Genomic DNA, 55728 nt, shown 5'->3' on the forward strand with positions numbered 1-55728 from the left:
GCGTCATCACGTGGTACGGCAAGAAAAACCACGGCGGGACGCCGATTGGCAGGTCGCATCTTCAGACCCCAGCCCATGCGGCCCGATTCAGCCCCGGTCAGGCTCTGCCAGCCCTCAAAATCACGTCAGGTCCGCTCGCGGGAAGCACAGTGAAGGCCGGCGCATTGGGCAATGCGGCGCACCTCAACTGCGGATCCCGGGGTATCAGCAGCCTCGCAGGTGCCTTCTGGGCGTACGCGCGTTAGAACTCGAGGACGGCGCCCAGCAGGACGGAGCCAGCCTGTGGACCGTCTGCCCCGAGCAGCCGGAGACCTCCTCCTCTCCCCCGGACTCGGCTGACTCCGCCCCGAAGACCCCGGCGCGCCCAGACCTCCTGGACGGGCCGGACGCCGGTGCGCCCGTACCCGGTCGGGTGAAGATCCCCGCTCGGCAGAACCTGCGGGGGCACGCAGGCGTAGTGCCGGGCATGAGACAGATCAACGAGTCGCATGTAGCGGTGCCGGGCTTGGCGGTTGTGGAGGTCACGGCTGCGGATGACGACACAGCCTTTGCCGTCCAGGAGTTGCTCGCCGCGCGGTGGGCCATCGCGCCGGCGGACCATACGACCCGGGCACCCGGTGAGCCTGGTGTACGGCTGCGCTGCTTCCTGGACCTGCGTGAAGAGCCTGACGCGTAGCGCTGCGGGCGGCAACCATTTCGCGCTGACCAGCCGGGCTCGTCCAGCAGCCGGCGCACCGGGGCACGCCAAGCCGGACGACCCGGGCGGCGATCGGGTTCACGCACTCTTGCGCGGCTTTGCTGCGGTCTTCTTGGCTGACTGCTTCTTCGCCGTGGTCTTCTTCTGGAGCATGTCGTGGACGTCGGCGTCCTCGCCCCGGTCCGCCCGCGCCTTCTGCACGGACTGGGTCAGGGCGGCCGTGAGGTCGACGATCTGGCCCGGCTCCCCCTCCGGCTCCGGCAGGGCCGGTGGCTCGCGGTGCTCCCGCTTGGCCTCGATGATCTGCTCCAGGGCCTCGGTGGCAGGGTTTCGGCGACGCCCATCGCCGCGAATCCTTCGGAGTCGCACGGGCCCCAGTGCCAGGCTCTCAGGGTCGGGTTGGCTGTGGTCAGGGCGCTGCTGAGCAGTCCGCCGCAGGCGGTGACGGCCTGGAGTACTTCGGCCGGCGAGGCGGTGGGGCGAACGTTCAGGTCGATGGGGAGGTAGGCGTCGGCGGGCTGTGCTGCCAGCTGCCCTGCGTATGCCAGCAGGTCGTGGCCGATGTGGGCTGCTGTTTGCCAGCAGGTTCATTCGAGCGGCCCCGCCGGCACCGTCCAGTCCTCGGCGGTATGGGGGCCAAGCACCCGCAGCATCTCTGCCACGGCGGCGTCGACGTCCTGATGGTCCATACAGAGCTCCTCGCGGTCCGTGGTGTGGGAGTGGGCGGAGCCGGCCCCACGGCCGGTCCGCCGACGTCGGGTACCCACATCGCGAGCATGACCGCCGGCAGCGGCGTTCGGTATCCGTACTGCCGCACCTATCCACTGCGGCGATACCGGCCGGTCTCGACTCAGGGGTACGCTCGAGTTCCAGGCAAGAGGCATGCTTTCCAGTGGCTGTGATCGTAGACTTGCCCGACCACATACGTGCTCGCTGCGGTGGGCTCGGTGACGGTGTCCGCCACGCGGTCACGACCCTGGCCCGACAGCCGGCCGAGGATCCGCGTCCAGGCAAGCGGGCTGGCAGGCTCGGCCTGTACAGAGCGACGATCGACGGTGGCACCTTCGATGCGTCCCGGCCATTGATCGTGCGCAGTCCGCAGACGGTTCATCACCGGCGCCGTCCTGATCTGAGACGGGATCTTTGAACGCCCACACCGATCACGAAGATTCAGGTTGCGACCTCAGCACCTGGACGCTCGAGCGTCTTCAGTCGTTCGCCGCAGAAGCCCACGGCCCTGAGCTTGAGACGGTACGTATCGTCGCTCAGGGCCATGCCTATTTCGCCGACGGACCGCCTGAAGTCCGCAAGCAGTGGGCCAAGGTGTCGCTGCAGGCGAACCAGCGTCTGCATGGCGACAGTTCGTGGGGTCGAGCACGAGCGGCTCAGCAGAATTCCATGCTCCGGATGTGGGTGATCGACGAGTTCGGCCCTGACGAGGAGGATGCCGACTGGAGCCCCGAGGCTTTTGCGATCACCCGGAAGTCGACCCACCAGGCCGGAGCCGGCTCCGGCAGGCCGCACGCCTCGGCCGTTGCGGACAGGACGCGCTCGACAGCCTTCGCCCGCACCTGTGGCGGTCAGGTGTAGGCCAGGAGCCTCCCGGCGATCGTGACGCCCGACCAGGACGTGAGGGATACGACCGCGGCGAACCGTGCGGCTTTGGGCGTTGACTGGTTCAAGTCCCAGTCGTGGACGGTGTGGTAGGTCCGCCGGTGGAAGATCAGGATGTTGAGTCCGGCGAGCAGCATGAGGCCGAGCTTCCAGGGGGCGCTGCCACGGTCGGCGATGAGGCTCCCGGCGGGCAGGAACAGGGCCACGCCTGTGGCTGCCGCGATGACGAAGCCGAGGTGTGACAGGCGGAGGAGGTGGTCGGCCGCGGTCGTCACCCGTAGCACTCGTTGGCCGAGCCCCAGCAGGCGAAGGTCGAACGCCGCGGCCGGGCCGATGAGGAGGGCGATGCCGATGATGTGGTAGGGCGTGCCACGGATGGCCTCGGAGAACCAGCTGTCCTCCAGCCAGGAGAAGAAGTTGTCCATGGCGTGCACCGTCACGTTCGGCGCGAGTGGGCTCGCAGGTACAGGGTTCCGCCCGCGGCGGCGGCGATCAGCACGGCACCGAGCCCTGCCCACACCATGGGTGATGACGTGCCGTCGGAGTCCGCGGAGGCCGACGGGGCACCCTGGTCGGCGTCAGCGGAACCCGCGTCGCCGTTCGGATACGGAGTGGCCAAGGGCGTCGCCGGGAGTTCCTCGTTGAGCACCTGGTTGACCGGCTGCCCGTCGTCGACCCAGAACACGACCGGACGGAACTCGTCGTCGTGGCTCTTGCCCACGTAGCCGACGGCTTCGATCCGCTCGCCGTCGTCGAGCTTGCGATCGAGGCCCCACATCGATGTGAAGCTCGGCGGCGCGATGGTGACCGCGAGTTCGTCATGCGAACCGCTGTAGGACGGTGCGGCGTTGATCGGGCCGCTGTCGGCGGCGTCCTGCAGCCCTTCCGGCAGTTCACGCTCGGGCGTATCGGCGGGGAGGCCGTCCTCGATGGTCACGGTGAAGTAGGAGTGCGGCTCACCCTCGCGAACCTGCGAGACGGTACCCGCGATGTAGTAGAGGCGGTTGGTGTCGTAGTCGTCGAACCCGTGATGCGCCTGCGCGGCACCCGCCGAGAACAACAGGAGCATCGGTGCGCAGAGCAGGGAGGCCGCCGCCAGCCGGACGCGACGCGTGCCGGTGAGCGCCGAAGGCGCCGCGATCGTGGTGAAGCGCATGCCGGTTGGATCCTTCCAGACGGGCTTGAGGGCTCGGCAACCAGCGAACCTCCTGGCGCGGGGAACAGGGAGTCACTGTTGAAGGAGGTACTGGCAGGGCATCCCTCAGCGGCGTCTTCGGCGTGACGGGCAGGCAGTCGGCGCCGGCGAGCTGCGGGGCCGTACACGTCGCAGACCCGCAGGCCGGGGCTGCTCGCTTGCACCGCCCGGCAGCCTCTGACCCGGCCGGCACAGTGACCACCAATCTCCGTTCTCACGGCGGCGGAAGAAACCGTCGGCGTGGGCCCCTGGCCCTGGCGCACCGGTTCGGCAAGGGGTCCACGTCGTGTCGTTGCGTTCGGGGCCGGCCTCAACCCGGCGTCCAGCCGCGCACCAGCCGCCGGGTGGTCGGTGACGAGCACGCCAGGCTCAGCCGGGCCGGCGTGTCCTCCTCGACCGCGTCCCAGCCGAGCCCGTCTAGCAGGCGGGGGCCTGTGGGCGGCGGCCGAGCCCGATGGAGTGCGGCGCTGTCGCGGTCAGCTGGTCGCCGATCCTTCCATGTGCGAGGCGGCTTCCTGGGTGGCGGCCCAGGTGGCGAGGAGACGCAGTCGTTCTTCTGAGGGTGAGCCGGGCTCGGCGGTGTAGATGGTGAGGTTGAGGCCGGGGGCTGCGGTCATCTCCAGGCCCTCGAAGGCGAGGATGAGGTCACCGACGGCGTGATGGTGGAAGTGCTTGGTGCCGGTGCCGTGATGGCGGACGTTGTGCGCACCCCACCGGGTGCGGAATTCGTCGCTGCGCGTGCACAACTCCCCTACCAGATCGTGCAGTTCCTTGTCGCGAGGGTTGCGGCCGGCTTCCGACCGCACGATGGCGACGGTGATGTCGGCGAAAGAGTCCCAGTCCGGGTAGAAGCGGCGGGCGGCAGGGTTGAGGAAGGTGAAGCGGGCCAGGTTCTGTTGGTTGCCGGGCGTGACGTAGAGGTCGGTGTAGAAGGCTCGGAAGAGCTGGTTGGCGGCGAGGATGTCCATCCGGCCGTTGCGGACGAACGCCGGCCCGGCGGTGATCGCGTTTAGGGTCCACTGCAGACTGCGGTGCGGTGTCCACTGCCGGGCGGCCGTACGGCGGCGGGGGCGGGTGAGGGCATCGGAGCCGTCGGCGGCCTGGGCGAGGTTCTGCAGATGGGCGCGTTCCGCGTCGTCGAGATCGAGGGCACGGGCGAGGGCCTCGAGGACGGCCGGGGAGACCCCGGAAAGGTTCCCGCGCTCTAGTTTCGAGTAGTACTCGACGCTCATGTCGGCCAGGGCCGCGACCTCGCTGCGGCGCAGGCCCGGCACCCTGCGCCGGGATCCGGAGGGCAGTCCGGCCTGCTCGGGAGTGATCTTCGCTCGCCGCGAGGTGAGGAACTCGCGGACCTCCTCACGGTTGTCCATGCCTTCGACGGTACGTCCGGCACGCGGCCATAGGGATGTACTGCCAGTACACCCTTTGCTGGTAACTCGCTGTCCGCGCGCAGAGGCGGTTACCTGAATGTGCGGGGCGACCCCCGCCGCAGCTCACTCCCCGTAACCGGCATCAGGAAGGCGCTCGTGGAACACCTCACCGAGACCCCCACAGCCAAGGGCCCGGCTGACCGCTTTGCCGGCGATGTGTACCTGAACATGATCGCCGCCCCGGTAGAGCAGGCCCGCCTGGCGTCCGCGCTCGTGCGCTTCACCCCCGGCGCTCGCACCAACTGGCACTCCCACGTCCACGGCCAGAGCCTCTTCGTGACCGACGGGGTCGGGCTGGTCGGCACGCGTGACGGCCAGGTGGTCCGCGTCAGCGCGGGGGATGTCGTGACGTGTCCGGCGGGCGAGGAGCACTGGCACGGCGCCACCGGCACCACCCTGATGGCGCATGTCGCGATGGTCGTCGGGGACGGCCAGGGCGATGGCACCACCTGGCTGGAGCCGGTCACGGACGAGCAGTACGCCGCCGCCCACCGTGCCGTGGGCCGCTGACGGCGTCCTGTCAGCTGAGCAACCGGTCGGCAGGCACCAGCAGATCCTGGCACCAACCCAGAGAGGCAATCGACCACATGCGCGGAGCAGTGATCCACGCCCCCGGCGACATCCGCTTCGAGGTCCTGGACGACCCGAAGATCCTCAAGCCCACCGACGCGATCATCCGCACCGCGGTCACCTGCGTGTGCGGCTCGGACCTGTGGCCCTACCGCGGCGCGGAGCCGACCGAACAGGCTCACCCCATGGGCCACGAGTACGTCGGCTTCGTGGAGGAGGCCGGCTCCGAGGTCACGTCGGTGAAGCCGGGCCAGTTCGTGGTCGGCTCGTTCGCCACCTCCGACAACACCTGCGCGAACTGCCGCAACGGCTTCCAGTCCAGTTGCCTGGACCGCGAGTTCATGTCCACCTGCCAGGCCGAGTACGTTCGCATCCCGAACGCCCAGGGCACCCTGGTCGCCACCGACGAGATCCCCGATGAGCGGCTCTGGCCCGGCCTGCTCGCGGTCTCCGACGTCATGGGCACCGGCTGGTGGGCCGCCGACGCCGCCGAAGTGAAGCCCGGCTCCACGGCCGTCGTCGTCGGTGACGGCGCGGTCGGGCTGTGCGGGGTCATCGCCGCTGAGCAGAGGGGAGCGGAGCGGATCATCGCCATGTCCCGGCACGAGTCCCGGCAGAAGCTCGCCCGCGAGTTCGGCGCCACCGACATCGTCACCGAGCGCGGCGAGGAGGGCGTGGCCCGGATCAAGGAGCTGACCGGCGGCATCGGCGCCGACAGCGTCCTGGAGTGCGTCGGCACCGCCCAGGCCATGCGGCAGGCTCTGCACTCGGCCCGCCCGGGCGGCAACGTCGGCTTCGTCGGCGTACCGCACGAGGTCGCCGTGGACGGGGAGGAGCTGTTCTACTCCCACGTCGGCCTGCGCGGCGGCCCCGCCCCCGTACGCCGCTACCTGCCCGACCTCATCCAGCGCGTCCTGACCGGCGCGATCGACCCCGGCAGGGTCTTCGACCTCACCCTGCCGCTGGAGCGGGTCGCCGAGGGTTACCGGGCGATGGACGAGCGCCGCGCCATCAAGACCCTCCTCACCCCCTGACCCTCACCCCCCGACGGGGCCGGGCAGCACGTGCGTCCGGCCCTCCGCATCTCGACGCCCAAGGACTCACCATGACGACGTTTGCGCTGGTCGGCGCAGGCCCAGCCCTGGGCCTGACCGCCGCCCGCCGTTTCGGCAAGGCGGGCCACAGCGTCGCGCTGCTCGCACGGAATATGGAACGTCTCGACGACCTCGTGACCGCTCTGGCCGGCGACGGCATCCAGGCGCGCGGCTACACCGCCGACGTCCTCGACGCCGCCTCGCTGACCGCCGCCCTCAAGGCGGCGGACGAGTGGGGCCCCATCGAGATCCTGCAGTACAGCCCGGTGCCGCGCGCCGACTTCATGAAACCGGTCCTGGACACCACCGCCACGGACCTGGACGCCCCGCTGGCCTTCTCCGTCAAGGGTCCGGTCACCTGCGTGAACGCGGTCCTGCCCGGCATGCGGGCGCTGGGCCGCGGGACGCTGCTGTTCGTCAACGGCGGCAGCGCGGTGCGCCCGAACCCCGAGGTGGCCGGAACGTCGATCGCGTTCGCCGGGGAGAGCGCGTACGCGGCGATGCTGCACGACGCGCTCGCGCCGGAGAACATCCACGCCACGCAGCTGATCGTCCCCGGCGCGATCAGCCCCGACGCCGAGCACTCCCACCCCGATGCCCTGGCCGAGCGGCTGTACGCCCTGCACACCGAGCGCGACGGCTTCCGGCACTACGCCGAGCCGCTGCCCGAGTGAGGGAGGCCCTTTATGACCTCGCCACCCCGCCGGACACTGGCCGGCGCCACCTCGGCAGTCGCACTGCTGCTGACCGTGACGGCCTGCTCCGGCGACGCCTCCCAGGATGCCGGAGCGTCCGCCTCCCCGACGTCCTCGGTCTCAGCGGGCCGACAGCAGACACCGGCATCCAGCGCCCCGCCCGGCTCGGACAGGAGCACCCCGATGGACATCCGCGTCACCCTCGGCGGGCAACCCGTCGACGCCACCTTGAACGACAGCCCCGCCGCCCGTGACCTCGCCTCCCTGCTCCCTCTCACCCTGGACCTGGAGGACTTCCACGGAACCGAGCGGATCGGCTACCCGCCGCGCAAGCTGACCACCGACGATGCCCCCGAACCGGCCGCGCCCAAGGCAGGGGACATCGCCTACTACGCGCCGTGGGACAACCTCGCCTTCTTCTACCAGGACGGCCCCTCCCCCTCCCCCGACCTGCTGATCCTCGGCCACATCGACGCCGATCCCGGCCAGATCGGCAGGGCCGACCGCATCACCATCGAGGCCGCCTCCTGACCTCGCCCAACCTTCGTACGGAAAGAAGTCTCCGCATGCCTTCCGCCACGGGGCCCGTACCCGGCAAGCTCCCCTTCGTCGTCTGGGTGCTGGCAGCCGGCACGTTCCTGATGGGCACCACCGAGTTCGTCATCGCCGGGCTGCTGCCCGAGATGGCCGCCGACCTCGATGTGAGCGTCTCGCACGCCGGGCTCCTGATCACCGCCTTCGCCGTCGGCATGATCGTCGGCGGGCCGACCATGGCTCTGGCCACCCTGCCTCTGCCCCAGCGCCACACCCTGATCGGCGCACTGGCTGTCTTCGCGCTCGGCCACGTCGTGGCCGCGCTCACCACCTCCTTCACCGTCGTACTCGCGGCCCGTGTGGTGACCGCTCTGGCCACCGGGGCGTTCTGGGCCGTCGGCTTCGTGATCGCCACGACCGCCGCGGGTCCGCACGGCGCGACGCGGGCGGTAGGCGTGATGATGGGCGGCCTCACACTGGCCAACGTGGTCGGCGTGCCGATCGGCTCGTTCGCCGGCCAGTTCACCGGCTGGCGCGGCCCGTTCTGGGCGCTGGCCGTCCTCGCCGCCCTGGCTGCCGTGTTCGTCGGCCGGTTCCTCCCGCGCGTCGAGCAGCGGGCCGAGGTGTCGGTGCAGGCCGAGGTGCGGGCCCTGCGGCAGGGCCGCCTCTGGCTGGCGCTGGCCGCCGCCGTACTGATCATGGGTGGTGTCCTGGCGACCTACACCTACATCACACCGCTGCTGACCGACCGGGCGGGCATCGCCGTGAGCGCGGTGCCGCTCGTGCTGATCGCCTTCGGTGTCGGCGCGCTGGCCGGTACCGCCATCGGCGGGCGTCTGGGCGACCGCCGCCCCATGGTCACGACGATCACCGCGGCGGCGGCCACCGCCGTCATCCTGCTGGCCCTGGTCCCCGGCTCCGACAGCGCGGTGACGGCCGTCGTGCTGGTGTTCCTCATGGCGCTGACCGGGTTCACCGTCAACCCGGTCGTCACCTCCCTTGCCGTCCGCTTCGCCGGCGACGCCCCCACCCTCACCTCGGCGCTGACCACCTCCGCGTACAACACCGGCATCGCCGTCGGATCCGCGATCGCCGGCCGCGCCCTGGACTCCTCACTCGGCCTCACCGGCCCGGCCCTGGTCGGCGCCGTCTCCGCCGCGCTCACCCTGCTCCCGCTCATCGCCCTCACGCTCAGTGGCACGTCCCACGCCGGGCGGATCGTCGCCCAGCGCACCGCCGCACCCCGTCCTGACCGCGTACGGGACGACGCCACCAGACCGGCCCCGCCGCGCCACTGACCTGCCGGCCCGACCACACAGGACGCCCGGTCTTCCGGCCGGCAACCGGGCTCCTGCCTGAGCTGCTCGCCCTCGACAGATCCGGTCCGGTGTCAGCCACCCGGCCGTGGGGGCGGCTCCGCCCTGCCCATCTCTCTCCCGCGCGGACACCGAGCAGTGCTGTTGACCCTTTCCACGATGCGAAGGTCTTCCCGACATGCCCACCGAACCAGTCCCCCAGGGCACCACGCCCGCCACCCCCGCACCCACCTCGCCCCTCACTCCATCCCGGCGCACCTTCATCGCCACCAGCACCGCCGTCGGCACAGCCGTGGTCGCGGGCGGTGTGCTCGGCTCCGGCCTGCCGCCGGAAGCTGAAGCCGCGCCTGCCACCGCGGTGCCCTCCAGCCGCCTCGCCCTCACCGTCAACGGCACCAGCCACACCATGACGGTCGACAACCGCACCTCCCTCCTGGACCTGCTGCGCGAGCACCTGGGTCTGACCGGCTCGAAGAAGGGCTGTGACGCGGGTGCCTGCGGGGCCTGCACCGTTCTGGTCGACGGGCGTCGGCAGAACGCCTGCCTGACCCTCGCGGTCCGACTCGACGGCGCCGAGGCCACCACGATCGAAGGCCTCGCCGACGGCGACCAACTGCACCCGCTGCAACAGGCGTTCATCGACCAGGACGCCTTCCAGTGCGGCTACTGCACACCGGGGCAGATCCTCTCCGGCGTCGCCTGCATCCAGGAGGGCCACGCCGGCTCGCCGGAAGAGATCCGCGAGTGGATGAGCGGCAACATCTGCCGCTGCGGCTGCTACCCCAAGATCGTGACCGCGGTCCAGCAGGCCGCCGGGAAGAAGTGAGGACCGGTCCCCATGCATCCCTTCACCTACACCCGCGCCTCCACCCCCCGCGCCGCCATCAACGCCGCACGCAGCGGCGGGCGTTACCTCGCCGGGGGCACCACCCTGGTCGACTTGATGCGCGAAGGCGTCGAGCACCCCGACACCCTCGTCGACATCAGCGGCCTTCCCCTGGACGAAGTCAGGGCCACCGAACGCGGGGGCCTGCGCATCGGCGCCCTGGTGACCATGGCCCAAGCAGCCGCCCACTCGAAGGTGCGCACCCTGTTCCCGGTGATCTCCCAGGCGCTGGAGCTCAGCGCATCCGCCCAGCTGCGGAACATGGCCACCATCGGCGGCAACATCATGCAGCGCACCCGCTGCACGTACTTCCGCGACGTGACCGCCGCCTGCAACAAGCGCCGGCCCGGCTCGGGGTGCGCCGCCCGCGACGGCTTCAACCGCAGCCACGCGATCCTCGGCACCTCCGACAGCTGCGTCGCCACCCACCCCTCCGACGCGGCCGTGGCTCTGGCGGCCCTGGAAGCGCAGGTGCGTCTGCTGGGACCGGAGGGCGAGCGGGCCGTGCCGTTCGCTGACTTCCTGCTCCGCCCCGGCAGCACACCCCACCGCGAACAGGACCTCCGGCACGGCGAGTTGATCACCGCCGTGGACGTTCCCGCACTGCCCCGACCGCTCTCGTCGGGCTACCTGAAGGTCCGCGACCGGCAGTCGTACGAGTTCGCCCTCACCTCCGTGGCCGTCGCCCTGCACCTGCGCGGAGGGATCATCCGCGAGGCCAAGGTCGCCGCCGGCGGAGTCGGCACCGTGCCGTGGAAACTCCCCGCAGTCGAGCAAGCCCTCATCGGCCAGCGCCCCTCGGACCGGCTCTGGGAACGCGCTGCCGCATCGGCCCCCGAAGGAGCGCAGCCTCTGCCGCACAACCGCTTCAAGGTAGACCTGCTGCGGCGGACCGTCGAACGCCAGCTGCGCATCGTAGGAGGTATCCGGTGAGCCCACAGCCGCAGGCAGCAGTAGGGGCGCCGCTGTCCCGAGTGGATGGCCGGCTGAAGGTCACCGGCCAGGCGACGTACGCCGCTGAGCACGACGTCGAGGGCGCGGTGCACGCCGTCATCGTCGACGCGTCAATCGGCCGCGGCCGCATCACGGCGATCGACACCCGCGCCGCGCGGGCGCAACGCGGCGTGCTGAACGTGATTCACCACGGCAACGCACCGAAGCTCCCGTACAAGGAGAACAAGGCGTCCAACAACCCGCCCGGCGCCCGTCTGCGGGTCTTCCAGGACGACAGGGTGCGCTTCCACGGCCAGCCCGTCGCCGTCGTCGTCGCCACCACTCTGGAAGCAGCCCAGCACGCCGCGAGCCTGGTCCACGTCGAGTACGACGCCGAACAGACCACGACCGAACTGGGCGAAGGCACGCCGGACAAGCCGACGACGTACGCCCGAGGTGACGTCGAGGAGGGCCTGCGCAAGGCCGACGTACGTCTCGACCTCACGTACCGGCTGGCTCGCAACCACCACAACGCGATGGAGCCGCACGCCACCGTCGCCCGCTGGAGCGGCGCCAAGCTCACCGTCTGGGACAAGACCCAGTGGATCGCCGGTACCCAGACGGAGCTCTCCACTGTCTTCGATCTGCCATTGACGTCCGTGCGGGTCATCTCGCCCTTCGTCGGCGGCGGTTTCGGCAGCGGCCTTCGCTGCTGGCCCCACACCGTCGTCACCGCCCTGGCCGCCCGGGTGGCCAGGCGCCCGGTGAAGCTCGTCCTGACCCGGAAGCAGCAGTACTTCGCGACAGGGTTCCGGCCCGAGTACGCATACCGCCTGCGGCTCGGCAGCGACCGCCGCGGCCGGCTGACCGCCATGGCCCACCACATGGAGCACGCGACCTCGTCGTACGAGACATTCACCGAGGGCATCCTGGATCCCGGCCGGATGCTGTACAGCACGCCGCATGTGAGCCAGGCGTACCGGACGGTCCCGCTGGATGTGAACACCCCGATCTGGATGCGCGGCCCCGGCCCCGCGACGGCGTCGTACGTGATCGAGTCGGCCATGGACGAACTCGCCGACCGGCTCGGCATCGACCCGATCGAGCTGCGCCGGCGCAACGAGCCGGACGAGGACGAGTCGTCCGGGCTCCCCTGGTCGACCCGCCGGCTGCGCGAGTGCTACACCGTGGGCGCCCGCGAGTTCGGCTGGGACCGGCGGCCCACGAAGCCCCGCTCGCGACGGGAGGGTGACTGGCTGATCGGCATGGGCATGGCCGCCGGTGTTTACCACACCGCGCGCATGCCGGCCGAGGCCCGAGTGCGGCTCGACGCCGACGGCACGGCCGTCGTCGAGACCGCGGCCAGTGACATGGGGCCGGGTACCTACACCTCCCAGACCCAGGTCGCCGCCGACGCCCTCGGTCTCACCATCCGCACGGTCACGCTCAAGCTCGGTGACTCCCTCTACCCGCGGACCCCGCCGCACGGCGGCTCGATGACCATGGCCAGCGTCGGCTCCGCTGTCCTCGACGGCTGCAACACAGTCCGGGAGCAGGCCATCAAGCTGGCCGTCGCGGACGAGCAGTCGCCGCTGTACGGGGTGAACGCCGAGGACGTGGTGGTACGGAGCGGCCGACTGCATGTGCGGAACAACCCAGCACGCGGCGAGTCGTACCAGCAGCTGCTGGCCCGCAACGACCGCACGCACCTCGAAGCCGACGGTTCGTACGCGGGGGCCCCGGGCACCGAGAGGTACTCCCTCCACGCCTACAACGCGACCTTCGCCGAGGTGGCGGTCGACGTCGCCCTGGGCCTGGTGCGCGTGCGGCGGGTGCTCGGCGTGTACGACGCGGGCCGCATCATCAGCCCCAAGCTCGCCGAGAGCCAGGCATTCGGCGGCATGGTCGGCGGCATCGGCCAGGCACTGCTCGAGCACACCGTCACCGACCACCGTGACGGCCGCATCGTCAACGCCAACCTGGCCGACTACCTCGTCCCGGTCAACGCGGACGTCCCCGACCTCCAAGCGATCTACCTCGACGGCGAGGACCGCGAAGCCGACCCGCTCGGCGTCAAGGGTCTGGGCGAGGTCGTCATGGTCGGCGTGGCGCCCGCGATCGCCAACGCGGTCTTCAACGCCACCGGCCGCCGCATCCGCCACCTCCCCATCAGCGCCGATGCCCTGCTCTGACCCGCCCCGTGTACGCCTCCGGCGTGCACCCCACGCGTCCGGCCGGCCCTCGGCGCTCCGGCCGCCGGACCGGGCCGCCGCCTTGCCCACCCCCGTCGGGTACGGCGGCGGCTCTCCCCCCACCCGCCCGCTCCTTCGCGACGGAGAAGCCACATGCTGAACATCGCGGACACGCTGCGCACCTGGTGCCGCGAACAACGCCCGTTCGCCCTGGCCACCATCACCAGCGTCACCGGCAGCGCACCACTTCCGGTCGGCACCTCCCTCGCTGTCGACGCCACCGGCCACGTCGTCGGCAGCATCTCCGGCGGCTGCGTCGAAGCAGCCGTCTACGACCTGTGCCGCCGGATCCTCGACGATCAAGGCGGTGCACAACGGGAACGGTTCGGATACTCCGACGACGACGCCTTCGCCATCGGCCTGACCTGCGGCGGCGAACTCGACGTCCTCATCCAGCGCATCATCCCCGCCGACCAGCCCCACCTCGGCACCGCCCTCACCGCCGCCATCCGAGGCCACACCGCCGCCGTGGTACAGGTCGTGGAGGGCCCCGAAACGCTGCTGGGCGCCTTGATGGCACTGGACGAGGACGGCCACGTGGCGGGCGGGAACGTGGCGGACAGCCGTACGGACGCAGCGGTGGCCGACCGGGCTCGCGCCCAACTGCGCAGGGGCGCCACGGCCCGCATCACGCTCGGCGGCCGCACCGATGCCTGCCCCGAGGAACTGTCCGTCCTCGTCCACGTGGCAGCACCGCCACCCCGCATGCTCGTCTTCGGAGCAGTGGACTTCGCAGCCGCCCTCGCACAGGCCGGGAGGTTCCTCGGCTACCAGGTCACCGTCTGCGACGCGCGTCCCGTATTCGCAACCCGCGAACGCTTCCCGCACGCGGACGACATCGTGATCGACTGGCCTCACCGCTACCTGGAACGCACCGCGGTCGACACCCGTACTGCGGTGTGCGTCCTCACCCACGACCCCAGATTCGATATCCCGCTTCTGCGTACGGCCCTACGCCTGCCCCTGGGCTATGTCGGCGCCATGGGTTCCCGACGCACCCACCACGAGCGCATGCGTCGCCTGCGTCAGGCCGGCCTTTCCGCTGCGGAACTGACCAGCCTGCACTCCCCGATCGGCCTCGACCTCGGAGCCCGCACCCCGGAAGAGACGGCGATCTCCATCACCTCAGAAATCATCGCCCACACGCACAACGCCAGCGGCCGACCCCTCACGCACGGCGACGGAGCCATCCACCAGCCCTCTCACCCCTGCGCTTGCGACCATGAGGAGCCCGGTGGTGGGGATAGGACGCGCTCCTCGGACCAAGGGCCGGCCGAGCCCTCCTTGCGCCGTGCGGGACGAGCGACGGCACCGTGATGCGGCGCTGCTCGATCCGAGGATCCGTTCACCGAGTCAGTCGCCGCGTCCGGCGCGCAGGCCTCCGGTGACCTGTATGCGCCGGTGTCGTCGCTGACGGCCCGCCACGCCGCCCGCCCCTCCCCCGCGCGCCCAAGCGACCGGTTCCTGCTCGCCGTCACATCGAGGCGCGTGCAGGAAGTACAGGGTGTAGAGGGCGTCGGCCGCGACGATGTTCGATATCAGGGAGTCCGCCGACAGGTTGCCCCATTTCCCGTCGTGCGGCCGCCGGGCGCGTACCGACACGACCGAGTGCGAGTGAAGCAGCAGCCTCGATTCCGTGGGCCCTGGCCACCGCGACCACTAGCCTGTCCTTGACCCGGGCCCCCTGCTTGCCGCCATCCTTGCTAGCGGACTCTGCGCGATCGATTCCTCCAACCACGCCAGGGGCTTGTCGCGGGCGAGTCGTCGCACAGCTCCAGCACCCGGCGGTGCTCGTCGTCCTCAGCGCCCGCCGATTGTGTGCCGTCGGCGGGGGCCGGAAGACCAGGTCAAGCTCAGCAGGGCTGTCCGAACCAGTGTTGCTTGCTGACGCTATCCACGTCGTTATAGTTCCGCATGGAAACCGTACCGGTGTTCCACCCGGTCAGGTAGCGGTTGTAGACGTGGTTCTTCCACAGCGTGCAGCCGTCCCAGGTGCCCCATACCTGGCCGCCATCTGCACTGTTGCACGGCGAGAGATAGACACCGTCCCCATTGGTGTCCAGGCACATTCCCGTGGACGTGTTCTTGTACATTCCTCGGTTGGTGCCGGCCTCCACCCAGGACCATGATGTGCTGGCGTCCCCGCAGTGGGCCTGGGCGACGGTGTGACCCGACCAGCCGGCCAGGCACTTGCCGGTGGCGCCGTTCCGGGGGGTGAACGACGAGGCTGCGTCGGCGGGGGAGACAGCGACCGTAAGCGCGGTCACCGCTCCCACACCGGCCAGGACGGCAGTCGTCTTCTTGCGCAGCGAACTCTTTCTCATCGGTGCGTGCGCACAGGTCAAACGGGTCTGGCAGCGCACGCGTTTCTCGTAGGGGGTGTGAACGGGTAACTGCGTCCGGCGCACTCCGTGGAATCCGGGGCGTGGCTCAGGTGGCCAGGAGGCCACGCAGCCACTGTCGGCGTGCCCGCTTGGCCCGTCGGGCCAGGGCTGTCCCGGGGGCGAACTCGTCAAAGCCGTGGAAGCCGCCCGGCCACACGTGCAGCTCGCACTGGACGCCGGACTGCCACAGCCGGCCGGCGTAGCCGACGGTTTCGTCGCGGAAGGTTTCCGCCGAGCCGACGTCGAGGTAGGCCGGGGACAGACGCATCAGGTCCTCGGCGCGGGCCGGGGCGGCGTACGGTGAGACCTCGGGGCCACCGGCGGCGCCGTCCAGATAGGCGTTCCAGCCGGTGGCATTGGAGGCGCGGTCCCACAGACCGCGGTTCTCCATCTGGCGACTGGAGGGGGTGTCGTTGCGGTCGTCGAGCATGGGGGAGAGCAAGATCTGGCCCATCGTCGCGGGGCCGCGCCGGTCGCGGGCCAGCAGGGCCAGGCCCGCGGCGAGTCCTCCACCGGCGCTGGCGCCGACCAGGACGATTCGGTCCGGGTCCGCCCCCAGTTCCTCGGCGTGTTCGGCGGTCCACAGCAGACCCGCGTAGCAGTCCTCCAGCGGTGCGGGGTAGGGGTGTTCGGGGGCGAGCCGGTATTCCACCGACACCGTCACCGTCCGCAGGGTCCGCGTCCACTCGAGGACGTCGGAGACGAGATGCCGTCGGCTGCCCGCGATCAGGCCGCCGCCGTGGACGTAGTACAGGACCGGGAGGCGTTCCGCCGGTGTCGCGTCGGCGGGCCGGCCGATCATCAGGGTGACGTCCGGGTTCCCGTCCCGCCCGACGACCGCGCGCTCCGCCCAGGCCAGTTCTCCGCCGGCCCTCAGGGTGTCGTCGTCGAGCGCACCGGCCCCGATGGCGGTGCGCGTCGCCGGGATGCTCTCAGGGGTCAGTGCGGGCCGCTCCCCTATCTCCCGTATCACTGGGAGCAGTTCGGGGTCGTAGGGCAAGGGTGGCGATGCGGCGGGGGCAGTCATGCCGGGGCGGGTGGAGTGGGCCGGGGTCAAGTGCTTGGTCATGTGCGGTCTTTCCGAGGTGTTCGTGGGCGTGTGCCGGGGCGCCTCCCCGGCGCCCAGCACACCCCGCTGCGGGCTGTTCAGGGAAGTGCTTCTTCGGTATGCCCCCATGCCGCGACGGCATGGCGGCGCTGTCGGCCTCACGTCAGCCGTCCACGGGCAGGGCTGTGACCGGGCTGGTCCGGGCCGCGCGGCGGGCCGGCAGGGCACCGGCGAGGCCGGTGGGGACGGCTAGGACGAGGACGACAGCGGCAAGTTGGAGCAGGGGAATCCCTTCGGTAACTGCTTCTGGGGTACGGCCGGACCGACGTGGAAGGGATGCCCGGACGGCCTCGCCGGGCGGAAGGGACCGGCGCATCGGTCGCGAGACAGATCTTCCGCGTCACCCGCCGCCCAGGCATGCGACTTTCGGCCGGTCTAACGGCGCCGTCCACCGACGAGCGCCGGACCCGCCCCCCTGCCGGGCGGCGCCCGGATACCCGACACGTCGCTGCCGCACACGAGCACGAAGGCCACCGGGAGCGACCGGGATCCTGGCGACCCGTGGGTGAAGAAGGCCCACGCCGGCACGCCGGTGCCTTCAGTCGGCTCGTCGTGGCCCCCGACCCGGCACACGCTGTATGTCGACGCCGTCGTCCTGCTGCCCGTGCTCCGCTCCCCCACCCGTTAGCCGGACGCACCGGGTGAAGCGGGGAAGCGGCGAGCGCGGCGTCGGTGTACTGCCTCGAAGGCAGCGGCGCCGCCGCGAGCACCCGGGCCGCGCCGTCCCCGCTCAGGGGGCGCGGCCCAGGTGCTTGTCATGCGGACAGAGCCGGGGTCGGAACCTCGGTGTCCGCGTCGCGGTCGGTGGCCGGCCGGGCGGCGTTCCGGCGGCGCAGTGTTAGCGCGATGGCCACCCCGAGCAGGGTGAGGGCGGCCGCGGTGAACCCGGCGGTGCGCAGGCCGGGCACGAGGCTGGGTCCGGTGGTGGCGTGGGTGCCGTGGGAGGCCACGGCGATCAGGACGGCCAGCCCGACGGCGCTGCCGATCTGCTGGGTGGTGGAGGCCATGGCGGAGGCGATGCCCTGGTGGGCGGCGTCGACGCCGGTGCCGGCCGCGGCGAACATGGCGGTCCAGGCCAGGCCCTGGCCGAGGCTCAGCAGGGTCACGCCGGGCAGCAGCGACAGGTAGCCACCGGTGGGCGACAGCGCCAGGGCGAGGACGGCCATGCCGGCGGCGCCGAGCAGCAGCCCGGTGAGCAGGGTGGTGCGCGTCCCGACCCGGTCGAGGAGCTTCTCGCTGGCCTTGGTGCCCACCATGCCGGTCAGCGCGGACGGCAGGAAGGCGAGGCCGGTGGCCATGGCGCTGTAGTGGTGCACGTTCTGGAGGTAGAGGGTGAAGAAGTAGTACTGCGCGCCGAAGGTCCCCATGAAGATGAAGGTGACGCCCATCGCTGCCACGAGGTTGCGGTTGTGCAGGAGCCGCAGCGGCATGAGGGGATGTGCGGTGCGTGCCTCCACGGCGAGGAAGACACCGATCAGGGCGAGTCCCCCGAGGAGGGCGGTCAGGACCTGGACGGAGGTCCAGCCCGCTTCGGGTCCCTGCACGACACCGAAGACCAGGGCGGTGAAGCCGACCGTGGCCGAGAGCGCGCCGGTCATGTCGAAGCCGCGGCCGCGTTCGCGGGGGGCGTCCGGGGTGATGGCCTTCCACGCGACTGCGGCAGCGCCGAGCGCCAAGGGCACGTTGACGTAGAAGACGGCTTCCCAGCCGAGGTAGTTGGTGAGCAGGCCGCCGAGGAGGGAGCCCAGGGCGAGTCCGACCGCGCCGGCGCCGCCCCACACGGCCAGCGCCCGGTTGCGCTCGGCGCCTTCGCCGAAGCTGGTGTTGATCAGGGACAGGGTGGAGGGCAGCAACAGGGCACCGCCGAGTCCTTGGACGGCACGGGCCGCGACCAGCACGCCGGGTCCGGTGGCGAGGCCGCCCGTGAGGGAGGCCAGCCCGTACAAGACCAGTGCCGTGGTGAACATGCGGCGCCGGCCCAGCAGGTCGGCCATCCGGCCGCCCAGCAGCAGGAACCCGCCGAAGGCGACGGCGTAGGCGCTGACGACCCACTGGAGGCTGTGGGCGTCGAAGCCGACGGCCCGGCCGATCTCGGGCAGCGCCACGTAGACGATGTTGTAGTCGATCGCGCTGATGAACTGGGCGAAGGCCAGGAGAGCGAGCAACAGCCCGGTTCCCCGACGCTTGGGCATGGCAGGTCCTCTCAGAATGAGCGGTCGATAGAAGTAAGCGGTTAACGGCTTACTTATTGAGTCAAAGGGAAAGCCACCGAAGTGGCCCGTGTGGGCAGGGATCAGCCGCGCAGCATGCGCGCCCAGGGGGTGTCCACCGTGTCGGCGCCGACGGCCAGCACCACGTTGCCGAGCAGGGCGTCGGCGAAGTAGCGGCGCAACTGCCCGTCGGAGGCCCCGATGTACTTGACCTGCTTGGCGTAGCAGGCGCGTACGGCCTCGCCGATGACGGGCTCGACGGCCGTGCAGTTGCCGTGCATCAGGATCATCAGCACGTCACGGTCGGCGATGACGTCCTCGTACGACGAGCTGAGGGCGGCGAAGACGGCTTCCTGGTCGGTGGTGGCGACCTTGGCCACCGCGGCGGCGGCGGCCTCGCGCAGCACGTTCGAGCAGTGGTCTATCAGGGCGGCGAACAGGCCGTCCTTGTCCGGGAAGAGCCGGTAGAGATAGCCCTGCGAGATACCGGCGACCTTGACGACATCCATGGTCGAGGTGCCGTAGTAGCCCCACACGGCGAACGTCTTGATCGCCGCGCTCATCACGGCGGCCCGCCGCTCCTCGGCTGTGGAGCGCTGTCGTTCTCGCGATGCTCATGAAAGTAATTAACCACTTTCATGATTGGACGTCAACCTGGCCCTGCGCCCGGGGCTGTAGTGCGCCGGGGTCAGCGCGTGGTGGCGGCGTCCGCACCGGTCGCCGCGCGCGGAGCTGGGAAGTGGGGCAGCACCGTTTCGGCGAGTTCGTGGAGGACCTCGTCGACGGGGCGGTCGCCGGGGCGCAGGTTGAAGGAGACATGACTCACGCCGAGGCGGCCCATCTCCCGCAGGTGGTCGATCAGAGCCTCGCGCCCGGTGCGCAGGCCGAGCCGGATCGCGGTCGCGGCGGCGGCCGGGTCCTCGGTGAGGTCCAGTTGCATGGGCGTAAGGTACGGCTTGGGGGCATCGCCGGTGAGTTGCCGCCATTCGCGGGTCTTCAAGCGCAACGCTTCCAGCGGACGCGGGTAGTTGAGTGAGGCGTCGGCGTTCTGCGAGATCCACTGCGCGGTCTGCTGGGCGTGCCCCGCGATGGCCATGGGAATGGACCGGCCTGTCGGCTTGGGCAGCACCTCCAGACGGCGATCGGCGCCGAGTCCGACGTCGGGCAGGCTGAGCCCCTGCCCGCTCGGACGGGTGGCCCAGGCCGCGCGCAGGATGCCGACGTTCCTGCGGAACGTGGCGCCGCGGCCCTCGAAGTCCGCGCCGAACAAGGGATACTCCACCGGCCGGTCGCCGCTGGCCATCCCGAGCACGAACCGGCCGCCGGAGAGGATGTCGACGGTGGCTGCCGCCTTCGCGACCAGCAGCGGCTGCCGCAGCGGCAGCACGATGGCGGCGGTCCCGAGCACGGCCCGCTCGGTGACCGCTGCCAGATGCCCCAGGTGGGTGAAGGCCTCGAAGACGGAGCCGGCGTCACCGAACTGCTCGGGATCGTACAAGGGAACGTCGCGGATCCACAGGCCCGCGAAGCCCGAGGCGTCCGCCAGGCGCGCCAGTTCGGCGTGCCGGGTCAGGTCGGGGACGCCGAAGGGGCGTCCGGCGGCCGGGTCGGCCCGCAGGCGCGTGGCTCCCCAGTCGTTGTCGAGGGGAAGCTCAAGGCCCAGCGTCGGCAGGCCCGCGGGGTTCACGAGCCGCTCAAGGGCGGTGGGAGTGGAAGACATCAGGCAGGCACCTTTCGACGGCGGCACAACGCGCGGCCCGGTGATGCGAGGGGCGGGTGGGGGAACTCGTGCGGACCACGGAATCCGTCAGGGAAGCGAGGGCGGCCCGTACGGGCCGGTCCGCCCCCGCATACGATCCGGTACGGCCCACCCGGGCGGAAGGGTGCGGGTCCTTCCCGCGCGGGTGGGCGGGCGGGGCTAGCTGAGGGTGTCCGGGTCCGGACCGGTGCGCAGACCGCGGTCGAGGGCGGCGATCGAGGTCATCTCCTCGTCCGTCAGGGCGAAGTCGAAGACGTCGAGGTTCTCGCGGATGCGGGCGCGTCACCGACTTGGGGATGACGATGTTGCCGAGCTGCAGGTGCCAGCGGATGACGACCTGGGCGGGGGACTTGCCGTGCCGCGCGGCGATGGCGGTGATCGCGTCATCGCTCAGGACGGCGCCCTGCGCCAGCGGGCTCCACGCCTCGGTGGCGATGCCGAGGTCGGCGTGCAGGGCGCGCAGCTCGCTCTGCTGCAGGCTGGGGTGCAGTTCGATCTGGTTGACCGCCGGCACCAGGCCGGTGCCGTCCAGCAGCCGCTTCAGGTGCGCCGGCTGGAAGTTGGACACGCCGGCGGCCCTGATGCGGCCGTCGGCGGCCAGCTTCTCGAGGGCCTTCCACGACTCCTGGTACAGGTCACGGGCCGGGGTCGGCCAGTGGATCAGGTAGAGGTCGACGTAGTCCAGTCCCAGCTTGTCCAGGCTGGCGTCGAAGGCCTTGAGCGTGGTGTCGTACCCCTGGTCGGCGTTCCACAGCTTGGTGGTGATGAACAGGTCGTCGCGGGCGATGCCGGAGGCGGCGAGAGCCTTGCCGACTCCGGCCTCGTTGCCGTAGATCGCGGCGGTGTCGAAGGAGCGGTAGCCGGCCTCCAGAGCGGCCGAGACCGCTGCGGTCGTCTCGGCGTCGGGGACCTGGAAGACACCGAAGCCGAGCTGGGGAATCTCGACGCCGTTGTTGAGCGTGCAGTGGGGACGAAGGCGTTCATGCGTACACGTTCCTTGCGTAGTAATGGGTGGTGCCGACAGGGCTCTTCGCGGTGCGGGGCCGGAGTGTGCCCTGGACTGCCGCGGTGCGTTCCCCCGGCGTTCCCGGTCGGTGGCCGGGCACTGTCCGCGGGCCGGCGGCGATGTGCTCAGGCGAGGGTGCCGAGTGCCGTGGCGGCGAAGCCGTGGTCCTGCTCGGGGGTGCCGCCGCCGACCCCGATGGCACCGATGAGGCGGTCGCCGCGGTGGACGGGCAGGCCGCCGGCGATGAACAGCAGCGGCCGGTCGAGGGCGGTGGGCAGGGTGTGGAACGGGCCGTCGGGCTTGACCAGGTCGACGAGGTCGGCGGTCGGGGCGTTCAGTTGGAGCGCGGTGTACGCCTTGCGGGTGCTGGTCTCACCGGAGATCAGCACGGCACGGTCACTCCGGCGGCCTCCGCGGCACGACGGGCGGCGTTGATCAGGACCTCGGCGTCCTGGATGGTCAGAGGAGCGGTGACGGGGCTGCTCATGGGTGTGATGCTCTTCTCGTACGTGGTGTCGGGGCCGCTCCGGCCGGGTGCGCCGGGAGTCAGTGGCCGATCGGGGCGCCGGTGCGCTGCGCCCTCGGGTGCGGGGAGCCGGCCACGACGTTGCCGGGCGCCCGGCGCGTGCGGCGGTCCAGGAACGCGGCGAGGAAGGACAGCGACAGGGCGGTGCCGGACAGCAGGGCGCCGACCCAGTTCGGTGCGGTGTATCCGAGTCCGGCCGCGATCACCACACCGCCGAGCCAGGCGGCCAGCGCGTTGCCGAGGTTGAAGGCGCCGATGTTGGCGGCCGAGGCCAGGGTCGGGGCGGCCGAGGCCTGGTCGAGGACCCACTTCTGCAGCGGCGGCACCGTGGCGAAGCCGAGTGCGCCGATCAGGGTGAGGGTGATCGCCGCCAGTGCCTTGTTGTGGGCGGTCGCGGTGAACAGCAGCAGAGCGACAGTCAACGCTGCCAGAGCGGTGAACAGCATGGGCATCAGGGCGCGGTCGGCGAACCTGCCGCCCAGCAGGTTGCCGAGGAACATGCCGACGCCGAACAGGACCAGCAACCAGGTGACCGCGGCCTCGGTGTACCCGGCGACCTCGGTCATCATCGGCGTGATGTAGGTGATGGCTGCGAACACACCGCCGTAGCCGAGCACGGTCATCGCCATGGCGAGCCAGACCTGGACGTTCTTGAAGGCGGCGAATTCCCTGCGGACGTTCGCGGTCTCGGCCCTGCCCTGCTCGGGGACGAGCTTGGCGACGCCGAGCAGGCCGACGACGCCGAGCGCGGCGACGAGGGTGAAGGTGACCCGCCAGCCTGCCGCCTGGCCGACGTAGGTGCCGCCGGGGACACCGACGATGTTGGCGATGGTCAGGCCCATGAACATCAGCGAGATGGCGGACGCCTTCTTCTCGGGGGCCACCAGGTCGGCGGCGACCACGGACCCGATACCGAAGAACGCGCCGTGGGCGAGCGAGGCGATGACCCGGCCGATGAGCATGAGACCGAAGCTGGGGGCGAAGGCAGAGAGGGCGTTGCCCACGATGAACAGGCCCATGAGGAACATGAGCATCTTCTTGCGGGACACCTTGGTGCCGAGCACGGTGAGCAGTGGGGCACCGACGACGACGCCGAGCGCGTAGCCGGACACCAGCCAGCCGGCGGTGGGGATGGTGACACCGAAGTCGTCCGCGACCTGGGGCAGCACACCCATGATCACGAATTCGGTGGTGCCGATCCCGAAAGCCCCGATGGCCAGGGCCAGGAGCGCGAGAGGCATGAGAGAGCCCTTCCAAAAAGACTGCGTTAAGCGTTACATTCGATGACAATAATTGCATGCGCGGGCTATACGCAAACGCGCACTACCCGTGATCGATTTTACCGTCGCGTGCAAGTATTAAGTGCGGGGCTGGCCCGCCGACGAAGGAGGCCCCTGTGACCGCCACCACCCCAGCGTTCTCCGCCTTGGCTCATGGCTGGTGTGCCCTCTCCCTGCTGCACGGCAGGATCGAGGCACACCTCGAACGCGTCCTGGGGACCGATCACGGCCTGAGCCCCCGCGGGTACTCCCTGCTTGACGTGCTCAGCCGGCAGCACGATGGCGACGGTGGGCACCTGCAGATGAAGCAGGTCGCCCACGCCGTCGTCCTCAGCCAGAGCGCCACCACCCGCCTGGTCACCCGACTCGAGGACCGAGGGTTGCTGTCCCGCTACCTGTGCCCCACCGATCGCCGCGGGATCTACACCGATGTCACCGAGGCAGGCAGGGAACTGCTGGAAGCGGCCCGTCCCGCTCACGACGCCGCTCTGCGGGCGGCACTCGCGCAGGCGGCTCAGGACCCCGGCTCGAACCGCTGGTCCGGGTGTTGCAGCCGTCGTCCGCCCCGGTCGCCACCACCGTCTGACAGGAGCACGTGCCTTCAGGCCAGCATGACGCCGCGCCCGTACGGTGATTCCGAAGCCCCGGCGGGCGAGCCCGCCGGTCTCGGCAGGGGGCACCCGGGACTCCTCGCCCGGCGGGAGGCGGTCGATGTCGACGCGGTCGGCGGAAAGCGCGCCGCAGGACGGCTCGGCACCGCCACGGACCAGGCTTCCCCGTGCGCTCCCAGGCTCGAATCCGGCCGACATCGCCGATTGAGCGGGCTTCGGTGGCGCCCGGTCCGCCCGGCGACGTGATTCCCGGCCGCACCGCGAAGGACTCGGCTCGTTCTCGGATGCACGCCGAACCGTCTCGCACAAGTGCGCCTACCGGCCCCCGCCCTCCCGTGCGGGACCGGGAGGCAGCGACAGGCGTCCCGCTCGGCGGGGCCCGCCGCCCGCGGACCACCCAGCGCACCGGCCCCCAACCGCACCGGAGGCCGTGAGCAGAGTCTCAGGCGTCCCGCCCCGGGCGGTACCCCGTGGGTGCACCCGCCGGAGAAGTGCGGCAACTGGGCGGGCGTCTACAACCGACTGCGGATGTGGGCCGTCGACGGCACGTGGGAGCGGGTGTTCGTCGCCCCGGTGTCCCAGGCCGACGCGGATGAAGATTGCAATCGCAGTGTCCAGGTGGACTCCACGATCGTGCAGGCTGACCAGCATGCGGCTGGGGCCCGCAAGAAGGGGCCCGGCCCCGGCCCGCGAGCCGGACGATCACGCCATCGGCCGGTTCCGCGGCGGACTGACCATAAAGATCCGCCTCGCTGCCGACGGCCGGTGCCGGTCATTGGTTTTCCTGGTCACCGCTGGCCAGGCCGGAGATGCAGCGGTGGGTGCGGCCGGGACGGGGCGGGCGGTTGTGGGCCGGGGCGAGGCTTGGGCATGCGCGGCCTTACCGAGATGCTCGTGGGCGGCTGGGTGCCGGGGCGCCTCCCCGGCACCCAGCACTCCCCGCCGCGAAGTTTAGGGAAGTGCCCTTTCGGCATGCCTCCATGCCTCGATGGTATGGCAGTGGACCAGCCGTCGCGGCGTCACCCATCTACGGCCAGCGCGGTGACCGGGCTGATGCGGGCCGCGCGGCGGGCGGGGAGGGCGCCGGCGAGACCGGTGAGGGCGGCCAGGACGAGGACGACGCCGACGAGTTGGAGCACGGGGAACTCGGTCGGTACGTTGGCCCCGGTGGCGTTGACGAGGAGCCAGGAGTAGGGGACGGCGAGCAGCAGGCCCATGGCCGAGCCGATGATGCCGTACAACGTGGCTTCCAGGGTCAGGGCGGTGGTCAGGCCGCGGCGGGAGAGACCGACCGCCCGCAACAGTCCTGCCTCGCGGACACGTTCCACGACTGACAGTGCCGTGGTGGAGCCGACGCCGGTCACGGCGATCAGCACGGTGAGGGCAATGAGGGCGAGGACACCACCCACCGCGATGCCGAGGTCGGCGGTCTCGCTGTCTCGCCCATCGGCGATGACCTCGATGTACACCTCGTCCTGCGGACCCACGGCGGACCTCAGCGCCTTGAGGGCGTCCGCGCGGCCCTGCTCGCCGGCAACAGCGGCGTCGGCGACCAGACCAGTGGGTCCGCTGGGCAGGCCGAGGCGGTCCAACTCCGCCGGATCGGTGAGAACGCCGGCGTTGAGCGGAGCCCCTTCAACAACGGCCACCACCTCGACGTCGGCCGTCCGGGCGCCGCGGGTGAGGGTGACGGTGTCACCGACGTCCAGGCCCGCGTCCCGCGCTGTGGGTCCGAGCAGCGCCACTCGTCCCGGTCCGAGGGCGTCCAGGGAACCGCGGTGGGCACGGTACTTGCCCCAGGTCGAGAGTTTTCGCAGGTTGAGGTCGACAGCCTGGGTCTCCTCGCGCACGTCGCCAATCCGCACCAACGCACTGCGCTGGGGAAGTACCCGGGTCAGGGTCTCGGCCCGGCGCACCTCGGCCACCAGCTTCGGCGGAAGCGGATCGAAGGCGGCGGAGTTCAGCCAGAAGTCGCTCGGTGCAGTGGCGGTGATGTTGCGCTCTGCCATGACCTTCATGGAGGCCGCGCCCACCAGCACCACCCCGGTCATGGTCACGCCGAGTGCCACGACGACGCTCACCGCGGCGGCCCGCCGCGTTGCGGCGCCGACGCCTTCGACAGCGAGCCTGCCCAGCGGACCGGCCTTCCGCAGCGGCCGACCCACCAGGTTCAACAGCGGGCGGACCAGGACCGGGCCGAGCACCACAAGGGCGAAGTACGCCAGCGCGCCTGAGAACACGATCAGCAGCAGCACGAGTTGGGCGTGGTAGTCCTCGTGCCCGGGCCGGGGAAGCTGTCGCGCGGCGACTACTGCCAGCACGACCGCCACTGCGGCCAGAGCGCAGCCGAAGACCGCGCGGGCCCGTCCGATGCCCTGGCGTGCGGCACTGGTCGCGGCGGTGCGCAGCGCCTCCAGAGGGGAGACCCGGGCGGCGCTCGCGGCGGGCGAGAGGGCTGCTGCCGCCGCCATGGCCACCGCTCCCAACATCACGGCGGCTGCCGGGGGCAGGGGGACGCCTGGGGCGGAGAATCGGACGCCGAAGAGCGTCAGCGCGCCCGGCAGGAGGTTACCGGCCAGCGCTGCGGCGCCCACACCGACGAAACCGGCGACGGCTCCGGTCAGGGCTCCTTCCACGGCCAGCGCCCGGGCCAGAGGTTCACGGTCGGCGCCGACCGCGCGCAACAGGGCCAGCTGGCGCAGCCGTTGGGCGAAGACGATCCGGAAGGTGGAGGTGGAGATAAGGGTTGCCGCCAGCACCGCGACCGTCAGGAAGACCGAGACGAGGGAGAAGAGGTTGCCGTAGCCGTTGATGATGTCCCGTTTCTCCTGCTGGCGGATTTGTTCGGCTGGGACGACAGCGGCCTGTTCCCCCGGTCCTTCGGCGAAGGCAGCCGACTCCAGGCGTGTGCGAATGTGTGGCGCGTCGGCGCTGTCCGTGAGGCGTACCTCTATCTGGCCGAGGTAGCTGTCCGGTTCGCTCAGCCCGGTCACGGTGGTGTCGGGGGCGAAGGCCTGCTCACCGCCTAGGCCTCGCATGGTGGGCGTGTCGACTGTGGCGACGGCGAGCCCAGTGATCCGCAAGGTGACGGGGCGATCGGATCCAGTCTTCACGGTGACGGTGTCGCCGGTGCCGAGTTCGAGCCGCAAGGCGGAGCGCCGTGTGAGGGCGATCTCGTCGGGTGCGGTCGGGTAGCGGCCTTCCAGCAGGCGCACCTGGGAGAGCAGGCCGGCTCCGGGATCGGCGGTGACGCTGAGGTTGGCGGCGGCGGGTCGGCGCAGCTCGAGGAAGGCGGTCGTCCGTGCTTGGGCCTCGGCGACTCCCGGCACCCTGCGGATGCGCGGCAGCGCGGAGGTGCGTACGGGCGCGTCGAGGGTGCCGACGACGTAATCGGCCGCTGAAGGTGTGCCGCGGTGAGTGTCGAGGATGGTGCGTTCGATTGTGCGGTGCGCGAGGACGGTGGCGAAGACGACGAACGCGGCGACGGCGACGGCCAGGCCGGTCAGCAGCAGCCGCCCGGGGCGCTGCACGGCGCCTGAGAGCTGGATACGCGTGAGGGTCATCGGCCGGCCGCCAACTGGCGAAGGGCGTCGGTGACGGAGGCGGGCTCGGGCCGGTCGATCTCGCCGGCGAGCCGGCCGTCGGCGAGCAGGATCACGCGGTCGGCGTGGGACGCGGCGCCCGGGTCGTGGGTCACCATGATCACGGTCTGCCCGTATTCGCCCGCTGCCTCGCGCAGCATGGCCAGCACCTGTGCGCCGGCGCGGGAGTCGAGGTTGCCGGTCGGCTCGTCGGCGAAGAGGACCTCGGGCCGGGACACGAGGGCGCGGGCGAGGGCGACGCGCTGCTGCTGCCCGCCGGACAGTTCGGCGGGGCGGTGTCCGAGCCGGTCGGCCAGGCCAAGGGATGTGGTGAGGCGGTCCAGCAGCTCCGGATCGGGCTGACAGCCGGCGAGATCCAACGGGAGAGTGATGTTCTGTTCAGCAGTGAGCTGCGGTAGCAGGTTGAACGACTGGAAAACGAAGCCGATCCGTTCTCGCCGGATCTGGGTGAGGATCCGCTCGGGCTGGATGGTCAGGTCGGTGTCCGCGAGCAGTGCCTGCCCTGATGTGGCCCGGTCCAGCCCAGCCAGACAGTGCATGAGGGTGGACTTGCCTGACCCGGAGGGGCCCATGATGGCGGTGAAACGGGCGGGGGCGAAGGCGACGCTCACGCCGTCGAGGGCGCGGACGCGCGTCTCGCCGGTGCCGTAGACCTTGACCAGGTCGACAGCAGTGACGGCGGCGGCCGTCGAGGGTCCGGCCCATTGGGTGGTGGCGCGGTGTGTGTGAGCGGGCGGAGGGAAGGACATCGCGGAACTGCTCCTGGGGGTACGGCCGGGCCGGCATCGGAGGGGTGCCTGGACAGCCTCGCCGCGGGGCAGGGGCCGGTACATCCGCCGTGGGACAGATCTTCGGCGTCACCAGGGCCCATGGCATCTGACTTCCGGCTGATCCGGTGGCGCCACTCCGGCGGCTGTCGTGACGCCGACATGGAGGTCCTTGCCAACGTCCGGAACGACGCGGAGGCCATCCCGCCTGCCTGCTGCGGTCCGGCTGACGCGGGCCTACTCCCCGTCCATGGCCGATGACGGGGTCGCCGCCGTGGGCACGGCGGGCGGCAGCCTCGGCTTCGGGTTCGGTTTGGTCGCGATGCTCGAGCGGGTTCTCATAACGGGTGGCTGCATCATCGCCGTTGAGGAGAGGATGAGGGCTGGGTCGTCGACGCCGTGCTTCCCCTGGCCGACGACGTGGACGGGCCATGATGCAGTGGACCTGGCTGTCTTCCCGGGAGACCGAGGTCGTCCGGGCGCCTGCACATTAGACCTGGTCGGTTGACGCCGCCGATTCCCGTGAGGGGGCGGCAAAAGCCGCTCGCAGTGGGGTCTGCATCAGGATCGTCTGCCAATCACGACGCCGGAGTCCGCGGGAACACCCTGCCTGTGGGAAGCGGTCGTCATCTGCCGATGAGTCCGCCGTCGCGGGACGCATCGGCGATGACTTGACCCCCCATCTAAGAGAGTGGTTGATTACTTGTATGAACACCGCGAGGACAAGGCAACGCTCCACGGCCGAGGAGCGGCGGGCCACCGTGATGAGCACGGCGATCAGAACGTTCGCCGTGCGTGGCTACTACGGCACCTCGACCATGGATGTCGCCAAGGCCGCCGGGATTTCGCAGGGCTACCTCTACCGGCTCTTCCCCGACAAGGAGACCTTGTTCGCTGCACTGATCGACCACTGCTCACACCTGCTGCGGGAAGCCGCCGCCACCGCAGTGGCCAAGGTTCATACCACCGACCCGGAGGCCGTCCTCGCCGCTCTCAGCTCATCGTATGAGGATGTCATCGCCGACCGGAACGTACTGATGATCTTGATGCACGGCAATTGTGCGGCCGGTGAGCCTGTCATCGGCGAGGCCGTCCGCGCCTGCTACGCCAAACAGATCGAGTACATCCGGGCAGTCTCCGGAGCCTCTGACGATCAGTTGCGCCGCTACTTCGCCGACGCCCTGCTCGGCAACGTGGTGCTAGCCGTCGGCGCCGACACGGTGGACGCTCCCTGGGCACGCACTCTGCGCGGCTGATCCTCACCACCTCCGGGCCTCTTCGGCGGCCATTCACCAACCCGAGAAGTAATCGGTCAACCGCTTATACGGTTGGAATCTTCAGGCTGCTTCTCCAAACCGTGCACCAGTACAGCGCCAGGACGCCGGCGTGGCCTTCCTGCCGTCCGCGCTGACCGGCATGGCGGACTCAAAGGTCAGCGAGAGTTCCTCGGGCGCGTCGGCACCCGCACGACATTGGGGTTGGACTGGTGCTGGGTGCCGCTGACGTGGCCTTGCTGGCCTTGGCCTTGGCCCTGCCACCTGCCAGTCACTCCCCGCGCTACTGCCGGGCATCGTCCTGCTCCCGAGCCCGCTCTCTCGCCCTGACGCGGACGACGGCCGCTCCCCCGAACCAGGAGCGGCCGTCAGGCCGTTGCTCCGACGGAACGTGATCGCAGCCAGTAAAGGTCAGTGAGTCGGGCCTCAAGCCGTCAGGCGCTCGAGCTGAGGAGCCGGAATGACGCAGGTCCCGCTCACCGAGGCGTGAGCAGGACCTGCCGGCAGGAATGAGAACCGCAGAGCGCTGGTCACCGACCGAAGGCGGAGACCATGTCCTCAGCACCTCCCCCCAGAGCCTTGATGGCGATCAGCGGGTTCCAGAAGTCCACGTAACGACTGATCTTCCCATCGACAGTCTCAACGACGGAGATGTAGGTCTGGTTGTAAGGTCGGCCGGTCGCGCGCGCGGTGCCGACGCTCTTGAACTCGGCGATGACCAGCGACGGGTCGACGGTCTCGTGGAAGCGGAGGTCGGTGAACTCGACCTCGAAATGCTCGGGGAAGTTCTTCATGTAGGCGAGCAGTTCCTCCTTGCCGGCGACGCGCGTCGGGTAGCCGTCCGGCCCGTAGGGGAACTCGAGCACGCCCTCCTCGGTGAACAAGTCCACCCATTCCGGGATGCGGCCGGCCGACAGTCGGTCAAGGTGACTGCGGAAGGTTTCCTGCGCGGCTGCGCGGACCGAGTCAACGCTTTCGACGGCGGTGGTGTCGGTCATGGGGACCCCAACCTTTCTTGCCCTATAGATAAGCGGTCGTTCACTTACTCGATGAGACGAGCGAACGTAGCTGGACTACGAGGCGGGGCGCAGGTGCACCGGTCGCATCCGAGCTCGTCGCATGTAAGTAATTAACCACTCGCATATCTTCGTGTCAACCATGAAGTCCACCTCGCTGCGGGCGGACCGGGGGCGGGCATCCGCCTTCAACCGCGAAGGCCGCTGTCCCCGGAGCGGCGCGATGGCTCGACACCACCATGTGGGTCCTCACGGTGTGCCGGGGACATGGGACGGATGGAAGGCGAAGGGTGAGGGCGAGGACGGAACCTTCCCCGAGGACGCTGGACAGGCTGTCGCCACCCAGCCGGAGTTCAACCGGAACCTGGCCGGCCGATACGGCGACCGAGCCCGGTGCCTCCTCCCTGTTCGCCCTGCTGCGCGCCGACCGATACACCCTGCTCGACCTGACCGGAAGCGCCGACGGACCCCTGCGGGCCCTGGCACGGCCGGGGCTCGCCGTGCACGCCCGGTCGCTCGCCACACGCCCCGACGAGTGGTCCGAGGTGCGGGCGGTCCTGCTCCGCCCGGACGGCCACCTCGCCTGGGCCGGGACCACCGCGGACGACGCAGACCTGGCCGCAGCCGCCGACAAGGCGCTCACCGCCCTGCGGCGGGTGACTTCACCCTGACGCTGCTCGTCCTGCTCCTCGCCGCCGACCACCAACATAGGCCGCTACGATCACGCTGAGCGCTTGCATCCGCGGCACCGGTCGTGCAGGTCGGCAGACGGTCTCACCGTTCTGAGACCCGGTGGTCGGTGAGCATGATCCTGCGGGCAACCAGGAATGTCACGGGCACGGCCACCGCTGCCGCGGCCAGCGAGGCGATGCGGCTATCAACGTGAGCTTCGCGGACCAGAAGGTACAGGCCCCCGGTGCTCACACAGAGATTGACAAGGACCGACAGAGGAAAGCGTAGGAACTTCCGCCAGCTGACCGCCGTCCGGTAGGTGAAGCGAGCGTTGAGGAAGAACGATGACACGGTGGCCAGGGTGAAGGCCGACACATGCGCCGCCGTATAGGGCAGGAAAGTCAGGAGCAGCAGATAGAGCGCGTAGTACACAGTCGTGTTCACCGCACCGACGAGGGCGAAGCGCGGCAGCTGCGCGTTCATCGCCGTCCCTTGGAACCGGCGGAGAAGGTGAGGGCCGGAGCCGAACGGGCCGACAGGTGATCCTCTTTCAGGATGTAGTGCGGCCGTCGCTTCACCTCGTGGTAGATGCGTCCGACGTACTCCCCCACCACCGCGATCATGACCATGTGCACGCCCGCCAGCGCGGTGACGGCCGCCAGTAGCGTCGCGTAGCCGGGCGTGTCGACGCCGCCCACCACCACAGCGGCGATGATCCACACCGCGTACAGGCCGGCGCCCAGCGTCAGGGTCGAACCGAGGTGAAGCGCGGCGCGCAGAGGCCTGGTGTTGAAGGAGAGCACCCCGTCCACGCCGTAGTCGAAAAGACCGGTAAGACTCCACTTGCTGCTGCCGTGCTCCCGCACGGCGTTCTCATAGGCGAGGGTGGTGCTGGGGAAGCCGATCCAGGCGAAGAGACCTTTGGAGAAACGGTTGGACTCGGTCAATCTGAGGACCGCCCTGACCGCCCGACGGGACAGGAGCCGGAAATCGCCGACACCGTCGACGAGTTCGACGTCCATGAAGCGGTTGACGAGCCGGTAGTACAGGCGTGCTGTAGCGGTGCGCAGTGCTCCGTCACCGGTCCGCGTCCGCTGGGCGATCACCTGGTCGAAGCCCTGCCGGTGCAGGCTCACCATGCGCGACAGCAGTTCCGGCGGGTGCTGGAGGTCGGCGTCCATGAGCACGACGGCGTCCCCGGTGGCTTCGCGCAGTCCGGCCAGCATGGCCGCCTCTTTGCCGAAGTTGCGGCTGAACGAGAGGTACCGCACCCGTGCGTCGGTCTCGGCGAGCCGCCGCAGCGCAGGCAGTGTGCCGTCGGTACTGCCGTCGTCGACGAAGAGGAGTTCGTAGGTGTGCTCGGCGGTGGCTATGTGGTCGGCCACGCGCCGGTAGAAGTGTTCGATGACGGCCTGCTCGTTGTAGCAGGGCACGACGAGGGAGATCAGCACGGCTTGTCCAAAGAGGTTGTTCGGCCGCGCAGGGAGCGCAGACCGGCGAAGGTGCACAGGGCGAGAAGGGCGATCAGCGCGACACAGGTGCCAGCGCGCAGGCCCGGAGGGCGGAACTCACAGCGGAGTTCGGTGGCCCGGCCGTCGAGCGGGACGGCGATCAGACCGAGTCGGTGCTCGGCTGGGCGCGGCGAGTCGTCCCCCGTGGCGCAACGCCAGCCGGGGATGCGGGGGGCCGCGAGTACCGCGACTCCGGTGGATCTGGGAGGCAGCGTCGCGCGGACGGAGTGGCCGTCCACGTGCACCGCTCGTGCGCCTGTGGCCCTGAGGCGCTCGGCGGCGGCGCGCAACCGGTCAGTGTGCAGGCAGCCGACGGCATCGGTGGGCAGAAAACCGCCGTGTTCCGGATCAAGCCGGATCGTGAAGCGGCCCGACGCGGGCACGGTTCCGAGAAACTGGACGGCTGCCGTCTTGGTGACGGGGGCCTGGTCGGCCCGGAACCGGCCGGTGGGCAGCGGCTCTCGGCCGTGCGCCTGCCTGGCGGTCCCGGAGTAGCGCGGGGCCCACAGGTGCAGGCCGGTCCCCGCGGGACATGTCCCGCTGACCCGCCAGCCGTCACTGCGGCCAGGAACGGCGTGGCGGCCGTCCTCGGAGCGGACGGAAGAGCCCGCGCGGGCGAACGTCAGCCGGGGCAGCGTGTATACCGATTCCCCCAGCATCAGCTCCTGGTTGCGGAAGGCCGAGTCACCGAACTCACGTCGGACGGTGGCCGGGTGCACGGTCACCAGGGGCGGGACCGGCCGGCGCACCACGTCGACGGTGTTGGCCGCGTCCGGATACCAGTTCTGGTGCGGGTCGGGTGCGGTGCGCAGGCGCGCGCCCACGGAGAACACGACGTCCACGACCGGGTTGTCCACACTCTGCACCGACCGGCCCCGCGAGGTGTAGCCCCCGCCCAGGGCCGTGAGCGTACGAGCCAGGACATCGGAGGTGACACTGCTGTAGTAAGCGCCTCCCTGTCCGCCGACGACCAACGGGTCGTTGCCGACGGTCTGCTCCCGGCCGGGGTCGGTGCGGTAGCGGGGCCACGCGTCCACGCGGGCGATCGCCGCACGCTGGGTCTCCTGCCGTTCGCCCCAGGGCGCGTAGTCGTCCTTGCGGGCGACCCGCAGCCGTTCGGTGTACGCAGTCGTCGCCACGGACTGCCCGATCAGGACACAGCACAGCAGGACCAGACACCAGGACGCCGTTCGAGATGAGCGTCCTAGGGACCCCGGCGGACGCGCCAGGTACCACAGGGCGACGCCGGCGAGCGTCGTGCCGGCCACCGTGGTGGGCAGCGTCCACGCGCTGGCTACGTCGCTGTCGCTTGCGAGCGCGGCGAAGGCCGCAGTGAGCGCAAGGGCTGCCAGCAGCGGCCGTCCCTGCGGCGGTCCGTAAGCGAAGGACGTCCACGCCGCGACCACCAGCAGGCCGCAGACGATGAAGGCCGCCCGGTAAGGGCTCCCGTTGGGCGTGGCAAAGCCGTTCCACATGAGGTTGGTGGGAGCCCACTGCAAGGAGGCGGCCGCCACGAGGACGAGAACGCTCAGCGCTGCGCGCACGCGCCGGGGAACCGCCCGATTGAACGGCAGACTCAGCGCAAGCAGCAGGGCGACGGCGTCGACGTACAGCGCCGGGCTGGAGAAGCTGTAGGTCGCGGGCAGCAACCGCGTCAGCAGGTCATCGGCCGCAATCGGTGTGAAGGACCCGGTGCGTCCCGGGTACGCGTATCGCGTACCGAAGTACACGGCGAACACCACGGGCGCAGCCAGGCCCACGCCCACAACCTCGGCGAACGCGGCACGCAACAGCACCGCTCCTCGTGCGCGCCAGGGCAGAGGCGCCGCCCCCAGGCGGGCCAGCAGCAGGAGGCCGGCAGCCAGGGTAGCCATGTAGGCGGTGTAGAAGTTGGCGACCCAGCACAGCGCCACGACGAGGGCACTCAGCACCGTCCGCCGGCCCGCCAGTGCCCACTCGGTCACCAGGAACAGCAGGGGCAGGGCGATCAGACCGTCCAGCCACATCGTGTTGTAGACGGCGTCCGCGAGCGCCCAGCCGCATAACCCATAGGAGGCTCCCAGCAACCCGGCGGCCCACCATGCGCCGCTCCGCAGCCGCAGCAGGTAGGCGGCCATCAGAGCCGCGGCCACGGCCATCTTCACCAGGGTGATCACGAAGACGGCGACATCGATCCGGTCGCGAGGGAAAAAGGCCACCAAGGGCGCGAAGGGACTTGAGAGATACGTTCCGTAGTCAGGCAGGAAGCTGGAGCCGAAGCCGGATTGCCAGTTGAGGAGGAGGTCGCCGTCCGCCTGTCCGTGCAGCAGGTCCCACAGGCGGGTGTGGAAGGGCACGTACTGGTTGCCCAGATCGTTCACATTGCGCGTACGGTCGCCGAATGGAAAGGCTCCCGCGGTGGCGTTGCCCGCGCACAGGACCAGCAGCGTGATGGCGGCGGCCACCAGGGACGCGCGCCGCGCGTTTCCCGGCGGCCCGGTGGCCGTTTTGGTCTGAGTGTCGTTGTTGCTCTTCACACTCAGGACTGTCCACCGGGCGGATCGGGTCGCGGTGACCTGTGCCACACGCAGGGGTGAGGGCGAGCCGGGGCGGATCCCCGTGATGCGTCCGGTCGGCACCGGAGGACCATCCGCAGCGGTCGCCCGGCGTGACGCACATCATGGAGACGACCCGCTGGGAGCGGACAGGACGGAGCGTGGATCTTTCTCTACGTGCTCGAATACGAGCCGGTGACACTCAGGCGTTCGCACAGCTCTTCCGGGAGCACGCGCAGGCCGTGCACGGCCACGCCGCACGGTGGCTCGGCGATCCCACCACCGCCGAGGACGTCGTCTCGCTGACCTTCCTTGAGGCGTGGCGTCTACGGGAGAAGCTGTTGGACGACGACGGCGCCGCGCGGTCCGGCTACGAGGTGGACGTCGGTGACGGTCTGCGCGCCTGGCTGTTCGGCATCGCCACCAACGTGCTGCGCAACACCCGCCGTGCGGCCCGTCGGCACAGAGCCGCGCTCGACCGGCTCCCGAGGCACCGTTCCGACACTGACTCGGTGCCCGACTTCACTGATGCGCTGGTCGGCCGCATGGAGGACGCCGAGCGTCTCGCCGCCGCGCGGGTGGCGCTGGGGGAACTGCGCCCGCGGGAGCGCGAGGTGTTCGCCCTGTGCGTCTGGTCCGAGCTGAGTTACGCCGACGCCGCAGCCGCGCTCGGGGTGCCGGTCAGCACGGTGCGGTCCCGGCTTTCCCGGGCCCGGCAGCGGCTGCGACGCCTGGCCGAGAGCGAACTTGCGCGTCATCCCGGCCGGGCAGCCGCTCGTGACCGGAGAAGAAACGAGACGCCTGTCCGCCGGCGGACAGGAACCGGGTGACCGGGCCGACACGGCCTCGTCGACACAGGAGTGACATCGATGAATCCCACCGAACGCGAAGAACTGGCGCGGCTGTTGCCGACCCCGGGTGCCCCCGTTCTGCCGAATGACCGCCTGACCCAGTTGGAGTCCCACCTCATGCAAGAGATCACTCGCGACGCGCCCTCACAAACCACCCGCCCGGCCCGGGAGGGCCGGTCCCCGTCCCGGTCGTTCCGGCGTCTCGCCGCGATCACCGTGCCCCTCGGCGCCGCCGCGGTCGTCGCGACCATGCTCACCGTCGGCAACGGCGACAGCGGCGAACCGTCCACCGATCCCGAGGCGGTCCGGCTGCTGAACCGCATCGCCACGGTTGCCGCAGCCCAGAACGCCCCGCGGGTTCGCGACGACCAGTACATCTATACCGTGACCCAAGGCACTCAGCAGATCATGGACCAGGGCCGGGACACCTTCCGCCGCTCGGACTGGCAGGCCGTCGACGGCAGGCGCGACGGACTGGCTCGCATCACCGTGCTTGCAGGACCTTCCGGCAAGGGCACCAAGGACATGAGGCTGCAAGCCGACCCCAACAGCACCACTTACCGGGAGCTGCAGGCTCTTCCGACAGACCCCGATGCTCTGTACGAGCAGGTCTGGAAGGAGACGGAGGGTCAGGGACCAACCCATGAGGAGGCCGCTCTGGAGATGATCGGCTCCATGCTGCCGGGAGCCTCGCTGCTGCCCGAGGTGGACGCGGCCCTCTACCGCGCTGCAGCTCGGATCCCGGGTGTGACCGTGGTACCCAGTGCGAAGGACGCCGCCGGCCGGGCAGGCGTCGGTCTCGCCTTTGGCGACGGTAAGGACCGCGACGTGTGGGTCTTCGGAGACAAGGACCTGAACTACCTCGGCTCCGACGAGGTCGCTCTGCTCGACGTCGGCGTCGTCGACGAGCCCGGGCACACCCCGGCCGACTGACAACCACGGGTAAAGCGAGAGCCGCCCGGGGCTTGTCTCGCGGGTACTTCCGCGGGCAGGGCAGCCCAGCTTTGCCGCTCGCGACGGCGAGCTGCCCTGTCCACGGAGGCCGCCATCACGAAAGCAGGCGTCAAGGGTGCCGACGACCGGAGCGGTGGCGGCGAGCGTACGGCTGTCATCGCACGCGCTCAGGGGTTCTGCGCAGCCGGGTCCGGCCCGCTGCGTCACGCGGCGAGGCCGTGGGGGGCGTCCCCTGTGCGACGGCGGATCTCTGACTTTCGGCTGATCCGGTGCCCTCCGTACGGCCACTATCGTGTCGTCGATGCTGAACGAACAACCACCAGCTGGCTGGTCCGGGGCGGGCAGGGCGGCCGGTCTTGTCGCTCTGGTCCTGCTGGGATTCGCCGACACAACCTTCGGCGACACGACGACACTGGTGACCTCCTCGGCCAAGGGCGGATCGGCGCTGGCCGCCGCCGCGCTGTGGCTGACAGCCGGATCGCACGCGCGGCACCGGCTGTCGTCGCTCGCCTTGGTTGTGGCTGCTGGTTCGCTCGGTGTCACCGCGCTGCTGATCGCTGCAGAGGCCGATGGCCTGTGGGGGTGGGCGGAGGTTCTCGCGCTGGTGCTGCTCGTGATCACCGTGACCCATCGCGGGAAGGGGTGGGCCACGGCCCCGGCGGTGGTGGCCCTTGGCCTGGCGCTTTGTGTCCAGCCGTACCGGACTGCCGCCGAACATTCCGTGCCCTCGCTCTCCGACCACGCCGGGCTGTTCGGCTCGGTGCAGTGCCTGGCTGCTGCCGTTGCGGTGGGCGTCGGTCTGTACCTGCGCTTCCAGGCGGCCTCGCACGAGCGGCTGCTCGCCGCGGTGCGCGCCGAGCAGCGCGCGGAGTTCGCCCGGGACCTGCATGACTTCGTCGCCCACCATGTGACAGGCATCGTCGTCCAGGCGCAAGGCGCCCGTTACGTCGCCGAACTCGCCCCCGAGAGGGCGCTTGACGCCCTTGAGCAGATCGAGTCGGCGGGCACCCGGACGCTGAGCGCGATGCGGCGGATGGTCGGTGTACTGCGCGAGGCGAGCGAGGACGTACCTCTGGCGCCGCCGGTAGGTCTTAGTGAGCTGGCTCCCATGGTGAAGGAGTTCACGGCGGCGGGCGGGCCCCGTGTCGAGCTGTCCGTCGATGACGTGGCGGAGGACCTGCCGGTGGAGGTGGCGTCCACTCTCCACCGGGTCGTGATGGAAGCGCTCACCAACGTGCGCAAGCACGCAGGCGCCGCGCGTGTGGTGGAGGTCGACATCCGCCGCACACCCGACCGATTGTCCGTCCGAGTGGCGGACGACGGGGCGGCGCGGCCCGCCCGATGGTCGCGGTCCGGGTTCGGGCTGGCCGGACTCGCCGAACGGGTCGGCACGATCGGCGGCCGCATCGAGGCCGGGCCGGGAACCGACGGGGGGTGGGTCGTGACGGCTGTCCTGCCCGTGAAAGGCTGTGGCGTGAGCGATGAGGACGGCGCGGTATGACGATCCGGGTGTTGGTCGCAGACGACCAGGCGATGGTACGGGCCGGCTTCGGGATGATCATCGGGGCGCAGCCGGACATGGAACTGGTCGGTGAGGCCGCGGACGGCGTAGAAGCCGTCGAACTGGCCACGCGGCTGCGGCCCGACGTGGCCCTGATGGACATCCGGATGCCCCGCATGGACGGGTTGCGGGCGCTTGAGCTGCTCGCCGGGCCGGACGTCGCCGATCCGGTCAGGGTCGTCATGGCCACCACCTTCGACCGGGACGAGTATGTCCACACAGCTCTGCGACGCGGCGCCTGCGGCTTCCTGTTGAAGGACGCGGGCCCCGCGCTGCTGGTGGAGGCGGTCCGGGCGGCCGTCTCCGGCGAAGCTTTGATCAGCCCGGCGATCACTGTGCGCCTGCTACGGTCCCTGACCGTTCCGGTACCGGCCCGGGACGCCAATGGGCTGTCCCCCAGGGAGTGCGACGTGATGCGGCTGGTCGCCCGGGGGCGCACCAACGCGGAGATCGCACAGGAGTTGGTTATCACCGTCGGCACGGTCAAGAGTCACCTCAGCAGCATCCAGACCAAGTTGTGCGCCCGCAATCGGGTCGAGATCGCCGCTTGGGCTTGGGAGCGGGGGCTGGTGGGCTGAGGAACCCGGTCCGCGTGTGCGGCGGGTGTGCCGGGCCGGGCGGGCCGGGCGCTCCCAGGCCCCGGCTCGAGTGGCCGTGGCCTGGGAGCGCGGTGACGCTCAGCGCAGGGAGGCCTTGTCGGTGGTGCCGTAGCCGAGCGGGGTAAGCACCTGTATCTGTGGTGCGCCGGTGAGCAGTTCGCCGACCCGGCTGAGGGCTTCGGCGAGCCAGGGCGCCGTGTTGTGGTCGTCGAGGTCCTGCTGGGAGGCCCACTTTTCGATGACCACCACGGTCAGTGGGTCGTCCGCCACTTCGTGGGCTGCGTAGGTGAGGCAGCCCGGTTCCTGGTGTGTCTGCTTCACCACCGAGGCGATGACGCCGCGGGCCTCGTCGGCCCGGTCGGCCCGCAGGTGCAGGGTGCCGATCACGATGACAGGTTCCACTGTCCGTTCCTTTGCTGTGCACGCCGGGCGTTCCGGCTGACGGCCAGCGAACCACCTGGTTTGGTGGGTGCGGAAGGTCCGATCCGGCATGCCCCCATGCCGTGCGCGCATGGGGGGGCGGGCGTCTGTGAGGGCGAGCCGGGTCGGGCCGGTCCGCCGGGGAACCGGTCTGGAGACGGATGGGAAAAACATCTCGTTGCGGGCAACCGGGCCGGTGGGCCAGAGGGTTTACCCGATGTGGGAGATCCGAGAACGGCACAGGCACGATGGCGGGGACATGTCCGGCGCGACAGACGACAGAACCGGTGCGCGGGACGGCCAGGAGTCCAGCGTGCGAGATTTCGAGGAGTTCGTCGAAGCGTGCGGGCCGCGCCTGTTGCGGATGGCATGGCTGCTGACCGGCGACGCGCACCTGGCCGAGGACCTGTTGCAGACGGCGCTGGCCAAGGTGTGGCCGAAGTGGCCTCGTATCGCGCGGGAACACCCGGAGGCGTACGTCCGCAAGACGCTGCTCACCACGCACGCCTCGTGGTGGAGGCGCCGCTGGCGGGGCGAGGTGCCGCATGGCGAAGTCCCCGACCGGCCCGCGGGCGGCGACCCGTTCAGCGGCGTGGACCTGGAGCAGGCGCTGTCGGTCACTGTGCGGCAGTTGCCACCGCGGCAGCGCGCGGTGCTCGTACTGCGCTACTTCGAGGACCTTTCCATCGAGGAGACGGCGGACGTCCTGGGGTGCCGGCCGGGGACGGTCAAGAGCCAGGCTGCCAAGGCCCTGCGGACCCTGCGAGGGCTGCTCGACGGCTCCTCCCACGTCCCGGCCGACGGTCACCGGCCACAGGAGCGCGGACCGCGCTCCGCGAGCGGAAGGGGAGGGCGGTCGCGTGCCTGATGCCGAAGACGGACTGACCCCCGTGCGCGAACCGGCCGAAGTGCGGGCGCTGCTGGAGCGTGCGGTGCCGCAACTGACCGCTCCCGCGGACCGTATGGGCCGGATCCGGCACCGTGTCCGGCGACGCCGGCTCAGGCGGACGGCCGCGGCCGCCGCCGTGGCCCTGGTGGCGGCAGCGATCGCCGTGTGGCCCGGCACGGGCTGGCCGCCGGGCCGGGAGCCGGCTTCCGTGCCGCCGGCCGCAACTGCATCCGCGGACACGCACGAGTGGGTCGTACGGTTCCCCGATGCCGGGAACCTGGTCTTGACGCTGCCCGACGGCTGGCAGGCGCGCACGGTGGCGAGAACGGACCGCCCGACTATGGTCTACGCCGCTACGCAGTCGCTCTCCCCCGGCGCCGTCGAACCCGGCTGCGCCGAAGGCCTCGCGCACCGCAGGGATGCCTTCGCCTGCGCGCCGCTGACCGCTCTGGAGCGCGGTGGCGCCATCGTCAGCTTCGCACCAGTCGAGGCCCCGGACACCACCCTGCCCCTGACCGCCACGTTGTCGCCGACGGCCGCACTCGGCGAGGCGTGCAAGGGCCTGGGCGGACGGCTCGAGTACCCCGCCCGGTCCGTGGTTCGGTCCGCGGACGGTGCCTACGCCCTCCAGGTGAGCATCTGTCTGGGCGAGCCCTCGACCCGGCCCTACGCCGCCGACAGCGCAGTCCCATCGATGCCGTCCGCTTCCCCCGGCGGCCGCGGCGGGCGGCCGGACGGCCCCGTGCCCGGCTTCACCGTCGCCCCGTCAGCCGGTTCTCCCGACGCCTGGGCCAGCGTGCTGCAACAGGTGCAGTCGCTCATCAGCACTCTCCGCTACGGCTGACGCGCCGACTTCCTCTTTCCCATCTCCTTCTCGCGAGAGGTTCCTCAGTCATGCCCATACGCCCTGGACGCCCGCTCCCCGCAGCCGTCACTCTGAGTGCCGTACTCCTAGTGAGCGGCTGCATTTCGTCCGCCGATGGCACGGAAGCGGCAGCGCCGGCCGCTACCACCCAGGCCGGCGTGGCCGGCTGGCCGACCGTGCCCGATGCGCGGCCCCAGCCGGTACGGAGTGAAGCGCCCTTGCCCGGTGTGGGCTCGGCCATGCTCGACGACATCCCCGCCACCTCCCGTCAGGTACTGCTCGTCACCGGCGACGGCGCGGACGAGAACACCGCCACGGCCGTGTTGTACGAGCGCACCGCCGCCGGCTGGGAACCGGCCGCGGGGCCCTGGCCCGCGCACAACGCGCTGAAGGGCTGGACCGACGACCACCGCCTGGGCGATCTGCGCTCACCCATCGGCGTCTTCGGGCTCACCGACGCGGGCGGCCTGCTCCCCGACCCGGGCACGCGTCTGCCCTACGACCATTCCTCGGCGTTCAGCATCTCCGGCACCGGGTTCGAAGGGGAGCCGCTGGCGGGCTCGTTCGACTACGTGGTCGCCATCGACTACAACCGCAAGCCGGGCACCACACCGCTGGACTGGACTCGGCCGCTGGGTGAGGACAAGGGCGGTGGCATCTGGGTGCACGTGGACCACGACGGTCCCACTCAGGGCTGCGTCAGCATCGCCGAAGGGCACATGAAGGAACTGCTGCTCGCCCTTGATCCGGCTCTGGACCCCGTCATCGTCATGGGGGACGCGGCCGCACTGGCCCGCTGAGCACCGATCCGGACCGGCCCGGACCGCGGATCGGTCGCGCCGGATCAGTGATCCGGGGAGGTGGTCAGTGCGTCGGCCAGTTGCCGGGCCCGGGTCTCCTCCCCGAGCAGGAGCGCCACCAGCGAACCGGTGCCTGCGTCGTCAGCGGCGGCGCCCGGACCCGCCACCTGGTCGAAGTACCGCTCGGCGGGCCGCGCGTCGGCCGTCAGGCGGATGCGCCCACCGGTCAGGACAGCATGCGTCAAGGCATAGGTCAGGCCCAGGCCTGCCAGCCGCTCGCCGCCCGCAAAGCGAAGGGCGAAGGCGGAGTCCCCCGCCCCGGTCAGGTGCGGGTACCGGAGCGCGACCTCATGGGTGGCCAGAACCCCCAGCAGGATGTGCTCCGTGCGCACCGCGGCGTCGCCGAGTCCACGTGCCTGTTCGTAGCTCTCCTGACGGACCCACTCGACAGGCATCGAAGCCCAGTTGACCCCGCCGCCGCGGATCAGCCATCGCCTCCAGGGGCGCATGTGCCGGTAGGGGCGGCGACCGAGGAGGGCGTCGCGAGTGGCGTGCAACAGGGGGGTCAGGCCGTCCTCTCGTGGGCTGCCGGCGCCACCGTCGAGACGGGCCCGTAGAGCCTGTGGTGCGACGCCGCAGGCTGCCAGTGTCTCCACCGCAGGGTTGTCGTCCTCCAGCAGACCGCGCAGCAGGTGCACCGCGCCGAACTTCGCCGCGCCATCACGCCGGGCGTGTTCCATCGCGGCGGCCAGCGCCTTGGCCGCGGCCCCTGTGAAACGGAGGCGCCGGTCACCGTCGTCCCCGAGGACGTCCGGCGCGGTCACACTCGCGCCGGTGTCGTCGTCGCCGTTCCAGGCACCGACGCGGCCCTCCCGGTCCCGCAACACCGCGAGGAGCGCGACCTTGGTCGCCCCCTCGTCCGCGAGTGCTTCGCGTGCGGGCCCCTTGACCGTAGTGAGTCCGGCGAGCAGGTGCTCGGTGCCGATGGGGTCTTCGGCTGTTGCCCGGGCGCCGCGGGCAGCCCCCAGGACTCCCACGGTCCTCCACTCCGGTTCCTTGATCGCTTCCATGCGGTCCTTCCCCTTCTTGTCGTGCGGCCTCGCAGGCCGGGGCTCTCGGCCCGGGCGGGCCGTGCCGCTCACTGTGCCGGGCGCTCGTCGGTACCGGGGTGTACGGGCGGGGGCGCGGCCGGTGCACCGGATCCGTGAGGTGGTTCCGGGCGGTGTCCGGGGCCGTACGGCGTTGTGGCCGTTGGCGCCGGGTACGGACCGGGGGCGTACGCGACGTGTGAGGTGTAGTGCGGCAGGGTCGACAGCGTTGTGGGACGGGCGATGACCGCGGGGATGGCGAGGCGCTGCGGCGGTTTGCGGCGTGCGAGCCACAGCACCGCGGCGGCGTACAGCAGGCTCGTCATGGTGTCGACGGCGGCGATCTGCCAGGGCAGGTCGGCTGCTGTCTCGTCGGAGGCCAAACCGTCGACGGTTGTGGCAGCGAGGCCGAAACCCATCAGGTTGTTCATGACGTGCAGAGCGACGGAGGCCTCCAGCCCTCCGGTGCGTATGGTCAGCCAACCCGCGATCAGGGCGAACACCAGCAGGTCGGCGAAGCCCCACGGGGTGCCCCAGCCATGGGCGGCGGCGAAGAGCACCGCCTGTGGCAGCACCGCGCACCACGGCGAACGCAGGAACCCGCCCACCGCCTGCATCATCCAGCCGCGGAACACGTACTCTTCGGCTGCCGCCTGCAACGGTACGAACACCGCCAGCACCGCCATCGAGGTGAGGAACGCCGGCAGACCCACCCACTGGTCCGTAGCGGTGGACTCCTCCTCGCTTGTGGGGAGGAGGAACGAGGCCACGGCGAGCAGCGCGACGGCCGGTACCGCAACCGCCGAACAGCGCATCAGCCAGCCCCAGCGCAGCCGCCCGGCTACCGACGAGACGCTTCCGGCTGGTCTGCGCTCCGTCCAGCGTACGGCCAGCAGGACCAGGGGAAGCATGAAGGCGATGTATGACAGTTCCAGCGCGGTGGTGGGCAGCAGGCCGAAGTCGATGGAGCCGTCCCGCAGTTCCGGCCGGCCGGCGACCGTGCCGACGGCGTAGGAGACGGTGTCGACCACGATGACCAGCAGCAGCCAGCCACCGGCCAGCAGCGGCACGCCCAGCAGCGGCCGCCACCACCGGTGGCGGCCGGTGAGGCGGGCCAGCCGGTGGTATGGGAGGGACGTCGAAGCAGCAGGTGTTGTCATGTCCAACAGCATCCCGCTCACCTGTGCGCGCGGCGTCCGACGTCGGCAGGAAAGGCATCTCTACCTCAGGTTGCAGATGCGGACCGGTACGCCGGCACCGGCTCACCCCCGACGGGCTCAGTACCCCGCGCGGGCCGGGTCGTCGGATGTGCCGCGGGGACGGACGAGGCCCGACTCATAGGCGAGGATGGTCGCCTGAACCCGGTCACGCAGGCGAAGTTTGCCGAGCAGGGCGTTGACGTGGGACTTGACGGTGCCGGTGGTCACCCCGAGCCGGTCACCGATCTCGGCGTTGGTCAACCCGGAGGCGATCAGCACCAGCACTTCCCGCTCCCGGGGGGTCAGACCGGCCAGCTGCCCGGAGATTTCGGGCGGTACGGGCGCCCCGCGCGCGAACTGCCCAATGAGTCGGCGGGTGACGGCCGGGGCGAGGATGCCGTCCCCCGCGGCGACCACCCGGATGGCGGCGAGGACCTCATCGGGCAGGGCGTCCTTGAGCATGAAGCCGGACGAGCCGGCGCGCAGCGCCTCGTACACGTAGACGTCGAGGTCGAAGGTGGTCAGGACGAGGACCTTCGGTCTGCTCTCCAGGGCGGTGATCAGGCGGGTCGCGGTGAGGCCGTCCATGCCGGGCATGCGGATGTCCATCAACACCACGTCAGGGGCAAGTCGTTCGGCGAGGGCGACCGCTGCCCCGCCGTCACCGGCTTCGCCCACCACGGTCAGGTCGGGTTCGGCGTCGACGACGGCGGCAAACCCGGCGCGCACCACCGCCTGGTCGTCGACGACCATCACGCGTACGGCGATGACGTGACCTCCTGGCTGACGGCCCGGTTCGGTGTGTCACCGGCGGGCAGGGACACGCGCAGCGTACCCGCCCGGTCGACCGTCAGTTCGCCCTCCCCCGCCTCCACCTGGACGCGCAGCCGTTCGGCCACCGGTCCGGCGGCTGCCAGAAGTACCCCGGTGACCGTGAGGTGCACCCGCTCCCGGCGCCGGCGCAGCGTAATCCGTACCGGTCCGCGGTCCCCTGCGCCGAGCGCCGCCTCCACCACCCGGTACACCGTCAGAGACACCGCTGCCGGCAGGCCCTCGGCGGCTCGGGGCAGTCCGTGCGACGTCACCTTCCGCCCGGCGGCGCGCCAGGTACGGCACAGCTCGACGAGGTCGGCCGCGACCGGCTGCGGAGCGTGCCGCGCCTCCTCGGTGCCGCCGCGCAGGCTGCCCAGCAGTTTCCGCATCGCCGCAAGCGCCGCCCTGGCCTCGGTCGCGACGTCGTCAAGGTCCCCGGTACCGGACCGAGCCACCATCCGCTCGGTATGTTCCAGTACCTCCCTGTGCAACTCGGTGGCAATGCGTCGGCGTTCGGCGGCGGCCTTGTCGGCGGCCCGCCGTTCGGTATCGGCGAGCGCGCCGCTCTCCCGCGTCACCACCCGCAGCCGGCTTCTGCGCGCCGCCCGGCCCGTCCCCCAGGAGACGAGCAGCAGCGGGCCCGTGGCGCACAACAGCAGCGACGCCGTCCAGCCGACAAAGCCACCGGATCGTCCGCTGGCGAGAGCACAAGCACCCCGTCGACCACGGCCGTCACTGTCATCGCGGCCACCAGGTTCACGGTGGCGGCCAGGACCGCGCCGAGGCCGCGCACGGTGTGCCGGCCATAGGCGGCGACCGCGTACGCCGCCATCGCCTCGCTCACCACGGCGCCTGGCAGCAGGCTCGCCCAGGCCGGCGGGACCAAGCCGGAGGCGCACGCGGCGGGTAGCGCCCAGACGGTCGCGGCCACCGCGCACAGTGCGGCCCAGGGCGCCTGCCGCCGCCACAGCAGGGGCAGCGCGTGCATGGTCAGCAGCGCCGCCAGTGCGAGCAGGCCGGCCGGGTCGCCGGGCAGCGCCCCTTCCACGATGGCGGAGAGCAGTGCGAAGAGCGGCACCATCACGGCGGTGAACATCAGGCAGGCGTCTGTCAGTCGCTGCTCGCGGCGCGGGGTGGGCCGCCGGGCGGTCTGGTCCGGGCGGACGGGTCCGGTGTGGTCCGGCAGGGTCGCACGCACCCGCCAGCCACCGTCCGCGGCGGGCGCCGCCGTCAGGGCGCCGCCGACGGCCGCTGCCCGTTCGTGCATGCCGGTAACGCCGTGGCCCGAGCCGAGTCCAGTGGTGGCCCGCAACCGGGCCTGGGTGGCGCGTGGCGCATCATTTTCCACCGTCAGGTCGAGGACGTCGCCGTCACGCCGGATGCGGACGCGCACAGGAGCGCCGGGGGCGTGCCGCAGTGCGTTGGTCAGGGCCTCGCGGACGATGGCGAGGACGGTCTCGGCTGCGGGGCCGGCGAGGTCGTCGGGCAGGTCGGCGTCGACGGGCCGGCCGAGCCGGCCGAACGCGGCGATGAGGTCCCGCAGCCGTCCGCTCACCGGCCTCGCTTCGGGCGGCTCAGTGTCGTGTAGGACGGTGGCCAGGCGGCGCAGCGCAGTGCGGGTCTCCTCGCCGGTGCGCACAGCGAACGATGTGGCCTCAGCGACGAGTTCCGGCCGTCCGGCGCCGAGCCGGCGGGCCGCGTCGACCGTGACCACCACGGAGGTGAGGTGGTGGGCACTGACGTCGTGCAGTTCTCTGGCGAGCCGATGGCGCTCGGTGTCGGCGGCCCGCCGACTGTCCTGCTCGGCCCGGGCCAGCCGGCCAGCCGCCGCCCACCGGCCCCCAAGCCACTGCCGCCGTGCTTCTCCCAATCCGGCGCACGCCACACACAGGGCGGCGGTGATCGCCAAGTCGGTCAGCGACACCGGTACGGAGCCGGAGCGCAGGGCGCCCGGCAGCCAGCCGCATGCGACGGCGGCGGCGGTAGCGGCGGCGGTTACCCGGCCGCCGCAGCGCACCGCCACGGAGTACAAAGCTGCGAACGCGCTGATGTTGCTGAAGTGTTCCGGGGCGGTCGTGGTGCCGATGACCGTTCCGGCCAGGGTTCCGGCCAGGGCGCGGAGCGGATCGTGGCGGCGCCGTCCCAGTGCGACGAACTGCAGGAGGAGGGCGATCGTCAGTCCGGCGGGGGGCAGCACATTGTGCGGCGGGCCGCCCCACACCAGGACAGCCAAAATCACCGCGTTGGGCAGCGCGAGGGTGGTGGGCAGGAGCCAGTTACGCAAAGGTTCCATGTCGGGTGCGAGCGTAAGCGACGTATCGGGCGCGTACGGCACCGGCGTCCGTCCCCGGCGCGCGGCGTACGGGCGGTATCGGTTCACCGGCTGTTCCTCGCGCCGGACCGGGGTCAGGAGAGGGAATCCGGTGTGGCGGCGGGACGGGTGTCCGCCCGGTCGCCTCGGTGTCCGCGGTCGGCGTCGCGTCGGCGCAGCCGGTGGTATGCGGGGGCGAGCAGCGTGGCCACGAGCAGGCCGCACGCTGCCTGGAAGGTCCAGCGGAGCCAGCCGTCAGGGGCGCCGTGGATACGGTCGAGTGGGAAGTTGAGGGGGTAGGCCATCACGGCTCCGATCAGCAGCAGCCACCAAGGGCCGGACCAGCGGCCCTTGGCGAACGCGGCGACGCCGAGGGCGAGTGTGATGACCACGGCCGTCACGACGGTGAAGAGGACAGACATAGGGGATCACTTCCTGCCCTGCCGGGCTGGTGAGGAACGGATGCGAGGGGTGTGGCGGGAGAGCCGGGCCGCGTCGCCGGAGAGCACCGCATGCGGCCAGCGGCCTGGCTGCCCCGCCCAACACTGGTGGGTGTGACATCAGCATTGCGCCCGCAGACAGCCCATTCGTCGTCCAGCGGTACGAAGCCGGTCTATGTCCCAGGGTGGAGACGGCACCCGGTGGGGGAAGCGGTGGTCAGCGTGACATGGCGTCGGCTCGTGACGCTGGGCCCGGCACCGTCGCCACGGATCGGGCCACGCTGCTCGGTGGCGGGAGGTCGGGCCGACCGGCGGGTGTGGCGTGCGCGATGAAGCGGTGCACGTCGGTGGTGGCTCGCTCCCGGACCCAGACCAGGTGGAGCGGCAGCCGGGGGCCGTCCGCCAGCGGGATGCTGACGGTTCCCTCGGGCCGGCCGGCGCCGTTGTCCGGATCCGCGGTGAAGGCCACGGCCTGTCCCAACCGGACGACGGCCAGCATCTGCAGGCCGTCGCTCACTTCCACACCCGGGCGTCCAGGCGGTCCGTCGGGCCACAGGGCGGGGTCGCTCAACGAGGCGCTCGCACCCAGCCAGCGGATCACCGGCTCGTCGGCGAGCTCGGCCAGGGTGACCGACCGCCGCTCGGCCAGCCGATGCGCCGAGCCGACCAGCACGTGGCCACGTTCGTGGCGCAGGAGCCGGGCGGCGAGGTCGGGGGCCGTTACCGGGCCCCGCCACAGCGCGATGTCTGCCTGCCCGCAGCGCAGGCGGGTCAGTTGATCGTCGATGGTTCCGACTGAGACCTGCGCCCGGTACGGGGCGCGAGCCTCGTTGAAGGCGCGCACCAGGCGGTCTAGTAGCAGCACGTCACATCCGGGGCCGCTGACTGTCACCACGGAAGTGGCGGCGGCTTCCCGGCGTACCTGGGCGGTCGCCCTGGTGGCCTGGGCCAGCAGCGCCTTGCCTTCCTCCAGAAGAGTCCGGCCGGCTGGCGTAAGGGTCACGCCTTGCGGACTGCGGACCAGCAGTGCGCTGCCCACGGTCCGCTCCAGTGCCTTCACGGCACGGGAAAGGGCCGGCTGGGTCATGGCCAGCCGGGCAGCGGCCCGGGTGAAGTTGGCCTCCTCGGCCACGGCGACAAAGTAATGGACCTGCCGCAGCTCTAGTTCGGGTTCAGCCATGCCCGTCATGCTTCCACGTGCGGATATGCCGGTGCGGCATCGGGTTATGCGCTGCATGCTTCCACTTCACGCACTCCTGCGCGGTTTGCGCCCTGATGCCTTCTGCGCTGCGGTCTTCTTGGCCGGCTGCTTCTTCGTCGTCTTCTTCGGCATGTCGTGGATGTCGGCGTCCTCGCCGCGGCCGGCCCGCGCCTTCTGTACGGACTGGGTCAGGGCGGCCATGAGGTCGACGATCTGGCCCGGCTCCCCCTCCGGCTCCGGCAGGGCCGGTGGCTCGCGGTGCTCCCGCTTGGCCTCTATGATTTGCTCCAGGGCCTCGGTGTAGGTGTCCTGGAACTCTGCGCCTTCGAGGTCCTCGCGGGTCATGCTGTCCATCAGCGCCAGAGCGCCCTCGATCTCCTCGTCGGACAGCTCCACCGGCGGCGGCAGCAGTTCGCCGGGGTCGCGGATCTCATCGGGCCAGCGCATGGCGTGCAGGACGATCACGTCGTCGCGCACCCGCAGCAGGCCCAGGCGTTCCCGCCCGCTCCAGGCGTACTTGGCGACGGCGACCTTGGCGGAGCGGCCGAGGGCCTTCGCGAGGAGCTTGTAGGGCTTGTGGGCGACCTGCCCGGACGGCTGGAGGTAGTAGCCCTCGCCGATCCGGATCGGGTCGACGGACTCCAGGGGCACGAACGCTTCGATCTCGATGGCCTTGGCCGTGGGCAGGGGCAGGTCACGCAGTTCGTCGTCGCTGATCGGGATGACCTGCTCCTTGGTGAGCTGGTAGCCCTTGCCGATCTCGTCATTGCGGACCTCGCGGTCCTCGGCCTCGCAGAACTTGCGCACCCGCACACGGCCCATGTCCTCCAAGTGGTACTGGTGGAACCGGAGACTGTGATCTTCGGTGGCGCTGACGACGTTGATCGGCACGGTGACCAGACCGAACGAGATGGCGCCTGACCACACGGTTCGGGGCATGAAGTACCTCCGCGCTAGCCCCGAGCAGCACCAGCCTACGAGCGGCACAGCCGCCGCGCACGCGTGCGCCCGCCGGCTCGGCAGGGCGGGGGTATGTGGCCGCGGAACGAGGAGGCGCTGTGTCTGCGGGCGGCGACCAGGAGAGCTCGTCGCTTTTCGGGATCGGGCTGGGGCCGAGGGCGACACGCATGCTGCGTGCGGCCGCTGGGGCCCGTGTTGTGGGGGCGCGGACTTCTCGAATCGGGGCCCGCGGTGCCGTGCGAGACGCGTAGTGTCGACCGTGAGCGTGATCGTTTGGACACGTTGAGTTGTCCCCTGTCGCTCGTTCTCAGGCCGTGCACGTTCCCTGCGCAGAGGAAGAAGTCTCATGACACCCCCCGCCGCTTCCGCTCTCGACGCCGTCTCCAGCCTGCGGGTGACTGGGGCCGGGCCCGCCCGTGGTTCCCTGCGGGTGCCGGGCGACAAGTCCATCTCGCACCGCGCCGTGCTGATGGCGGCGATGGCCCACGGTTCCAGCGTCATCACCGGTCTGTCGCGGGGCCAGGACGTGACGCACACGCTGCGCGCGGTCGAGCGCTTCGGTGTGATCGTCACCGATGCGGGTGACGGGCGGGTGCGGGTGGAGGGGCCGATCCGGCACGAGCCGGACGATGTCCTCGATCACGGCAACGCCGGCACCGGCATCCGGCTCACGGCGGGGGTGTGCGCGGGCATCGACGGCATCTCGGTGCTGACCGGGGACCGGTTCCTGCGCCGGCGCCCGATGGAGCGGATCGCCGCACCCCTGCGACTGATGGGTGCGGACGTGGACGGCCGGGAGCGTGGGAATCTGGCGCCGCTGATGATTCGCGGTGGCTCGCTGACCGGCATCACCTACGCACCCAAGGTCGCGTCAGCGCAGGTCAAGGGGGCGCTGCTGCTGGCCGGTCTGTCCGCTGCGGGCCCGACCACGGTGGAGGAGGTGCATGCGACGCGCCGGCACACCGAGGAGATGCTGGCCGAGTTCGGCGCCCGGGTGCGGGTGGACGCTCACCGGGTGACGGTGGAGCCCGGCCGGCTGACGGCGACGGACGTCAGCGTGCCGGGCGACCCCAGCCAGGCAGCGTTCTGGGCGGTGGCCGCGCTGCTCGCCGATCAGGGCGAGATCGTGGTCGAGAACCTGTATCCCGGGTTCGGGCGCAGCGACTTCGTCGGCGTGCTGGAACGCATGGGGGCCGACATCACCTTCGACACGACCGCGGGGACGCTGAGCGTGCGCGCGTCGCGGCTGCAGGCGGTGGAGCTGACCGCTGGGGACATTCCCGGCATCGTCGACGAGGTGCCGGTGCTGGCGATGGCCGCCGCCGTCGCCGAGGGCACCACCGTGATCTCCGGCGCGGGTGACCTGCGGGCGAAGGAGTCCGACCGGATCGCCTCCACCGCGGCGATGCTGCGGGCGTTCGGTGTGAAGGTGACCGAGACGGAGGACGGCATGGTCATCGAGGGCACTTCCCGGCTGCGTCCGGCGCGGGTGGACAGCCACGGTGACCACCGGATCGCGATGACGGCCGCTGTCGCCGGCGCGTGCGCGGCCGAGGGGACGACCGTGATCGAGGGCTGGGACTCGGTAGCGACCAGCTACCCGCGCTTCGCCGAAGACCTGATGCGGCTGACCGGGGCGGGCGCCGCACCGGTGGCATAGAGGCCTCCTGTAGGAGCCTGGGGCCCGCTCTGCCCACCGGGGGGGGGGAGCGCGGGCCGCTTGCCCGGGCGTCGTCCCGCACCCGGTGGGGCTCGTGGCAGCGGTGACTCGGCCAGTCAGTCGTGTGCGGGCGCCCTCAGTTGCTCGGCGCGGGCCGCCAGGAGGGCGTCCAGGCTGGCGTACAGGCGCGGCCAGTTGCTGCGGGGTTTCACTGCGTGGCCGGGCAGGATGTCGAAGGCCAGTGCCAGCCGGATCGCGAGGTGGTATTCGCCCACCGTGGCCAGCCAGCCCGCACACCAGCGGTAGGCGTGGGCCGTGCCCGGCTGGTCGAGGTGGCAGGCCACCACAGGAGCGCCGACCGGCGCCTCCGCTCCCGGCCCCCCGTCGGCCCGCCGCAGCATGTCCATGTCTTGCTCCGAGAACGCGGTGAGGTCGGCATCCGTGCGCCACGGACACCGCGTGCATGGCCAGTCGCGGTACTCGTGCACGGCGCCCGGCGTCACACGCCACACTGCGGCCCCACCGCCCTCCCCGGGCGCGCGCCCGTCCGACAGGCTTCCTCCACCGGCCCCTCCACCCTGCTCGCTCGACAGAGGAGCTCAACGACAGTCCCGAGTGGTGAACTTTGTAGCCGGTTCTGTGCCCTTCCCGGTGTCCGCCTCGGGAAGGTTCCAGCGGGCAACTCCGCCCCACTCGTCGGTGATGATCACAGTGCCGCCCTTAGAAGGTGGATTGATATCTGTGATTGCCTTGTACGCCTTGCCCGGCTCCAGGTCGGCATAAATGAAGTAGTCGTCAATACACCCTTGCCATGGAGCGTTTGTGTAATCCCACTCCTCGACCTGGGCTCCGTCACCCTGCCACTTGATCATGTTGCCGGTCTGTTCACCGAGTGTGCCACCGGACGCCGACTTCATCGTGAAAGCGAGAGCGACGGCATACTTGCCATGCACGCTGGCAGTCTTGTCCTTGGCAAGAGCGTCCCGGTAGGCAACTCCGGTGAGCGTGACCTGGAGGGGCTCACCGTCTGTGTCACTGAGGGTGGCGGTATCTCCCACTGTCCACCCGGCAGGATCTACGTTCTTGGTAGCGGTGGTACCGCTGGGCGAGGCTGACGCTGGCCCTGCCTCACTTCTATTTGCCGAGCACGCCGACGTGGTGAAAAGCACCGTGGCTAAACAGGCTGTGATTGCGACCGTTCGCATTACGGCTGGCCCCCAGTGATCAACGCTACGTGTTGATCACAGTACCAAGGGGCCACTAGCGCCCGTCTGACAATTCCCGTCGGATCAGCGAGCGTCCGCCGAGCCGGCATTCCGGAGGTGCTCCGACCGTCCGGCGGGTCTTGCCGGGCCGGATCACGAACGGCGGGCCAGCAGGTGGGCATCGAGGAAGCCCCGTTCGGAGCCCGGATCGTGGAGCAGCCGGGCGAAGGGAACGAGCCCGGCATCGGCCAGCAGTTCGGCGAGGCGGTCCGCCGGCCAGCTGTAGGCAGGCGCCACCTTGTGGTCGAACCAGACCGGCTCCGGTCCGTCGGTCCCGAAGAAGGACACCAGGAGCAGACCGCCCGGAGCCAGAACGCGTACCTGCTCGGCGAGCAGCCCCGGCAGTTCCTCCGGAGCGGTGTGGATCATCGAGTAGTGGGCCAGTACACCGCCGAGCACACCGTCCTCAATCGGCAGCGACTCCATCCGCGCCTCCTGGAAGTGCAGCGCCGGATGGGCCCGCCGGGCGTGGTCGACCATGCCGGGGGAGAGATCGAGCCCGAAGGCGTCCAGGCCCAGCTCGTGCAGCATGGCCGTCAGATGCCCGGGCCCGCACCCGACGTCAGCTGCCCGCAGGTTGCCCGTCGCGCGCACGAGTTCGGCGAAGGTGCTGATCATGGCCCGGGCGAACGGTCGTGTCTCCAGCCGGTCTGCGAACAGCGATGCGTACAGCTCGACGACTCCGTCGTAGGCCGCCCTGGTTTCGTCCTGATGATTCGCCACGCGCAGGACCCTATAGCCGGTCTGATCATTGATCTTGTGGCAGGTCGAGGTGAGCTGACGGATGCGGCGTGGGAGCGAATAGAGCCCCTGCTGCCGCGAGTGGATGGGCGTGGTCGTCCGTGGCGTGATCACCGGCAGGTGGTCAACGGGGTGCTGTGGCGGCTGCGGACGGGGGCTCCGTGGCGCGATCTGCCCGAGCGGTACGGACCCTGGCAAACCGTCTACGAGCGGTTCGCCCGCTGGGAAGCGGACGGGACGTGGGCGAAGCTGCTGGAACACGTCCAGGTCCGCGACGACGCGGTGGGCCGGGTGGAGTGGACCGTCTCCGTCGGCTCCACGACCAACCGAGCGCACCAGCACTCGGCCGGCGCCCGCAAAAAGGGGCCGCAGACGGGGACGAACCGGAAGATCCGGGCCGCTCGCAGGAGCGTCAGGCCATCGGCCGGTCTCGGGGCGGGCTGACCACCAAGGTCCACCTCGCCGTCGACGGCCGTGGCCTCCCTCTGTCCATCGTGCTCACACCCGGCAACGTCAACGACGCCACCGCCTTCGGCCAGGTCCTCGACAGCATCCGCATTCCGCGCGCTGTTACGGGCCGACCTCGCACGACACCGGCGCGGGTGCTGGGCGACAAAGCGTATTCCAGCCGGGCGATACGCCACCTGCTGCGGCGCCGGGGCATCGTTGCCACGATCCCCGAACGCCGCGACCAGATGGCCAACCGCCGGCGACGCGGAACCCACGGCGGTCGCCCACCCGCCTTCGACAAAGACATCTACCGCAACCGCAACGTGGTCGAACGATGCTTCGCCCGTCTCAAGCAGTTCCGTGCGATCACGATGAGGTTCGACAAGCTGGCCGATCGCTATCGGGCTGGAATCGTTGTGGCAGCTCTGGCCCTGTGGCTCCGCGAGCCCGCCGGGTGATCATTTTTCAGACAGGCCCTAGCGCTGAGTCTGTGCCATTGCAGCGATCTCGGGCGCCGTCGCCGTGGCCCGCTGGCCTGCCTGGACCTGCTGGAGTCGTTTGATAGTGGCGGCCAGCACGTCATGGGCGTCTGTGGGATCCGCGCCGACGTCCTCCACTGTGACTCGGGCGATGACGGTGCCGGACCTGCTGTAGCCGTAGACCGTGCCACTCGATCCACTGTGGGCGAGGAAGACCGACTCCTCTCCGACTCGACCGGTCTCGAGGGGGGCCGTTTCATCCGTGTTGGGCCACTGGTCGTACGCCGCCTTCGCGTGCGCGACACTGTCGAACTGGCAGACGTCTAGATCAATGCCTCGTGAGACGGTCGATCCCTGATAGTCGTAGTCGCCGCTACCCGCTCGCTGCCAACCGGCCGGCGCTGGGGTGTCCAGCGGAGCACAGTCGTCGGGCTCGCCCGGCATGCGCTTGTGCAGACTGCCGGGAAGGTAGCCGGGGGCCAGGTCTTCAGCGTCGGGAATCGCCTGTGTGAGTTCCCCCCGGCTGAGCTGCTTGGTCAGCGGCAGGTCGGTGTTGTCCTTGGACGGCCTTGCTTTGCCGGTTCCGCTCGCTGACGGCGCCCCAGCGGGGGTCGGCGGTGTCTTGTCTGCGGAGCAAGCGGATAGCGAGAGGCAAGCCAGAAGGGTCGCGACGAGGGGAAGGTGACTCCGTGTCATGTTGTCAACA

The 55728-nt window shown here is 70.6% G+C and carries 52 protein-coding genes and 3 pseudogenes (1 of these 55 only partly in view); 24 read left to right on the top strand and 31 right to left on the bottom strand.

Annotated features, from left to right (window positions below):
- Together ACIGAN_RS26450 and ACIGAN_RS26455 are read left to right on the top strand one after the other, a co-directional pair.
- Nucleotides 1–245, top strand: the 3' portion of a protein-coding gene (locus ACIGAN_RS26450; RefSeq protein WP_399861202.1) for a hypothetical protein. 340 nt of this gene lie to the left of the window's left edge; 245 of the gene's 585 nt are visible here — the last part of the coding sequence; its start codon lies beyond the left edge, outside the window; it ends in the stop codon at nucleotides 243–245.
- Between the two features lie 221 nt (nucleotides 246–466).
- Nucleotides 467–676: a DUF6207 family protein gene (locus tag ACIGAN_RS26455; RefSeq protein WP_399861205.1), complete on the top strand. Its 210-nt coding sequence runs from the start codon at nucleotides 467–469 to the stop codon at nucleotides 674–676.
- Between the two features lie 99 nt (nucleotides 677–775).
- On the opposite strand, the gene ACIGAN_RS26460 is transcribed toward ACIGAN_RS26455, so the two are convergent.
- Entirely contained in the window at nucleotides 776–1066 is a 291-nt protein-coding gene (locus ACIGAN_RS26460) for a hypothetical protein (RefSeq protein WP_399861208.1), read from the bottom strand.
- 774 nt (nucleotides 1067–1840) lie between these two features.
- On the opposite strand from ACIGAN_RS26460, the gene ACIGAN_RS26465 reads away from it, so the two are divergent.
- Nucleotides 1841–2287, top strand: a complete 447-nt coding sequence (locus ACIGAN_RS26465; protein ID WP_365740690.1) for a hypothetical protein — start codon at nucleotides 1841–1843, stop codon at nucleotides 2285–2287.
- On the opposite strand, the gene ACIGAN_RS26470 is transcribed toward ACIGAN_RS26465, so the two are convergent.
- The 3 genes from ACIGAN_RS26470 to ACIGAN_RS26480 form a co-directional block, all read right to left on the bottom strand.
- Entirely contained in the window at nucleotides 2278–2736 is a 459-nt protein-coding gene (locus ACIGAN_RS26470; protein ID WP_399861211.1) for a hypothetical protein, read from the bottom strand. The genes ACIGAN_RS26465 and ACIGAN_RS26470 overlap by 10 nt on opposite strands.
- Before the next feature lie 11 nt (nucleotides 2737–2747).
- Nucleotides 2748–3467 (bottom strand): hypothetical protein, encoded by a 720-nt coding sequence (locus tag ACIGAN_RS26475; protein WP_365740692.1) that lies wholly within the window; start codon nucleotides 3465–3467, stop codon nucleotides 2748–2750.
- A gap of 515 nt (nucleotides 3468–3982) precedes the next feature.
- Nucleotides 3983–4876 carry a helix-turn-helix transcriptional regulator gene (locus tag ACIGAN_RS26480; RefSeq protein ID WP_399861214.1) on the bottom strand — a complete coding sequence of 298 codons (894 nt, stop codon included), beginning with the start codon at nucleotides 4874–4876 and terminating at the stop codon, nucleotides 3983–3985.
- 156 nt (nucleotides 4877–5032) lie between these two features.
- Between ACIGAN_RS26480 and ACIGAN_RS26485 the strand changes: the two genes are divergently transcribed.
- The 9 genes from ACIGAN_RS26485 (at nucleotide 5033) to ACIGAN_RS26525 (ending at nucleotide 14533) form a co-directional block, all read left to right on the top strand.
- Nucleotides 5033–5446, top strand: a complete 414-nt coding sequence (locus tag ACIGAN_RS26485; RefSeq protein WP_365740694.1) for a (R)-mandelonitrile lyase — start codon at nucleotides 5033–5035, stop codon at nucleotides 5444–5446.
- Nucleotides 5447–5523: 77 nt separating this feature from the next.
- Nucleotides 5524–6540 (top strand): zinc-dependent alcohol dehydrogenase family protein, encoded by a 1017-nt coding sequence (locus tag ACIGAN_RS26490; RefSeq protein ID WP_365740695.1) that lies wholly within the window; start codon nucleotides 5524–5526, stop codon nucleotides 6538–6540.
- A 71-nt stretch (nucleotides 6541–6611) separates the two neighbouring features.
- Complete coding sequence (locus ACIGAN_RS26495) at nucleotides 6612–7274, top strand: SDR family oxidoreductase (RefSeq protein WP_399861217.1); 663 nt, start codon at nucleotides 6612–6614, stop codon at nucleotides 7272–7274.
- 12 nt (nucleotides 7275–7286) lie between these two features.
- On the top strand, nucleotides 7287–7826 hold the full coding sequence (locus tag ACIGAN_RS26500; RefSeq protein WP_399861219.1) for a cyclophilin-like fold protein: 540 nt from the start codon (nucleotides 7287–7289) through the stop codon (nucleotides 7824–7826).
- Nucleotides 7827–7861: 35 nt separating this feature from the next.
- On the top strand, nucleotides 7862–9127 hold the full coding sequence (locus ACIGAN_RS26505) for an MFS transporter (protein WP_399861222.1): 1266 nt from the start codon (nucleotides 7862–7864) through the stop codon (nucleotides 9125–9127).
- 196 nt (nucleotides 9128–9323) lie between these two features.
- Complete coding sequence (locus ACIGAN_RS26510; RefSeq protein ID WP_399861225.1) at nucleotides 9324–9971, top strand: (2Fe-2S)-binding protein; 648 nt, start codon at nucleotides 9324–9326, stop codon at nucleotides 9969–9971.
- A 12-nt stretch (nucleotides 9972–9983) separates the two neighbouring features.
- Nucleotides 9984–10964: an FAD binding domain-containing protein gene (locus ACIGAN_RS26515; protein WP_399861227.1), complete on the top strand. Its 981-nt coding sequence runs from the start codon at nucleotides 9984–9986 to the stop codon at nucleotides 10962–10964.
- Nucleotides 10961–13156 carry a xanthine dehydrogenase family protein molybdopterin-binding subunit gene (locus ACIGAN_RS26520; RefSeq protein ID WP_399861230.1) on the top strand — a complete coding sequence of 732 codons (2196 nt, stop codon included), beginning with the start codon at nucleotides 10961–10963 and terminating at the stop codon, nucleotides 13154–13156. The genes ACIGAN_RS26515 and ACIGAN_RS26520 overlap by 4 nt, the downstream gene beginning before the upstream one ends.
- A 153-nt stretch (nucleotides 13157–13309) precedes the next feature.
- On the top strand, nucleotides 13310–14533 hold the full coding sequence (locus ACIGAN_RS26525; RefSeq protein WP_399861233.1) for an XdhC family protein: 1224 nt from the start codon (nucleotides 13310–13312) through the stop codon (nucleotides 14531–14533).
- Between the two features lie 536 nt (nucleotides 14534–15069).
- On the opposite strand, the gene ACIGAN_RS26530 is transcribed toward ACIGAN_RS26525, so the two are convergent.
- The 8 genes and pseudogenes from ACIGAN_RS26530 to ACIGAN_RS26565 form a co-directional block, all read right to left on the bottom strand.
- Complete coding sequence (locus ACIGAN_RS26530) at nucleotides 15070–15540, bottom strand: hypothetical protein (protein WP_399861235.1); 471 nt, start codon at nucleotides 15538–15540, stop codon at nucleotides 15070–15072.
- A 106-nt stretch (nucleotides 15541–15646) separates the two neighbouring features.
- Nucleotides 15647–16669: an alpha/beta hydrolase gene (locus ACIGAN_RS26535; protein WP_399861238.1), complete on the bottom strand. Its 1023-nt coding sequence runs from the start codon at nucleotides 16667–16669 to the stop codon at nucleotides 15647–15649.
- A 794-nt stretch (nucleotides 16670–17463) separates the two neighbouring features.
- Complete coding sequence (locus ACIGAN_RS26540) at nucleotides 17464–18900, bottom strand: MFS transporter (protein ID WP_399861240.1); 1437 nt, start codon at nucleotides 18898–18900, stop codon at nucleotides 17464–17466.
- Between the two features lie 101 nt (nucleotides 18901–19001).
- Nucleotides 19002–19481, bottom strand: a complete 480-nt coding sequence (locus ACIGAN_RS26545; RefSeq protein ID WP_399861373.1) for a TetR/AcrR family transcriptional regulator — start codon at nucleotides 19479–19481, stop codon at nucleotides 19002–19004.
- Nucleotides 19482–19606: 125 nt separating this feature from the next.
- The gene (locus tag ACIGAN_RS26550) at nucleotides 19607–20638 is read right to left on the bottom strand and encodes a TIGR03571 family LLM class oxidoreductase (protein WP_399861242.1); all 1032 of its coding nucleotides are present in this window, start codon (nucleotides 20636–20638) and stop codon (nucleotides 19607–19609) included.
- A gap of 198 nt (nucleotides 20639–20836) precedes the next feature.
- Nucleotides 20837–21686 (bottom strand): annotated as a pseudogene (locus tag ACIGAN_RS26555) (aldo/keto reductase).
- A 122-nt stretch (nucleotides 21687–21808) separates the two neighbouring features.
- Nucleotides 21809–22170: pseudogene (locus ACIGAN_RS26560) on the bottom strand (heme-binding protein).
- Nucleotides 22171–22229: 59 nt separating this feature from the next.
- Nucleotides 22230–23450, bottom strand: coding sequence for an MFS transporter (locus ACIGAN_RS26565; protein WP_399861245.1), 1221 nt, complete (start codon nucleotides 23448–23450; stop codon nucleotides 22230–22232).
- Between the two features lie 155 nt (nucleotides 23451–23605).
- Between ACIGAN_RS26565 and ACIGAN_RS26570 the strand changes: the two are divergent.
- Nucleotides 23606–24075: pseudogene (locus tag ACIGAN_RS26570) on the top strand (MarR family winged helix-turn-helix transcriptional regulator).
- Nucleotides 24076–25119: 1044 nt separating this feature from the next.
- Here ACIGAN_RS26570 and ACIGAN_RS26575 read toward each other — a convergent pair.
- Complete coding sequence (locus ACIGAN_RS26575; protein ID WP_399861248.1) at nucleotides 25120–27663, bottom strand: FtsX-like permease family protein; 2544 nt, start codon at nucleotides 27661–27663, stop codon at nucleotides 25120–25122.
- On the bottom strand, nucleotides 27660–28451 hold the full coding sequence (locus ACIGAN_RS26580; RefSeq protein WP_365740712.1) for an ABC transporter ATP-binding protein: 792 nt from the start codon (nucleotides 28449–28451) through the stop codon (nucleotides 27660–27662). Before ACIGAN_RS26580 ends, ACIGAN_RS26575 begins: the two co-directional genes overlap by 4 nt.
- Before the next feature lie 725 nt (nucleotides 28452–29176).
- On the opposite strand from ACIGAN_RS26580, the gene ACIGAN_RS26585 reads away from it, so the two are divergent.
- A complete protein-coding gene (locus tag ACIGAN_RS26585) occupies nucleotides 29177–29725 on the top strand; it encodes a TetR/AcrR family transcriptional regulator (RefSeq protein WP_365740713.1) in 549 nt (182 codons plus the stop codon).
- 548 nt (nucleotides 29726–30273) lie between these two features.
- Here the strand turns inward: ACIGAN_RS26585 and ACIGAN_RS26590 are convergent.
- Complete coding sequence (locus ACIGAN_RS26590; RefSeq protein WP_365740714.1) at nucleotides 30274–30741, bottom strand: nuclear transport factor 2 family protein; 468 nt, start codon at nucleotides 30739–30741, stop codon at nucleotides 30274–30276.
- Between the two features lie 308 nt (nucleotides 30742–31049).
- Between ACIGAN_RS26590 and ACIGAN_RS26595 the strand changes: the two genes are divergently transcribed.
- Nucleotides 31050–31430 carry an aromatic-ring hydroxylase C-terminal domain-containing protein gene (locus tag ACIGAN_RS26595; RefSeq protein ID WP_365740715.1) on the top strand — a complete coding sequence of 127 codons (381 nt, stop codon included), beginning with the start codon at nucleotides 31050–31052 and terminating at the stop codon, nucleotides 31428–31430.
- 103 nt (nucleotides 31431–31533) lie between these two features.
- Here the strand turns inward: ACIGAN_RS26595 and ACIGAN_RS26600 are convergent, their stop codons facing one another.
- From ACIGAN_RS26600 to ACIGAN_RS26610, 3 genes are read right to left on the bottom strand one after another with little or no spacing between them, the layout of a single operon-like run.
- Nucleotides 31534–31914, bottom strand: a complete 381-nt coding sequence (locus ACIGAN_RS26600; RefSeq protein ID WP_365740716.1) for a GtrA family protein — start codon at nucleotides 31912–31914, stop codon at nucleotides 31534–31536.
- A complete protein-coding gene (locus ACIGAN_RS26605) occupies nucleotides 31911–32882 on the bottom strand; it encodes a glycosyltransferase family 2 protein (protein WP_399861254.1) in 972 nt (323 codons plus the stop codon). The genes ACIGAN_RS26600 and ACIGAN_RS26605 overlap by 4 nt, the downstream gene beginning before the upstream one ends.
- Complete coding sequence (locus ACIGAN_RS26610) at nucleotides 32876–35458, bottom strand: YfhO family protein (protein WP_399861257.1); 2583 nt, start codon at nucleotides 35456–35458, stop codon at nucleotides 32876–32878. Before ACIGAN_RS26610 ends, ACIGAN_RS26605 begins: the two co-directional genes overlap by 7 nt.
- A gap of 179 nt (nucleotides 35459–35637) precedes the next feature.
- Between ACIGAN_RS26610 and ACIGAN_RS26615 the strand changes: the two genes are divergently transcribed.
- From ACIGAN_RS26615 to ACIGAN_RS26630, 4 genes are all read left to right on the top strand, one after another.
- Complete coding sequence (locus ACIGAN_RS26615) at nucleotides 35638–36306, top strand: RNA polymerase sigma factor (RefSeq protein WP_399861260.1); 669 nt, start codon at nucleotides 35638–35640, stop codon at nucleotides 36304–36306.
- Between the two features lie 39 nt (nucleotides 36307–36345).
- On the top strand, nucleotides 36346–37260 hold the full coding sequence (locus ACIGAN_RS26620; protein WP_399861262.1) for a CU044_5270 family protein: 915 nt from the start codon (nucleotides 36346–36348) through the stop codon (nucleotides 37258–37260).
- Nucleotides 37261–37582: 322 nt separating this feature from the next.
- On the top strand, nucleotides 37583–38782 hold the full coding sequence (locus ACIGAN_RS26625) for a sensor histidine kinase (RefSeq protein ID WP_392120657.1): 1200 nt from the start codon (nucleotides 37583–37585) through the stop codon (nucleotides 38780–38782).
- Nucleotides 38779–39420 (top strand): response regulator, encoded by a 642-nt coding sequence (locus ACIGAN_RS26630; RefSeq protein ID WP_392120655.1) that lies wholly within the window; start codon nucleotides 38779–38781, stop codon nucleotides 39418–39420. Before ACIGAN_RS26625 ends, ACIGAN_RS26630 begins: the two co-directional genes overlap by 4 nt.
- Nucleotides 39421–39519: 99 nt before the next feature.
- On the opposite strand, the gene ACIGAN_RS26635 is transcribed toward ACIGAN_RS26630, so the two are convergent.
- Entirely contained in the window at nucleotides 39520–39843 is a 324-nt protein-coding gene (locus tag ACIGAN_RS26635; RefSeq protein ID WP_365740721.1) for a putative quinol monooxygenase, read from the bottom strand.
- Nucleotides 39844–40120: 277 nt separating this feature from the next.
- On the opposite strand from ACIGAN_RS26635, the gene ACIGAN_RS26640 reads away from it, so the two are divergent.
- Genes ACIGAN_RS26640 through ACIGAN_RS26650 form a run of 3 tightly spaced genes read left to right on the top strand, consistent with a single transcriptional unit; the run spans nucleotide 40121 to nucleotide 42415 of the window.
- Entirely contained in the window at nucleotides 40121–40729 is a 609-nt protein-coding gene (locus tag ACIGAN_RS26640) for a SigE family RNA polymerase sigma factor (protein ID WP_399861266.1), read from the top strand.
- Nucleotides 40722–41594 (top strand): hypothetical protein, encoded by an 873-nt coding sequence (locus ACIGAN_RS26645; RefSeq protein ID WP_399861270.1) that lies wholly within the window; start codon nucleotides 40722–40724, stop codon nucleotides 41592–41594. The genes ACIGAN_RS26640 and ACIGAN_RS26645 overlap by 8 nt, the downstream gene beginning before the upstream one ends.
- Nucleotides 41595–41644: 50 nt before the next feature.
- Nucleotides 41645–42415, top strand: coding sequence for a hypothetical protein (locus ACIGAN_RS26650; protein WP_399861273.1), 771 nt, complete (start codon nucleotides 41645–41647; stop codon nucleotides 42413–42415).
- A 44-nt stretch (nucleotides 42416–42459) separates the two neighbouring features.
- On the opposite strand, the gene ACIGAN_RS26655 is transcribed toward ACIGAN_RS26650, so the two are convergent.
- The 8 genes from ACIGAN_RS26655 to ACIGAN_RS26690 form a co-directional block, all read right to left on the bottom strand.
- On the bottom strand, nucleotides 42460–43485 hold the full coding sequence (locus tag ACIGAN_RS26655; RefSeq protein ID WP_399861276.1) for a Clp protease N-terminal domain-containing protein: 1026 nt from the start codon (nucleotides 43483–43485) through the stop codon (nucleotides 42460–42462).
- Between the two features lie 68 nt (nucleotides 43486–43553).
- Nucleotides 43554–44663: a lysostaphin resistance A-like protein gene (locus ACIGAN_RS26660; RefSeq protein WP_399861280.1), complete on the bottom strand. Its 1110-nt coding sequence runs from the start codon at nucleotides 44661–44663 to the stop codon at nucleotides 43554–43556.
- Nucleotides 44664–44780: 117 nt separating this feature from the next.
- Complete coding sequence (locus ACIGAN_RS26665) at nucleotides 44781–45455, bottom strand: response regulator (RefSeq protein ID WP_392120644.1); 675 nt, start codon at nucleotides 45453–45455, stop codon at nucleotides 44781–44783.
- On the bottom strand, nucleotides 45455–46096 hold the full coding sequence (locus ACIGAN_RS26670; RefSeq protein WP_399861283.1) for a hypothetical protein: 642 nt from the start codon (nucleotides 46094–46096) through the stop codon (nucleotides 45455–45457). The genes ACIGAN_RS26665 and ACIGAN_RS26670 overlap by 1 nt, the downstream gene beginning before the upstream one ends.
- Nucleotides 46090–47850 carry a sensor histidine kinase gene (locus ACIGAN_RS26675; RefSeq protein WP_399861285.1) on the bottom strand — a complete coding sequence of 587 codons (1761 nt, stop codon included), beginning with the start codon at nucleotides 47848–47850 and terminating at the stop codon, nucleotides 46090–46092. Before ACIGAN_RS26675 ends, ACIGAN_RS26670 begins: the two co-directional genes overlap by 7 nt.
- Before the next feature lie 71 nt (nucleotides 47851–47921).
- Nucleotides 47922–48248, bottom strand: a complete 327-nt coding sequence (locus tag ACIGAN_RS26680; protein WP_399861288.1) for a hypothetical protein — start codon at nucleotides 48246–48248, stop codon at nucleotides 47922–47924.
- A 235-nt stretch (nucleotides 48249–48483) separates the two neighbouring features.
- Nucleotides 48484–49446 carry a LysR family transcriptional regulator gene (locus tag ACIGAN_RS26685; protein WP_399861291.1) on the bottom strand — a complete coding sequence of 321 codons (963 nt, stop codon included), beginning with the start codon at nucleotides 49444–49446 and terminating at the stop codon, nucleotides 48484–48486.
- 66 nt (nucleotides 49447–49512) lie between these two features.
- Nucleotides 49513–50406, bottom strand: a complete 894-nt coding sequence (locus ACIGAN_RS26690) for a non-homologous end joining protein Ku (RefSeq protein ID WP_399861294.1) — start codon at nucleotides 50404–50406, stop codon at nucleotides 49513–49515.
- 367 nt (nucleotides 50407–50773) lie between these two features.
- Here ACIGAN_RS26690 and aroA point away from each other — a divergent pair, with 367 nt between their 5' ends.
- A complete protein-coding gene (aroA, locus tag ACIGAN_RS26695) occupies nucleotides 50774–52087 on the top strand; it encodes a 3-phosphoshikimate 1-carboxyvinyltransferase (RefSeq protein ID WP_399861297.1) in 1314 nt (437 codons plus the stop codon).
- Nucleotides 52088–52203: 116 nt separating this feature from the next.
- Here the strand turns inward: aroA and ACIGAN_RS26700 are convergent, their stop codons facing one another.
- From ACIGAN_RS26700 to ACIGAN_RS26710, 3 genes are all read right to left on the bottom strand, one after another.
- Complete coding sequence (locus tag ACIGAN_RS26700) at nucleotides 52204–52599, bottom strand: DUF6283 family protein (protein WP_399861300.1); 396 nt, start codon at nucleotides 52597–52599, stop codon at nucleotides 52204–52206.
- 87 nt (nucleotides 52600–52686) lie between these two features.
- Nucleotides 52687–53145 carry a hypothetical protein gene (locus ACIGAN_RS26705; protein WP_399861303.1) on the bottom strand — a complete coding sequence of 153 codons (459 nt, stop codon included), beginning with the start codon at nucleotides 53143–53145 and terminating at the stop codon, nucleotides 52687–52689.
- A gap of 300 nt (nucleotides 53146–53445) precedes the next feature.
- On the bottom strand, nucleotides 53446–54075 hold the full coding sequence (locus tag ACIGAN_RS26710) for a class I SAM-dependent methyltransferase (RefSeq protein WP_365740734.1): 630 nt from the start codon (nucleotides 54073–54075) through the stop codon (nucleotides 53446–53448).
- A gap of 36 nt (nucleotides 54076–54111) precedes the next feature.
- Between ACIGAN_RS26710 and ACIGAN_RS26715 the strand changes: the two genes are divergently transcribed.
- Nucleotides 54112–55001, top strand: a protein-coding gene (locus tag ACIGAN_RS26715; RefSeq protein ID WP_365740764.1) for an IS5 family transposase whose coding sequence is annotated in 2 segments (ribosomal slippage) — nucleotides 54112–54466 and nucleotides 54466–55001 — 891 coding nt in all. Because the reading frame shifts where the segments join, the coding sequence is not laid out codon by codon here.
- A gap of 18 nt (nucleotides 55002–55019) precedes the next feature.
- Here the strand turns inward: ACIGAN_RS26715 and ACIGAN_RS26720 are convergent.
- Entirely contained in the window at nucleotides 55020–55718 is a 699-nt protein-coding gene (locus tag ACIGAN_RS26720; RefSeq protein ID WP_365740735.1) for a hypothetical protein, read from the bottom strand.
- Nucleotides 55719–55728: the final 10 nt, after the last annotated feature.

The sequence above is a fragment of the Streptomyces sp. NPDC085931 genome (assembly GCF_044540565.1).
Classification (GTDB): domain Bacteria; phylum Actinomycetota; class Actinomycetes; order Streptomycetales; family Streptomycetaceae; genus Streptomyces.

Bases quoted from the DNA above. Each gene is read 5' to 3' on its own strand.
- ACIGAN_RS26640 (WP_399861266.1), top strand. From the start codon at position 40,121: ATGTCCGGCGCGACAGACGACAGAACCGGTGCGCGGGACGGCCAGGAG.
- ACIGAN_RS26550 (WP_399861242.1), bottom strand. From the start codon at position 20,638: ATGTCTTCCACTCCCACCGCCCTTGAGCGGCTCGTGAACCCCGCGGGC.
- ACIGAN_RS26540 (WP_399861240.1), bottom strand. From the start codon at position 18,900: ATGCCCAAGCGTCGGGGAACCGGGCTGTTGCTCGCTCTCCTGGCCTTC.
- ACIGAN_RS26650 (WP_399861273.1), top strand. From the start codon at position 41,645: ATGCCCATACGCCCTGGACGCCCGCTCCCCGCAGCCGTCACTCTGAGT.
- ACIGAN_RS26630 (WP_392120655.1), top strand. From the start codon at position 38,779: ATGACGATCCGGGTGTTGGTCGCAGACGACCAGGCGATGGTACGGGCC.
- ACIGAN_RS26565 (WP_399861245.1), bottom strand. From the start codon at position 23,450: ATGCCTCTCGCGCTCCTGGCCCTGGCCATCGGGGCTTTCGGGATCGGC.
- ACIGAN_RS26585 (WP_365740713.1), top strand. From the start codon at position 29,177: ATGAACACCGCGAGGACAAGGCAACGCTCCACGGCCGAGGAGCGGCGG.
- ACIGAN_RS26685 (WP_399861291.1), bottom strand. From the start codon at position 49,446: ATGGCTGAACCCGAACTAGAGCTGCGGCAGGTCCATTACTTTGTCGCC.
- ACIGAN_RS26625 (WP_392120657.1), top strand. From the start codon at position 37,583: ATGCTGAACGAACAACCACCAGCTGGCTGGTCCGGGGCGGGCAGGGCG.
- ACIGAN_RS26655 (WP_399861276.1), bottom strand. From the start codon at position 43,485: ATGGAAGCGATCAAGGAACCGGAGTGGAGGACCGTGGGAGTCCTGGGG.
- ACIGAN_RS26525 (WP_399861233.1), top strand. From the start codon at position 13,310: ATGCTGAACATCGCGGACACGCTGCGCACCTGGTGCCGCGAACAACGC.
- ACIGAN_RS26530 (WP_399861235.1), bottom strand. From the start codon at position 15,540: ATGAGAAAGAGTTCGCTGCGCAAGAAGACGACTGCCGTCCTGGCCGGT.
- ACIGAN_RS26475 (WP_365740692.1), bottom strand. From the start codon at position 3,467: ATGCGCTTCACCACGATCGCGGCGCCTTCGGCGCTCACCGGCACGCGT.
- ACIGAN_RS26690 (WP_399861294.1), bottom strand. From the start codon at position 50,406: ATGCCCCGAACCGTGTGGTCAGGCGCCATCTCGTTCGGTCTGGTCACC.
- aroA (WP_399861297.1), top strand. From the start codon at position 50,774: ATGACACCCCCCGCCGCTTCCGCTCTCGACGCCGTCTCCAGCCTGCGG.
- ACIGAN_RS26490 (WP_365740695.1), top strand. From the start codon at position 5,524: ATGCGCGGAGCAGTGATCCACGCCCCCGGCGACATCCGCTTCGAGGTC.
- ACIGAN_RS26575 (WP_399861248.1), bottom strand. From the start codon at position 27,663: ATGACCCTCACGCGTATCCAGCTCTCAGGCGCCGTGCAGCGCCCCGGG.
- ACIGAN_RS26660 (WP_399861280.1), bottom strand. From the start codon at position 44,663: ATGACAACACCTGCTGCTTCGACGTCCCTCCCATACCACCGGCTGGCC.
- ACIGAN_RS26545 (WP_399861373.1), bottom strand. From the start codon at position 19,481: ATGAGCGCGGCGATCAAGACGTTCGCCGTGTGGGGCTACTACGGCACC.
- ACIGAN_RS26720 (WP_365740735.1), bottom strand. From the start codon at position 55,718: ATGACACGGAGTCACCTTCCCCTCGTCGCGACCCTTCTGGCTTGCCTC.
- ACIGAN_RS26515 (WP_399861227.1), top strand. From the start codon at position 9,984: ATGCATCCCTTCACCTACACCCGCGCCTCCACCCCCCGCGCCGCCATC.
- ACIGAN_RS26580 (WP_365740712.1), bottom strand. From the start codon at position 28,451: ATGTCCTTCCCTCCGCCCGCTCACACACACCGCGCCACCACCCAATGG.
- ACIGAN_RS26620 (WP_399861262.1), top strand. From the start codon at position 36,346: ATGAATCCCACCGAACGCGAAGAACTGGCGCGGCTGTTGCCGACCCCG.
- ACIGAN_RS26495 (WP_399861217.1), top strand. From the start codon at position 6,612: ATGACGACGTTTGCGCTGGTCGGCGCAGGCCCAGCCCTGGGCCTGACC.
- ACIGAN_RS26665 (WP_392120644.1), bottom strand. From the start codon at position 45,455: ATGGTCGTCGACGACCAGGCGGTGGTGCGCGCCGGGTTTGCCGCCGTC.
- ACIGAN_RS26535 (WP_399861238.1), bottom strand. From the start codon at position 16,669: ATGACCAAGCACTTGACCCCGGCCCACTCCACCCGCCCCGGCATGACT.
- ACIGAN_RS26480 (WP_399861214.1), bottom strand. From the start codon at position 4,876: ATGGACAACCGTGAGGAGGTCCGCGAGTTCCTCACCTCGCGGCGAGCG.
- ACIGAN_RS26500 (WP_399861219.1), top strand. From the start codon at position 7,287: ATGACCTCGCCACCCCGCCGGACACTGGCCGGCGCCACCTCGGCAGTC.
- ACIGAN_RS26510 (WP_399861225.1), top strand. From the start codon at position 9,324: ATGCCCACCGAACCAGTCCCCCAGGGCACCACGCCCGCCACCCCCGCA.
- ACIGAN_RS26680 (WP_399861288.1), bottom strand. From the start codon at position 48,248: ATGTCTGTCCTCTTCACCGTCGTGACGGCCGTGGTCATCACACTCGCC.
- ACIGAN_RS26590 (WP_365740714.1), bottom strand. From the start codon at position 30,741: ATGACCGACACCACCGCCGTCGAAAGCGTTGACTCGGTCCGCGCAGCC.
- ACIGAN_RS26470 (WP_399861211.1), bottom strand. From the start codon at position 2,736: ATGGACAACTTCTTCTCCTGGCTGGAGGACAGCTGGTTCTCCGAGGCC.
- ACIGAN_RS26505 (WP_399861222.1), top strand. From the start codon at position 7,862: ATGCCTTCCGCCACGGGGCCCGTACCCGGCAAGCTCCCCTTCGTCGTC.
- ACIGAN_RS26600 (WP_365740716.1), bottom strand. From the start codon at position 31,914: ATGAACGCGCAGCTGCCGCGCTTCGCCCTCGTCGGTGCGGTGAACACG.
- ACIGAN_RS26455 (WP_399861205.1), top strand. From the start codon at position 467: ATGAGACAGATCAACGAGTCGCATGTAGCGGTGCCGGGCTTGGCGGTT.